This is a genomic window from Acidovorax sp. LjRoot204 (genome assembly GCF_056175785.1).
In genome coordinates, this window is record NZ_JBGFFF010000012.1 from 1 (window position 1) to 54,040 (window position 54,040).

The 54,040-nt window shown below is 65.9% G+C and carries 47 protein-coding genes and 2 pseudogenes; 20 read left to right on the top strand and 29 right to left on the bottom strand.

The window, feature by feature from the left end:
• The 7 genes and pseudogenes from AC04MI_RS04265 to AC04MI_RS04295 form a co-directional block, all read right to left on the bottom strand.
• Positions 1 to 232 (bottom strand): annotated as a pseudogene (locus AC04MI_RS04265) (adenosine deaminase); the annotation flags it as partial.
• The gene (locus tag AC04MI_RS04270; RefSeq protein ID WP_056060806.1) at positions 232 to 1,215 is read right to left on the bottom strand and encodes an aromatic ring-hydroxylating dioxygenase subunit alpha; all 984 of its coding nucleotides are present in this window, start codon (positions 1,213 to 1,215) and stop codon (positions 232 to 234) included. The pseudogene AC04MI_RS04265 and the gene AC04MI_RS04270, both read right to left, overlap by 1 nt.
• Before the next feature lie 387 nt (positions 1,216 to 1,602).
• Positions 1,603 to 2,769 (bottom strand): BMP family ABC transporter substrate-binding protein, encoded by a 1,167-nt coding sequence (locus AC04MI_RS04275; RefSeq protein WP_056060802.1) that lies wholly within the window; start codon positions 2,767 to 2,769, stop codon positions 1,603 to 1,605.
• Positions 2,770 to 2,878: 109 nt separating this feature from the next.
• Positions 2,879 to 3,799, bottom strand: a complete 921-nt coding sequence (locus AC04MI_RS04280) for an ABC transporter permease (protein WP_436078129.1) — start codon at positions 3,797 to 3,799, stop codon at positions 2,879 to 2,881.
• Complete coding sequence (locus tag AC04MI_RS04285) at positions 3,799 to 4,872, bottom strand: ABC transporter permease (RefSeq protein WP_108498054.1); 1,074 nt, start codon at positions 4,870 to 4,872, stop codon at positions 3,799 to 3,801. Before AC04MI_RS04285 ends, AC04MI_RS04280 begins: the two co-directional genes overlap by 1 nt.
• Positions 4,865 to 6,451, bottom strand: coding sequence for an ABC transporter ATP-binding protein (locus tag AC04MI_RS04290; RefSeq protein WP_436078130.1), 1,587 nt, complete (start codon positions 6,449 to 6,451; stop codon positions 4,865 to 4,867). Before AC04MI_RS04290 ends, AC04MI_RS04285 begins: the two co-directional genes overlap by 8 nt.
• A 79-nt stretch (positions 6,452 to 6,530) precedes the next feature.
• On the bottom strand, positions 6,531 to 7,463 hold the full coding sequence (locus AC04MI_RS04295; protein WP_209817334.1) for a LysR family transcriptional regulator: 933 nt from the start codon (positions 7,461 to 7,463) through the stop codon (positions 6,531 to 6,533).
• Between the two features lie 104 nt (positions 7,464 to 7,567).
• Between AC04MI_RS04295 and xdhA the strand changes: the two genes are divergently transcribed.
• Together xdhA and xdhB are read left to right on the top strand one after the other, a co-directional pair.
• Positions 7,568 to 9,079, top strand: a complete 1,512-nt coding sequence (gene xdhA / locus AC04MI_RS04300) for a xanthine dehydrogenase small subunit (protein WP_108499032.1) — start codon at positions 7,568 to 7,570, stop codon at positions 9,077 to 9,079.
• Positions 9,076 to 11,424 (top strand): xanthine dehydrogenase molybdopterin binding subunit, encoded by a 2,349-nt coding sequence (xdhB, locus tag AC04MI_RS04305; protein WP_436078131.1) that lies wholly within the window; start codon positions 9,076 to 9,078, stop codon positions 11,422 to 11,424. The genes xdhA and xdhB overlap by 4 nt, the downstream gene beginning before the upstream one ends.
• An 895-nt stretch (positions 11,425 to 12,319) precedes the next feature.
• On the opposite strand, the gene AC04MI_RS04310 is transcribed toward xdhB, so the two are convergent.
• From AC04MI_RS04310 to AC04MI_RS04325, 4 genes are all read right to left on the bottom strand, one after another.
• A complete protein-coding gene (locus AC04MI_RS04310) occupies positions 12,320 to 13,816 on the bottom strand; it encodes an efflux transporter outer membrane subunit (protein ID WP_436077941.1) in 1,497 nt (498 codons plus the stop codon).
• A gap of 100 nt (positions 13,817 to 13,916) precedes the next feature.
• Positions 13,917 to 17,150: an efflux RND transporter permease subunit gene (locus AC04MI_RS04315; RefSeq protein ID WP_436077942.1), complete on the bottom strand. Its 3,234-nt coding sequence runs from the start codon at positions 17,148 to 17,150 to the stop codon at positions 13,917 to 13,919.
• Positions 17,151 to 17,184: 34 nt separating this feature from the next.
• A complete protein-coding gene (locus AC04MI_RS04320; RefSeq protein ID WP_436077943.1) occupies positions 17,185 to 18,447 on the bottom strand; it encodes an efflux RND transporter periplasmic adaptor subunit in 1,263 nt (420 codons plus the stop codon).
• A gap of 471 nt (positions 18,448 to 18,918) precedes the next feature.
• The gene (locus AC04MI_RS04325) at positions 18,919 to 19,800 is read right to left on the bottom strand and encodes an alpha/beta hydrolase (RefSeq protein WP_192418796.1); all 882 of its coding nucleotides are present in this window, start codon (positions 19,798 to 19,800) and stop codon (positions 18,919 to 18,921) included.
• Between the two features lie 192 nt (positions 19,801 to 19,992).
• Here AC04MI_RS04325 and AC04MI_RS04330 point away from each other — a divergent pair, with 192 nt between their 5' ends.
• The 3 genes from AC04MI_RS04330 (at position 19,993) to AC04MI_RS04340 (ending at position 21,806) form a co-directional block, all read left to right on the top strand.
• Positions 19,993 to 20,910 carry a LysR family transcriptional regulator gene (locus AC04MI_RS04330; protein WP_436077944.1) on the top strand — a complete coding sequence of 306 codons (918 nt, stop codon included), beginning with the start codon at positions 19,993 to 19,995 and terminating at the stop codon, positions 20,908 to 20,910.
• Positions 20,911 to 21,018: 108 nt separating this feature from the next.
• Positions 21,019 to 21,300 (top strand): VF530 family protein, encoded by a 282-nt coding sequence (locus AC04MI_RS04335; protein WP_056061753.1) that lies wholly within the window; start codon positions 21,019 to 21,021, stop codon positions 21,298 to 21,300.
• Positions 21,297 to 21,806 (top strand): hypothetical protein, encoded by a 510-nt coding sequence (locus AC04MI_RS04340; protein ID WP_436077945.1) that lies wholly within the window; start codon positions 21,297 to 21,299, stop codon positions 21,804 to 21,806. The genes AC04MI_RS04335 and AC04MI_RS04340 overlap by 4 nt, the downstream gene beginning before the upstream one ends.
• Here AC04MI_RS04340 and AC04MI_RS04345 read toward each other — a convergent pair.
• From AC04MI_RS04345 to AC04MI_RS04360, 4 genes and pseudogenes are all read right to left on the bottom strand, one after another.
• Positions 21,772 to 22,731 (bottom strand): alpha-E domain-containing protein, encoded by a 960-nt coding sequence (locus AC04MI_RS04345; RefSeq protein WP_055400923.1) that lies wholly within the window; start codon positions 22,729 to 22,731, stop codon positions 21,772 to 21,774. The two genes, AC04MI_RS04340 and AC04MI_RS04345, sit on opposite strands and share 35 nt — an antisense overlap.
• Before the next feature lie 32 nt (positions 22,732 to 22,763).
• A pseudogene (locus tag AC04MI_RS04350) lies at positions 22,764 to 22,871 on the bottom strand (alpha-E domain-containing protein); the annotation flags it as partial.
• A gap of 2 nt (positions 22,872 to 22,873) precedes the next feature.
• The gene (locus tag AC04MI_RS04355; RefSeq protein WP_099729780.1) at positions 22,874 to 24,409 is read right to left on the bottom strand and encodes a circularly permuted type 2 ATP-grasp protein; all 1,536 of its coding nucleotides are present in this window, start codon (positions 24,407 to 24,409) and stop codon (positions 22,874 to 22,876) included.
• Between the two features lie 85 nt (positions 24,410 to 24,494).
• Positions 24,495 to 27,062, bottom strand: coding sequence for a DNA internalization-related competence protein ComEC/Rec2 (locus AC04MI_RS04360; RefSeq protein WP_436077946.1), 2,568 nt, complete (start codon positions 27,060 to 27,062; stop codon positions 24,495 to 24,497).
• Between the two features lie 136 nt (positions 27,063 to 27,198).
• Here AC04MI_RS04360 and AC04MI_RS04365 point away from each other — a divergent pair, with 136 nt between their 5' ends.
• Positions 27,199 to 27,657, top strand: a complete 459-nt coding sequence (locus AC04MI_RS04365; RefSeq protein WP_008906002.1) for a RidA family protein — start codon at positions 27,199 to 27,201, stop codon at positions 27,655 to 27,657.
• Positions 27,658 to 27,776: 119 nt separating this feature from the next.
• Here AC04MI_RS04365 and AC04MI_RS04370 read toward each other — a convergent pair whose 3' ends face one another.
• The 4 genes from AC04MI_RS04370 to AC04MI_RS04385 form a co-directional block, all read right to left on the bottom strand.
• Positions 27,777 to 29,567 carry a methyl-accepting chemotaxis protein gene (locus AC04MI_RS04370; protein ID WP_436077947.1) on the bottom strand — a complete coding sequence of 597 codons (1,791 nt, stop codon included), beginning with the start codon at positions 29,565 to 29,567 and terminating at the stop codon, positions 27,777 to 27,779.
• Positions 29,568 to 29,860: 293 nt separating this feature from the next.
• On the bottom strand, positions 29,861 to 32,218 hold the full coding sequence (gene parC / locus AC04MI_RS04375) for a DNA topoisomerase IV subunit A (RefSeq protein ID WP_260666859.1): 2,358 nt from the start codon (positions 32,216 to 32,218) through the stop codon (positions 29,861 to 29,863).
• On the bottom strand, positions 32,215 to 33,063 hold the full coding sequence (locus tag AC04MI_RS04380) for a lytic transglycosylase domain-containing protein (RefSeq protein WP_436077948.1): 849 nt from the start codon (positions 33,061 to 33,063) through the stop codon (positions 32,215 to 32,217). The genes parC and AC04MI_RS04380 overlap by 4 nt, the downstream gene beginning before the upstream one ends.
• Before the next feature lie 25 nt (positions 33,064 to 33,088).
• The gene (locus AC04MI_RS04385; protein WP_056061737.1) at positions 33,089 to 35,071 is read right to left on the bottom strand and encodes a DNA topoisomerase IV subunit B; all 1,983 of its coding nucleotides are present in this window, start codon (positions 35,069 to 35,071) and stop codon (positions 33,089 to 33,091) included.
• A gap of 158 nt (positions 35,072 to 35,229) precedes the next feature.
• Here AC04MI_RS04385 and AC04MI_RS04390 point away from each other — a divergent pair, with 158 nt between their 5' ends.
• From AC04MI_RS04390 to AC04MI_RS04415, 6 genes are all read left to right on the top strand, one after another.
• Positions 35,230 to 36,447: an MFS transporter gene (locus AC04MI_RS04390; RefSeq protein WP_436077949.1), complete on the top strand. Its 1,218-nt coding sequence runs from the start codon at positions 35,230 to 35,232 to the stop codon at positions 36,445 to 36,447.
• Positions 36,448 to 36,462: 15 nt separating this feature from the next.
• Positions 36,463 to 36,618 (top strand): hypothetical protein, encoded by a 156-nt coding sequence (locus tag AC04MI_RS04395; RefSeq protein ID WP_165836555.1) that lies wholly within the window; start codon positions 36,463 to 36,465, stop codon positions 36,616 to 36,618.
• 90 nt (positions 36,619 to 36,708) lie between these two features.
• A complete protein-coding gene (locus AC04MI_RS04400) occupies positions 36,709 to 37,263 on the top strand; it encodes a class I SAM-dependent methyltransferase (RefSeq protein WP_436077950.1) in 555 nt (184 codons plus the stop codon).
• A 30-nt stretch (positions 37,264 to 37,293) separates the two neighbouring features.
• Complete coding sequence (dapA, locus tag AC04MI_RS04405; RefSeq protein ID WP_436077951.1) at positions 37,294 to 38,190, top strand: 4-hydroxy-tetrahydrodipicolinate synthase; 897 nt, start codon at positions 37,294 to 37,296, stop codon at positions 38,188 to 38,190.
• A 47-nt stretch (positions 38,191 to 38,237) separates the two neighbouring features.
• Positions 38,238 to 39,335, top strand: coding sequence for an outer membrane protein assembly factor BamC (gene bamC, locus AC04MI_RS04410; RefSeq protein WP_108498376.1), 1,098 nt, complete (start codon positions 38,238 to 38,240; stop codon positions 39,333 to 39,335).
• Between the two features lie 106 nt (positions 39,336 to 39,441).
• Positions 39,442 to 40,224: an MBL fold metallo-hydrolase gene (locus AC04MI_RS04415; protein ID WP_099732049.1), complete on the top strand. Its 783-nt coding sequence runs from the start codon at positions 39,442 to 39,444 to the stop codon at positions 40,222 to 40,224.
• 123 nt (positions 40,225 to 40,347) lie between these two features.
• Here AC04MI_RS04415 and AC04MI_RS04420 read toward each other — a convergent pair whose 3' ends face one another.
• From AC04MI_RS04420 to AC04MI_RS04430, 3 genes are all read right to left on the bottom strand, one after another.
• Positions 40,348 to 40,623 carry a hypothetical protein gene (locus AC04MI_RS04420; protein ID WP_082522412.1) on the bottom strand — a complete coding sequence of 92 codons (276 nt, stop codon included), beginning with the start codon at positions 40,621 to 40,623 and terminating at the stop codon, positions 40,348 to 40,350.
• Positions 40,624 to 40,874: 251 nt separating this feature from the next.
• Positions 40,875 to 41,396 (bottom strand): hypothetical protein, encoded by a 522-nt coding sequence (locus tag AC04MI_RS04425; RefSeq protein ID WP_056061720.1) that lies wholly within the window; start codon positions 41,394 to 41,396, stop codon positions 40,875 to 40,877.
• Between the two features lie 19 nt (positions 41,397 to 41,415).
• Entirely contained in the window at positions 41,416 to 42,540 is a 1,125-nt protein-coding gene (locus AC04MI_RS04430; protein WP_192418780.1) for a cupin domain-containing protein, read from the bottom strand.
• A gap of 54 nt (positions 42,541 to 42,594) precedes the next feature.
• Between AC04MI_RS04430 and AC04MI_RS04435 the strand changes: the two genes are divergently transcribed.
• Positions 42,595 to 43,119, top strand: coding sequence for an FKBP-type peptidyl-prolyl cis-trans isomerase (locus AC04MI_RS04435; RefSeq protein WP_436077952.1), 525 nt, complete (start codon positions 42,595 to 42,597; stop codon positions 43,117 to 43,119).
• 70 nt (positions 43,120 to 43,189) lie between these two features.
• On the opposite strand, the gene AC04MI_RS04440 is transcribed toward AC04MI_RS04435, so the two are convergent.
• The 4 genes from AC04MI_RS04440 to coaBC all read right to left on the bottom strand — a co-directional run bounded on the left by AC04MI_RS04440 (position 43,190) and on the right by coaBC (position 46,094).
• Positions 43,190 to 43,690 carry an outer membrane lipoprotein gene (locus AC04MI_RS04440; RefSeq protein ID WP_056061711.1) on the bottom strand — a complete coding sequence of 167 codons (501 nt, stop codon included), beginning with the start codon at positions 43,688 to 43,690 and terminating at the stop codon, positions 43,190 to 43,192.
• A 212-nt stretch (positions 43,691 to 43,902) separates the two neighbouring features.
• Positions 43,903 to 44,349, bottom strand: coding sequence for a dUTP diphosphatase (gene dut, locus AC04MI_RS04445; RefSeq protein ID WP_015013334.1), 447 nt, complete (start codon positions 44,347 to 44,349; stop codon positions 43,903 to 43,905).
• Entirely contained in the window at positions 44,346 to 44,846 is a 501-nt protein-coding gene (locus AC04MI_RS04450) for a hypothetical protein (protein ID WP_436077953.1), read from the bottom strand. The genes dut and AC04MI_RS04450 overlap by 4 nt, the downstream gene beginning before the upstream one ends.
• Before the next feature lie 24 nt (positions 44,847 to 44,870).
• On the bottom strand, positions 44,871 to 46,094 hold the full coding sequence (gene coaBC / locus AC04MI_RS04455; RefSeq protein ID WP_436077954.1) for a bifunctional phosphopantothenoylcysteine decarboxylase/phosphopantothenate--cysteine ligase CoaBC: 1,224 nt from the start codon (positions 46,092 to 46,094) through the stop codon (positions 44,871 to 44,873).
• A gap of 91 nt (positions 46,095 to 46,185) precedes the next feature.
• Here coaBC and AC04MI_RS04460 point away from each other — a divergent pair, with 91 nt between their 5' ends.
• From AC04MI_RS04460 to AC04MI_RS04485, 6 genes are all read left to right on the top strand, one after another.
• Positions 46,186 to 47,844, top strand: a complete 1,659-nt coding sequence (locus AC04MI_RS04460; protein WP_056743420.1) for a CTP synthase — start codon at positions 46,186 to 46,188, stop codon at positions 47,842 to 47,844.
• Positions 47,845 to 47,856: 12 nt separating this feature from the next.
• Complete coding sequence (gene kdsA / locus AC04MI_RS04465; RefSeq protein ID WP_436077955.1) at positions 47,857 to 48,714, top strand: 3-deoxy-8-phosphooctulonate synthase; 858 nt, start codon at positions 47,857 to 47,859, stop codon at positions 48,712 to 48,714.
• Positions 48,715 to 48,717: 3 nt separating this feature from the next.
• Positions 48,718 to 49,008, top strand: coding sequence for a DUF1330 domain-containing protein (locus AC04MI_RS04470; RefSeq protein WP_056061699.1), 291 nt, complete (start codon positions 48,718 to 48,720; stop codon positions 49,006 to 49,008).
• Positions 49,009 to 49,107: 99 nt separating this feature from the next.
• Positions 49,108 to 50,394: a phosphopyruvate hydratase gene (gene eno / locus AC04MI_RS04475; RefSeq protein ID WP_056061696.1), complete on the top strand. Its 1,287-nt coding sequence runs from the start codon at positions 49,108 to 49,110 to the stop codon at positions 50,392 to 50,394.
• 34 nt (positions 50,395 to 50,428) lie between these two features.
• Entirely contained in the window at positions 50,429 to 50,707 is a 279-nt protein-coding gene (locus AC04MI_RS04480; RefSeq protein ID WP_056061693.1) for a septum formation initiator family protein, read from the top strand.
• 123 nt (positions 50,708 to 50,830) lie between these two features.
• Positions 50,831 to 51,349: a hypothetical protein gene (locus AC04MI_RS04485; protein ID WP_436077956.1), complete on the top strand. Its 519-nt coding sequence runs from the start codon at positions 50,831 to 50,833 to the stop codon at positions 51,347 to 51,349.
• On the opposite strand, the gene AC04MI_RS04490 is transcribed toward AC04MI_RS04485, so the two are convergent.
• From AC04MI_RS04490 to AC04MI_RS04500, 3 genes are all read right to left on the bottom strand, one after another.
• Positions 51,330 to 51,800, bottom strand: coding sequence for a CZB domain-containing protein (locus AC04MI_RS04490; protein ID WP_056743428.1), 471 nt, complete (start codon positions 51,798 to 51,800; stop codon positions 51,330 to 51,332). The two genes, AC04MI_RS04485 and AC04MI_RS04490, sit on opposite strands and share 20 nt — an antisense overlap.
• Before the next feature lie 198 nt (positions 51,801 to 51,998).
• On the bottom strand, positions 51,999 to 52,991 hold the full coding sequence (gene hslO / locus AC04MI_RS04495; RefSeq protein WP_056743430.1) for an Hsp33 family molecular chaperone HslO: 993 nt from the start codon (positions 52,989 to 52,991) through the stop codon (positions 51,999 to 52,001).
• 50 nt (positions 52,992 to 53,041) lie between these two features.
• Positions 53,042 to 53,566, bottom strand: a complete 525-nt coding sequence (locus tag AC04MI_RS04500; RefSeq protein ID WP_436077957.1) for a gamma carbonic anhydrase family protein — start codon at positions 53,564 to 53,566, stop codon at positions 53,042 to 53,044.
• 113 nt (positions 53,567 to 53,679) lie between these two features.
• Here AC04MI_RS04500 and AC04MI_RS04505 point away from each other — a divergent pair.
• On the top strand, positions 53,680 to 54,040 hold a 361-nt coding region (locus AC04MI_RS04505), incomplete at its 3' end, for a DUF455 family protein (RefSeq protein WP_476497167.1).

Below are 54,040 nucleotides of genomic sequence, written 5' to 3' on the forward strand. Positions count from 1 at the left end.
CACTCGCACCGGCGTAGTAGATGTCCAGAAAACTCTGCAGATTGGTGAATGCATAGGCGCTGCGCAAGGCGTCCACGCTGGCATAGGGCAGCGTCAGCCCATTGCGCTGCGCCAGCGCAAAGATCAGCTCGGGTTCCAGCGAGCCCTCGATGTGGATATGCAGCTCGGCCTTGGGCATGGTACGCAGCAGGCTGGGAAGGCGCTCGGCGGAGATGGGGGGGATTTTGAACATCAGCAGACTCCAAAGGTGATGCCACTCTGGCGCAGAAAGCGGCGATACGCAGATGATGCCTTGTCGGCAGCGGTATGCAACTCCGCGCGCAGGTCGAGTGGCAGGCACTGTGGCGTCTGCGACTCCAGCACGGGTTGGTCCTGCGTGAAGATGGTGTGCTGGAAGGCCTGCAGTTTCTCGTCCGGCGAATCGAAATCCGCCACCGCCAGCCGGAACCACACCCGGCTGCGCACCGGCGTCACCGGACAGATGAACAGCGCAATGGACTCGCGCCAGCCATCGACCGCCGTGGTGCCCGCCTCGGGCACCTTGGTCAGCACGGCTGCATAGGGGGCCGTGACTTCGTAGGTGTATTCGACCTGGGCGGCCGCCGTGGAATGCAGGTTGGATTGCGGTTGCCAGGCCTTGCAGCCCGTGGCCAGGAGGCCCGTGGGCGTGGGCTCCACGCGGTAATCGTCGATGGCCGTCGCCTCACGGCTGCCGAGCCAGCCTTCGTGCACAAAGCCGAAATGCGACATGTCCAGAAAGTTCTCGACGATGCGCGGCGCGCTGGCCGCCACGTCGTAGGGACCGCAGTTGAGCTTGCGCAGGCGAGCATCCCCCTCCGCCGCAAACACAGGCAGTCCCTGCTCGCCTGGTGCGATGCGCACCCACACAAGGCCATAGGCTTCCTGCACCTCGAAATGGCGGGCGCAGTGCGTGGCCGGGGGCACAAAGGTGGGCAGTGCAGGCACGTGCGTGCATTGCCCACCGGCCGCAAACTGCCAGCCATGGTAGGGGCACTCCAACTGGCCCTGGGGCGTCACGCGGCCGAGCGACAGGCGGGCGCCCCGGTGCGGGCACTGGTCGGCCAGCGCGAGCACGGCGCCTTCGCTGTCGCGCCACAACACCACGGCTTGTTCCAGCAACTGCACGGCCAGTGGTGCCTGCGCCGCTACGGCTTCTGACAGTGCCACCGGGTGCCACAACGTAGATTCCACCATCGTCCTTGCTCCTTAGAACCTGTTCAAAGTCTTTTTGGAGATTGCATTGGAGTGCAATCGGGATGAGTGGATGCTTCGGATGCGCCGCGTGGGCTCATGCCCATGCAAGCAGCCGGGGCGTCCAATCGCCCGATTTCACTCCAACCCTTCGGGCAAGTGCCTTGCCGGGCGGTCTGCGGCGGAGCAAAGCTTGCCAATAGCACGGGCTATTGGCTGCGCACCGCGCCTGGCATCCCATCCCGGCAAGGGACTTGTGCGACTCCAAAAAGACTTTGAACAGGTTCTTAATGCTGCAGGCCGCAAACGCGCCTGCAAAACAAAAGGGCCACCCCAGGGCGGCCCTTTGTCACAGCAGCTCGCAAGAACTGCCGATGAACGCGGTGCGAATTACTTCTTGTCGCCGCCAGGGATCTTGCCTTCCACGCCCTTGACGTAGAAGTTGATGCCGCCCAGGAACTTGTCGTCAGCCACAGCGTCCTTTTCCAGCACGGGCTTGCCGTCCTGACCCACGATGGGGCCCTTCCAGATGCTGAAGCTGCCGTCGGCCAGGCCCTTCTTCACGGCTTCGACCTTGGCCTTGGTGTCAGCAGGCACGTCTTCAGCGATGGAGACGATGTCGATAGCGCCTTCCTTCACACCCCACCAGCTTTGGCCCGAAGCCCAGGTGCCGTCCAGCACGTCCTTGGTGGCCTTGACGTAGTACGGGCCCCAGTTGATCACCGCCGATGCCAGGTGGGCCTTGGGGCCGTAGGCGGTCATGTCGCTGTCCCAGCCGAAGGCGCGCTTGCCCTTTTCCTGGGCGGTCTTGAGCACGGCGGGAGAGTCGGTGTTCTGGAACAGGATGTCCGCGCCGCCGTTGATCAGGCTGGTCGCAGCTTCGGTTTCCTTCGGTGGGCTGAACCATTCATTCACCCACACCACCTTGGTCTTGATCTTGGGATTGACCGACTGCGCACCCAGCGTGAAGCTGTTGATGTTGCGGATCACCTCAGGGATCGGCACCGAGCCCACCACGCCCAGCGTGTTGGACTTGGTCATGGCACCAGCGATGATGCCGGCCATGTACGCGCCTTCGTAGGTGCGGCTGTCGTAGGTGCGCAGGTTTTCGGCGGTCTTGTAGCCGGTGGCGTGTTCGAACTTCACACCCTTGTTGTCTTCCGCGACCTTGAGCATGGACTCCATGTAGCCGAAGGTGGTGCCGAAGATCAGCTTGTTGCCCTGGCCGGCCAGGTCGCGCAGCACGCGCTCTGCGTCAGCAGACTCGGGCACGCTTTCCACAAAGCTCGTCACGACCTTGTCGCCAAATTCCTTCTCGATGGCCTTGCGACCGTTGTCGTGCGCGAACGACCAGCCGCCGTCGCCCACCGGGCCGACATAGGCAAACGCGATCTTCAGTGGCTCGGGCTTGGGTGCCGGTGCTTCTGCGGCAGGGGCCGGTGCAGGCGCAGGGGCCGGTGCCGGTTCTTCCTTCTTGCCACAGCCCACCAGGGCAGCAGCAGCCACAGCGGAGAGCGCTGCCACCTTGAGCAGGGAGCGTTTCTGCAGATCAGTCATGTCGGTTTCCTTATCGAAGAAGTAGGACTTGCAAAGGTTGGGGGACGAAAACAATGATTATGGTGCGATCTACCGCAGGGTAACCAGATTTTCCGGTGGACTAGCCCTTTCAGGAGCCCAGATAAAACGGTTTGCCCAGCGATGCCGGCATGTTGATGCGGATCCACGCCGGATTGCGCGAGATCAGCGCCAGCACCACGATGGTGGCCACATACGGCAGCATGCTCAGCAACTGACTGGCCACCTGCACGCCCGTGGCCTGCAAATGGAACTGCAGCATGGTCACGCCACCAAACAGATAAGCCCCAAGCAACACCCGTGCCGGTCGCCAGGTGGCAAAGGTGGTGAGGGCCAGCGCAATCCAGCCGCGCCCGGCCACCATGCCCTCGACCCACAGCGGGGTGTAGACAGTGGAGATGTAAGCCCCGGCCAGACCGCACAACGCGCCCCCCACCACAACGGCCGCCAGCCGGATGCGCCGCACCGGGTAGCCCAGAGCGTGCGCCGATTCGGGCGATTCGCCCACCGACCGCAGCACCAGCCCGGCGCGCGAGCGGTACAGAAACCAGATCAACCCCGCCACCAGCAGCATGGTGAGGTACACCAGCGGGTGCTGCTGGAACAGCGCTGGCCCGAGGAGCGGCACATCGCCCAGCACGGGAATAGCGTACTTGGGCAGCTCGGGCAGCTTGGCCTGCACATAGCTGATGCCCGCAAACGCGGAGAAGCCTACGCCGAACAGACTGAGCGCAAGCCCCGTGGCGTACTGGTTGGTGTTGAGCCAGATCACCAGCACACCAAAGATGGCGGCCAGCACGGCACCGGCCGCCATGCCTGCCGCAAAGCCCAGCCAGGTGTTGCCCGTGTGCACCACGGTGGCAAAGCCTGCAATGGCGGCGCAGAGCATCATGCCCTCGGCCCCCAGGTTGACGATGCCCGCCTTTTCGTTGATGAGCAGGCCCAGGGCCGCAATGGCCAGCACGGTGCCCGCACTGAGCGTGGCGCCGATGAGCAGTGCATAAGACTCCATCAGACACCTCCTTTCTTGCTGCCGACCCAGCGGATGCGGTAGGCAATCAGCGTGTCACAGGCCAGCAGCGTGAACAGCAGCAGGCCCTGGAACACACCGGTGAGCGACTTGGGCAGGCCCAGGCGCGACTGCGCGAGTTCACCACCGATATAGAACATGCTCATGAGGATGGCCGAGAGGATCATGCCCACCGGGTGCAACCGCCCCACAAAGGCCACGATGATGGCCGCGAAGCCGTAGCCCGCAGGCACATAGGGCGTGAGCTGGCCGATGGGCCCTGCCACCTCCAGCGCACCAGCCAGGCCAGCTGCGCCGCCCGAAATCAGCAGCGCCGTCCACAGCGCGCGGCGCGACGAAAAGCCCGCATAACGCGCCGCCGCTGGTGCCAGCCCGCCCACCTGCTGGGCAAAGCCCGCCCGCGTACGGAACAGGAACACCCACAAGGCCCCAGCGCCTGCGAGCGCCAGCAGCAACCCGATGGACACACGCGACCCCTGCATCAGGCGCGGGATCTGCGTGACCTTCTCGAACGTCTTGGTCTGCGGAAAGTTGTAGCCCATCGGGTCCTTCCACGGGCCATAGACCAGATAGCCCAGCACCAGCGTGGCCACATAGACCAGCATCAGACTCACCAGGATTTCGTTGGCGTTGAACTTGTCGCGCAGCAGCGCCGTGAGCCCCGCCCAGGCCATGCCGCCCAGCACCCCGGCGAGCAGGATGGCGGGCACGATCCAGGGGCCCGTGGTCTTGTCGGCCAGCAGCGCCACGCCGCCCGCCACCACGGCGCCGATGACAAACTGGCCTTCGGCGCCGATGTTCCACACGTTGGAGCGGAAACACACGGCCAGCCCCAGCGCAATCAGCAACAGTGGCGTGGCCTTGACCATGAGTTCGCCAATGGCGTACTGCGTCTTGATGGGCTCCCAGAAGAACACCTGCAGCCCGCGCACCGGGTCTTTGCCCAGCGCAATGAACAAGGCCACACCAATCAGCACCGTGACGGCCAGCGCCAGCAGCGGCGAGCCATAGGTCCAGAGCTTGGAAGCCTGGGGGCGTGGTTCCAGCTTAAGCATGCTGCACCTCCGCTGCCTTGGCCTGTTGTGCGAGGTGCGCTTGGACATCGGCATGCCACAGCCCGCTCATCCATTCACCGATGCGTTCCACCGTGGCCTCGGCGCGCGGCACCGAAGGCGACAGATGCCCCTTGGCAACCACATGCAGCCGGTCGCAGATTTCAAACAATTCGTCCAGCTCCTCACTCACCACCAGCACGGCGCAGCCTGCGTCACGCAGGGCCAGGATGGAGCCCCGGATCTGTGCGGCGGCGCCCACATCCACGCCCCAGGTGGGCTGCGAAACGATGAGCAGCTTGGGGTTGGCGTCAATCTCGCGCCCCACGATGAACTTCTGCAGGTTGCCACCCGACAGCGACTTGGCCGCTGCGTTGGGGCCGCCCGCCTTCACATTGAAGCGCCGGATGATGTCCTCGGCATGTTTTTGCAGCGCACCCACCTTGATCCAGCCACTGCCGTCGACCGAATTGGTGCGGGTGAGCAGCAGGTTGTGCGCCAGCCCCATGGTGGGCACGGCGCCCCGGCCCAGGCGCTCTTCGGGCACAAAATGCAGGCCCAGCGCACGGCGCTGGCCGGGACCCATGCGGCCCGCGTTCTGGCCGGACACCTGGATGCAGGCCGCGTCAGCCCGCTGGTCTTCGCCCGACAGCGCGTAGAGCAGCTCTTTTTGCCCGTTGCCCGACACCCCGGCAATGCCCACCACCTCGCCCGCCTTGACCTCGAACTGCAGGTCGATCAAATCCACCCCGAACTGGTCGGCGCGCGGCAGCGACAGGCCCTGCACGCGCAGCACCGTGGCGCCAGTCTGCACGGCACGGTGTTCCAGCGCCGGCGGCTCGGCGCCGATCATCAGCCGCGACAGCGATGCATTGGATTCCTCGGCCGGGTTGCACACGCCCGTCACCTTGCCGCCACGCAGCACGGTGCAGGCAGTGCACAGCGCGCGGATTTCGTGCAGCTTGTGGCTGATGTAGAGGATGCTACAACCCTCGCTGGCCAGCTTGCGCAGCACCACAAAAAGCTTTTCGACCGCCTGGGGCGTGAGCACCGAAGTGGGCTCGTCCAGGATCAGCACCTTGGGGTTGGTGAGCAGCGCGCGGATGATTTCCACCCGCTGCATTTCGCCCACGCTCAACGTGTGCACGGGGCGCAGGGGGTCGATGTCAAGGCCGTATTCGGCGGCCTTGGCGGTGATGCGGCCGGTCACTTCGGCCAGCGTCAGGCTCTTGTCCAGGCCCAGCCACACGTTCTCGGCCACCGTGAGGGTGTCGAACAGGCTGAAATGCTGGAACACCATGGCGATGCCCAGGGCCCGCGCTTCTTGCGGGTTGCGCACCTGCACGGCCTGGCCGTTGAAGAACACGCTGCCTTCATCGGGCTTGACCGAGCCGTAGATGATTTTCATCAGCGTGGACTTGCCCGCGCCGTTTTCGCCCAGCACGGCGTGGATTTCACCCGGCAGCACCGTGAGCGACACGCCGCTGTTGGCCACCACGGCCGGGTAGCGCTTGGTGATGCCCACCAGCTGCAGCCGTGGCGGCGCCGCACCAGGCGCTGAAGGATTGGGGGGAGAACTCATGCGGGGATTGTCTCTCAGTTTTACAACTTGTTATAAGAATGAAAATACCTCATGGCGCTTGTTCAGCATGCTCAAGCAGCTATTCTTTTCGTAGCGAAGCAGCCACGGTTTTCACGCAATCTCGCAGCCAGGCGGCCGCCGCCGAGTGGTGCGTGCGGGCGTGCCACAGCTGGTAGTACATGAGCCGAGGAAACGGTACCGGGCACGGCAATATAGCCAGCGGAAGTTGCTCCACATACCGCTCGCAGTACTGGCGGCCGGTGGTCAGCACAAGCAAGCTCGATGCCACGATGCTGGGGATGAGGCTGAAATGTGCGCAGCGCGCCGTGATGTGGCGCTGCATGCCCAGGCTGTCTAGGTGGGCGTCGATCACGCCGCGCGCGCCGGGGTGGGTGGGCGTGGGCGCGATGTGTTCGGCGGCCAGCCAGCTTTCCACGTCCCAGCCGCGCCGCACGGCAGGGTGGTCCTTGCCGACCAGGCACACCACCTCGTCGCCAAACAGGCGGCCCATGTGCAGGTCGTCCGGCGGCTGGGGCCAGTTGCCGATCACCACGTCCACGTCGCCCTGCGCCAGGTGCGCGTGGTAGTGCGCGTCGGCCGACAGGGGCAGGATTTCGATGGGGCACAAAGGGGCTTCGACCTTGATGCGGGCCACGAGCTGGGGCAGAAAGAGCGGGTCGAGGTAATCGCTGGCCGCCACGCGGAAGGTACGGGTGGCCGTGCGCGGATCAAACCCGCGCGCGTCCGAAAACAGTGCCTCGGCCGCCCGCAAAATGGCGCCTGCAGGCTCCACCATGCGCAGCGCGGCATCGGTCGGCATCATGCTGGCGCCGGAGCGCACCAGCAGCGGGTCGCCCGACAGGTCGCGCAGCCTTTTCAACGCAGCCGACACCGCCGGCTGGTGCATGCCCAGGCGGACGGCGGCCCTCGATACGCTGCGTTCTGTGAGCACGGTGTGCAAGACCCTTATGAGATGGAGGTCTATCTTGTCGAAAAGGGCGTGGTCTCTCATAGCGGTGGGGGCATGGGTGCCATAAGCTTGCGCATATGCCGGTAACGGTACTGCGTTCTACCCTCTGCTGAACCTTTCCATCAAAGATCGAAGTGGCGTTTGTCATGACAACAAGACCCTTGCAATTCCTGCGCCGAGGCCAGCCCGTGGCGCTGGGCAATGTACCACCCGACCGCACCTTGCTGGAGGTGCTGCGCGAAGACCTGGGCAACACCGGCACCAAGGAGGGCTGCGGCGAAGGTGACTGTGGCGCCTGCACCGTGGTACTGGGCGAAGAACGCGATGGCCAGCTGCACTACAGCGCCGTGAACAGCTGCATCCGCCTGGCCCGTTCGGTGGATGGCATGGCGCTGTGGACGGTGGAAGACCTGGCGGAAGATCCGCTGATCCAGCCCGTGGGCGACACAGCACCCGCTGCACAACAAACCATCACGCTCCATCCAGCACAGGAGGCGATGGTCCAGTGCCACGGCTCGCAGTGCGGCTTCTGCACGCCGGGCTTCGTGATGAGCCTCTTCGGCATGTACCAGAACCATGTCTGCCACGGCCAACCCATCACCCGCGAACTGGCCCAGGAAGAACTCTCGGGCAACCTGTGCCGCTGCACCGGCTACCGCCCCATCCTTGATGCCGCCCAGCAGATGGCATCGCTGCCCGGCATGTCGGTCAACGAGGCCGAAGTGCTACAAAAATTGAAGCTACTTCGGCATGATGCACTAGCGCAAGCGGCCGATTCGGCCTATATCGCACCCTCCACGCTCCCGGATCTGCTCGCAGCCCGCGCCGCCCACCCCGGCGCCCAGGTGGTGGCGGGCTGTACCGACGTGGGGCTGTGGGTGACCAAGCAGCACAAGCAGTACACCCAGGTGCTGGACGTGACCCGCGCGGCCGAGTTGCGGCAGGTGGCACAGCACGCCGACGCCATACACATCGGCGCCGCCGTCACGCTGACCGACGCGTTTGCTGCCCTCACCGCACAGTGGCCGCAGCTGCACCGATTTGCCACGCGGTTTGCGGGGCTGCCCGTGCGCAACTCGGGCACGCTGGGCGGCAACGTGGCCAACGGCTCGCCCATTGGCGACTCCATGCCCCTCTTGATCGCGCTGCGCGCCCAGGTGGTGCTGGCCAGCCAGGCCCGGGGCGAGCGCCAGCTGCCGCTCGAAGACCTGTACACCGGCTACCGGCAAAACGTGATGGCGCCGGATGAGCTGCTGGTGCGCATCGTGGTACCCCGCCCTTCTGCTCAAGAACAGCTGCGGGCGTACAAGATCTCCAAGCGGTTTGACGACGATATCTCAGCCGTCTGCCTGGTGCTCAACCTCGACATCGCGGGCGGCACCGTGCAACGCGCCAGCATTGGCGCGGGCGGCGTGGCTGCCACCCCGGCCCGTGCGCGGCAGACTGAAGCGGCTCTGACCGGCCAGCCCTGGACCGAAGCCACCGCGCAGCGCGCCGCCGCGGTGCTGCAGGCCGAGTTCAGCCCCATCTCCGACATGCGCGCCAGCGGCGCTTATCGCCGCCAGGTGCTGGGCAGTCTGCTGCAGCGCTACTGGCTGGAGAGCCAGGGCCAACCCTCGGTCAGCCTGGACACCTTGACGCTGGAGGCCGCCGTATGAACGCCCCACACACCATCGCAGAGACCGCCCTGCCCGCGCCCACCCGCGCCGCCATGGGCCAGTCGCACATCCACGAAAGCGCCCGCGCTCAGGTGGCGGGCGCCGCGCACTACATCGACGACCTGCCGGAGGTGAAGGGCACGCTGTACGCAGCGCCCATCCTCTCCACCGTGGCCCACGGCACCCTGAACGGGGTGGATGCCACCGCCGCCCTCGCGCTGCCCGGCGTGCGCGGTGTGGTGCTGGCCAGCGACGTGCCCGGCGACAAGATCCTGGCTGCGTTCGGGCACGACGAGCCCGTGTTTGCGCTGGACAGCGTGCAGTTTGTCGGCCAGGTGATCGGCCTGGTGGTGGCCGACTCGGTCATGCAGGCGCGCCGCGCGGTGCGGGCCGTGAAGCTCGACATCTCCCCCCTGCCCGCCGTGCTGACGGTGCAGGACGCGCTGAAGGCGCAAAGCTATGTGCTGCCGCCGGTGTTTGTGCGCCGGGGCGATGTCGCCACGGGCCTCGCGCAATCGGCGCACCGCATGCAGGGAGCGTTTGAAGTCGGCGGCCAGGAGCATTTTTATCTGGAAGGCCAGATCGCCTACGCCATGCCGCTGGAGCAAAAACAGTGGTGGATTTACTCCAGCACGCAGCACCCCGGCGAGGTGCAGCACTGGGTGGCGCACGCGCTGGGCATCGACAACCACGCGGTCAAGGTGGAATGCCGCCGCATGGGCGGTGGCTTTGGCGGCAAGGAGACCCAAGCCGGGCACCTGGCCGTGTGGGCCGCCGTGGCCGCGAACAAGCTGGGCCGCCCCATCAAGCTGCGGCTGGACCGGGACGAGGACTTCATGGTCACCGGCAAGCGCCACCCGTTTGCGTACGAGTACGACGTGGGCTTTGACGACACGGGCCGCATCACGGGCCTCAAGCTCCAGATGGCTGCCAACTGCGGCTTCAGCGCCGACCTGTCGGGCCCCGTGGCCGACCGCGCGGTGTTCCATGCCGACAACGCGTATTACCTGAGCGATGTCGAGATCGCGTCGTACCGCTGCAAGACGAACACGCAAAGCCACACCGCGTTCCGTGGTTTTGGCGGCCCGCAGGGCGTGATCGTGATCGAGGCCATCCTGGGCGACATCGCGCGCGCGCTGGGCCGCGATGCGCAGGACGTGCGCCTGGCCAACCTGTATGGCAAAGATGCGAGCACGGGCCGCCACGTCACCCACTACCAGATGGCGGTGGAAGACAACATCCTGCACGAGCTGCTGCCCACGCTGGAGCAGACCTCGCACTACCGCCAACGCCAGGCCGAGATTGCGGACTGGAACGCGCACAACACCGTCATCAAGCGCGGCCTGGCCATCACGCCCGTCAAGTTCGGCATCAGCTTCACGGCGACGCTGTTCAACCAGGCGGGTGCGCTGGTGCATGTGTACACCGACGGCAGCGTGCAGGTGAACCACGGCGGCACCGAAATGGGCCAGGGCCTGCACACCAAGGTGGCGCAGATCGTGGCCGACGAGCTGGGCGTGCCCCTGCACCGCGTGCTGGTCACGGCCAGCGACACCAGCAAGGTGCCCAACGCCAGCGCCACGGCGGCCAGCAGCGGCACCGACCTGAACGGCCGCGCCGCGCAATACGCCGCGCGCAACGTGCGCGACAACCTGGCCTCGTTCGTGTGCGGGCTGGACGGCTGCGGCGCAGGCGCGATTCGGTTTGCAGGCGGCCAGGTGATCTCGCCCAAGACGGTGCGCAGTTTTGAAGAGGTAGTGCAGGCCGCGTACGCCAACCGCATCCAGCTGTGGAGCGACGGCTTTTACCGCACGCCCAAGATCCACTACGACAAGACCACCCTCACCGGGCGCCCGTTCTACTACTTTGCCTACGGCGCCGCCTGCACCGAGGTGGCCATCGACACCCTGACCGGCGAGAGCCGCGTGCTGAAGGTGGACATCCTGCACGACGTGGGCCACAGCATCAACCCGGCCATCGATGTGGGCCAGATCGAGGGCGGGTTTGTGCAGGGCATGGGCTGGCTGACGACCGAGCAGCTGGTGTGGAACGACAAGGGCACCCTCGCCACCCACGCGCCCAGCACCTACAAGATTCCCGCCACGGGCGACATCCCGGCGCACTTCAACGTCCACCTGTGGCCCGAGGCGAATCGGGAGGACAACGTGGGTGGCAGCAAGGCGGTGGGGGAGCCGCCGTTCATGCTGGCGATCAGTGTGTATGAGGCGCTGCGCAATGCGGTGGCAGCGGGGCGTAGCGGGGTGGATGCGGCGGCGCCGGTGGTGTTGACGGCTCCGGCGACTGCGGAGAATGTGCTGAAGGCGTTGGGGCGGTTGGGAGAGTGATACTTTTGGCTGTTGGCTCTAGTGGGATATGGGCTGGTAGCTATTGATTTTGTAGTGTTTGGTGGCGTGTGCTGATTGGGCAGCATGCTGGTGTTGAGGACGGAGGCCGGGAGTCGCCCGGCAGGCGAGTCCCTTTCTTTCGCGTCGCCGAAAGAAAGGAACCAAAGAAAGGGCGACCCCACTGTCTGCGTCCCCTGCGCTGACGCTACGGGGCAACCTGCGGTGCTCGGGTTTGGCGGGGTCTCACTCAACTCGCGCCGCTGCGCGTCGCTCAGACACACGCGAGCCCTGATCCGCCAAACCCTGCGCTCCTCGGCGCATCCACAGGGGCAAGGGGAGCAGAACATCCACACGGGCCATCGCTGCGCTCGGCCCCGGATCGCGGGCGCAAGCGCCTCGCGCTGCGCAGGCGCGGCCGAGCGCAGCAATGGCCCGAATGGATGTCCGGCTGTTCGGTTGTTTGGATGTTCGGCTGTCCACCCCCTGCTGGCTGCGCCTGCGGCGGGGCGGTTGCGGGGTGGCACGCGCGTCGGAGCGCGCGTGCTTCGTGCTCTGACTCGCCGTGGATGTCTGAACGAAGCTGCAACGCAGCGCAGTGAGTTCCACGGCGCACCCCGCAGCCGCCCCGCCGCAGGTTTGCCCCTTCGCAACGCGAAGGGGTCGCAGACTGGGGGTCGCCTTTTCTTTGGTGACTTTCTTTTGGCGAAGCAAAAGAAAGTTACTCGCTCGCCGGGCGACTCCCGGCCTCCGCCCTCAAGCCAAGCACGCGGTCAAATCAACGCACCGCAGCGTAGGCAAACGCAGTTCAAAAAAGAAACAAGCAAGCAGCACACTACAAAAAGAATAGCCACCTAGGCATGTTCCACTAGCGCAAGCAGCCCAAACCGCTCAAAAACTACTGCGGCACAGCCGCCACTTTCACCACAGGCTGATCCCCCCACCCGCCTCCGAGCGCCCGAATCAACCCCACCGTCGCCACATACTGCGCCGTCCGCACCTGCAACTCCTGCCGCCGATTGCGCAACTCGCTGCGGCGCGCGTCCAGCAACTCCAGCTGGCTCACCAAGCCATTGCGATACCGCACATCCGACAACTGCGTGGCCCGCCGCGCCGCAGTCACCGCACGCCCTTGCGCCTCGGCCTGGCCAGACAACAAGCGCAGCGAGGTCAACTGGTCCTCAACGTCACGAAACGCGTTGAGCACCTGCCCCCGGTGGTCCGCCAGCGCAGCCTCCAGGCGGGCCTTGGCGCCCTCGATCTGTGCATCGCGCTGGCCGCCGTCAAAGATCGGCAGCGACAGCAGCGCACTCACGCCCCAGGCACGGGCCGACCACTTGAACAGGTCACCCAGCTCAGGCGATGCATGCCCCGCGTTGCCCGTGAGCGTGACGGCCGGGAACCAAGCCTTCTGCGCCACACCCACGCGCGCTTGCGCGGCCAGCACGGCAGTTTGCGCGGCCGACACATCGGGCCGGCGCGCCAGCACCGTGCCGGGCACGCCCGGCGGAATCACCGGCAACGCGGCATCGCCCGTCGCGGGCGGCAGCACAAAGCCGCTGGCCACCTCGCCAGCCAGCACGGCCAGCGCGTTGGTCAGCAGGGCCTGCTGGCGCTGCAAGGCCAGGGCATCGGACTCGGTGGCCGCCACCTCGGTCTGTACACGGGCCACGTCCAGCTCGGCCACATCGCCGGCTTGCAGGCGGCGCTGCGTCAAGCGCAGGGTGTCCTGGTAGGCGGCCAAGCTCTCTTGCACCAGCACCTGCTCGGCCTGCACGGCGCGCAGCTGCAGGTAGGTTTGCGCCACATCAGCCTGCACCATAAGGCGCGTGCTCTGCAGCAAGGCCTCGCGCGTGTCGGCGTCCAAGCGCGCGGCGTCGCTGGTTTGCGAGAGGCGGCCGAACAGGTCCAGCTCGTACGAGGCATTGAGCCCCGCCGTGCCCAGCGTGGATGGCACCACGCTGCCCGTGCTGTTGGCACCGGCCTGGCGCGCAACGCCCGCCGAGGCGCCCACTTGCACCGAGCGCGCGGCGTCAGCAGAACGCAGCAGCGTGCGCGCTTCGGCCAGCCGCGCGGCGGCCTGCTGGATGCTGGTGTTGGCCTGGCCCGCGCGCTGCACCAGGTCGGCCAGCACCGGGTCTTGAAAGCCCAGCCACCACTCGCCGCGTGGCTGCGCCTCGGCGGGGGCGGCCACAGTCCAGGGGGCCGTGGGCAGCGCGTCGCCCCCTGCCGTGAAGCTGGCGGGCACGGGCACACCCGCATGCGGCGCGGGGGCCACGGGCTGGGTCATGCAACCGGCCAGCACCAGGGCGGCGGCCAGGGGCGCCAGCAGGCTGCGCTTGCGCGCCGCAAGGGCACCGTCGGTGGAGTTTTTCTTCAATAGCAAATCGGTCATGGTTGTTCTCCTGCCCCAGTCGTTACACCCGTTGCATTCGGCAGCGCGGTGCACGTGGCGAGGGCCACAAAGATTTTTGTTGTCACCGTTTTCAAAAGCATCATTCGTGCTCCTTGCGCGGCGCTGCCAGCACCGGGTGGGCAATGCCGCCGCTGCCCGGGGTGTGCGAGATGGGCGCCACATGCGTGCCATGCTCCACCAGCGGGCGGTTGCCTGCCAGCTTGCGCAGCAGCACGTAGAACACGGGCGTGAGGAACAGGCCGAAGGCCGTCACCCCGATCATTCCGGAGAACACCGCCACACCCATGGCGCTGCGCATCTCGGCGCCGGCACCGGTGGACAGCACCAGGGGCAGGACACCCATGACGAAGGCCAGCGAGGTCATCAGGATGGGGCGCAGCCGCAGGCGGCTGGCCTCGATGGCGGCCTGCACGGGCGTGCGCCCGGCAAACTCCAGCTCGCGCGCAAACTCCACGATCAGGATCGCGTTCTTTGCCGACAGCCCCACCAGCACGATGAGCCCGATCTGCGTGAACACGTTGTTGTCGCCCTTGCTCAGCCACACGCCAGTCATCGCGGCCAGCAGGCCCATGGGCACGATCAGGATGATGGCGATGGGCAGCGTCAGGCTTTCGTACTGCGCGGCCAACACCAGGAACACCAGCAGGATGGCCAGCGGGAACACCAGCACGGCAGAGTTGCCGGCCAGGATCTCCTGGTAGGTCAGCTCGGTCCATTCGAACGTGATGCCCTGGGGCAGCGTCTCCTTGGCAATGCGCTCGATGGCGGCCTGGGCCTGGCCCGATGAATAACCGGGTGCGGGGCCGCCGTTCACATCAGCAGCCAGGTAGCCGTTGTAGCGCATGGCGCGTTCGGGGCCGAAGCTGGGCTCCATCTTCATCAGCGCCGACAGCGGCACCATCTCGCCGGTGGCAGAGCGCACCTTGAGCAGGCCCACGTCTTCGGCCCGCGCACGGTAGGCCGCATCGGCCTGCACGCGCACGCTGTAGGTGCGGCCAAACTGGTTGAAGTCGTTGGCGTACAGGCTGCCCAGGTAGATCTGCAGCGTGTCGAAGATGTCCGTCACGGGCACGCCGAGCTGGCGTGCCTTGGTGCGGTCGATGTTGGCGTACAGCTGCGGCACGTTGACCTGCCAGCTGGTGAACAACCCCGCCAGCTCGGGCGTCTGGTAGGCCTTGGCCATGAAGGCCTTCACCGCGTTGTCCATGGCTTCATAGCCCAGCGAGGCACGGTCTTCGATCTGCAGCTTGAAGCCGCCCGTGGTGCCCAGGCCCGCCACCGGGGGCGGCGGGAACATGGCGATGAACGCGTCCTGGATGCTGCCAAACGCCTGGTTCAGCTGGCCTGCCACGGCGCCGCCGCTCTGGTCGGCACGGGTGCGCTCGGCAAAGGGCTTGAGCGTGGCGAACACGATGCCGGAGTTGGAGCTGTTGGTGAAGCCGTTGATCGACAGGCCGGGGAAGGCAATCGCGTCTTCAACGTTCGGGTTCTCCTTCATGATCTCGCCCATGCGGCGGATCACGTTCTCGGTGCGGTCCAGCGTAGCGCCGTCGGGCAGCTGCGCAAAGCCGATCAGGTACTGCTTGTCCTGCGCGGGCACGAAGCCGCCGGGCACGATCTTGAACAGGCCGACTGTGGCGCCCACCAGCGCGAGGTAGATCACGAACATCAGCGCCTTGCGGCTGATGACGCGCTTGACGCCGCCGCTGTAGGCCTCGGAGCCCCGATGGAACATGCGGTTGAAGCCACGGAACAGGCCACCGAACACCTTGTCCATGCCGCGCGTGAGCGCGTCCTTGGGCTCGTCGTGGCCCTTGAGCAGCAGCGCTGACAGCGCGGGCGACAGGGTCAGCGAGTTGATCGCCGAGATCACCGTGGAGATCGCGATCGTCACCGCGAACTGGCGATAGAACTGGCCCGTGAGCCCGCTGATGAAAGCCAGTGGCACGAACACCGCCACCAGCACCAGTGCGATGGCAATGATGGGGCCGGAGACTTCGCGCATGGCGCGGTAGGTGGCCTCGCGCGGGGTCAGGCCCGCCTCGATGTTGCGCTCGACGTTCTCCACCACCACGATGGCATCGTCCACCACGATGCCGATGGCCAGCACCAGCCCGAACAGGGAGAGCGCGTTGATCGAGAAGCCCAGCAGGTGCAGCACGGCAAACGTACCCACCACCGACACCGGCACAGCCAGCAGCGGAATGATGGACGCGCGCCAGGTCTGCAGGAACAAAATCACCACCAGCACCACGAGAGCGATGGCTTCGAGCAGCGTGTGGATCACGGACTTGATCGACGCACGCACGAACTGCGTGGGGTCGTACGCAATCCGGTACTCCACGCCTTCGGGCATGTTCTTCTGGATCTCGTCCATGGTTTTGCGCACGTTGGCCGAGATGTCGAGCGCGTTGGAGCCCGGCGCCTGGAACACGCCCATGCCCACGGCCGGATCGTTGTTGAGCAGCGAGCGCAGCGAATAGTCGGCCGCGCCCAGCTCCAGGCGGGCGATGTCGCGCAGGCGTGTCACCGCACCATCCGCACCGGTCTTGACGATGATGTCGCCGAACTCTTCCTCGGTCTGCAGGCGGCCCTGCGCGTTGATGGACAGTTGCAAGTCCACGCCAGGCAGGCCGGGCGATGCGCCCACCACACCTGCAGCGGCTTGCACGTTCTGGCCGCGGATGGCGGCCACCACGTCGCTGGCCGAGAGGCCGCGCTGCGCGACCTTTTGCGGGTCGAGCCACACACGCATGGAGTAGTCGCCGCCGCCAAAGATCTGCACCTGGCCCACGCCCTGGATGCGCGCAAGGCGGTCCTTCACATTGAGCACGGCGTAGTTGCGCAGGTAGTCGATGTCGTAGCGGTTGTTGGGCGAGACCAGGTGGACCACCATGGTCAGGTCCGGCGCGCTCTTGACGGTGGTGACGCCCAGGCGGCGCACTTCCTCGGGCAGACGCGGCTCGGCCTGCGAGACGCGGTTTTGCACCAGCTGCTGGGCCTTGTCGGGGTCGGTGCCCAAGGCAAAGGTCACGGTCAGCGTCATCACGCCGTCGGTGGTGGCTTGGCTGCCCATGTAGAGCATGCCTTCCACGCCGTTGATGGATTCTTCCAGCGGCGTGGCCACGGTCTCGGCGATCACCTTGGGGTTGGCGCCCGGGTACTGTGCGCGCACCACCACGGAGGGCGGCGCGACTTCAGGGTATTCGGAGATGGGCAGACCGCGCAATGCGATCAGCCCCCCGAGGAAGATGAGCACCGACAGCACCCCGGCAAAGATGGGGCGGTCGATGAAAAAGCGGGATAGATTCATGGATGCAAATTCCTGGTGTCGCTCTGGCCCGTACTCACGCGGCAGGCGACTTGGTGTTGTTCTTGGCTTCCTTGCGATCACCCGCAATCTCGGCCTTGGCGGTCATCGGCACAGGCTGCGGCGCCACCACGGCACCGGGGCGCACGCGCTGCAGGCCGTTGACGACGATGTTCTCGCCCGCCTTCAGACCCGACGTGACCACGCGCAGGCCGTCAATCGGCGCACCCAGGGTGACCTCGCGGTATTCGGCCTTGTTGCCCTCGCCCACCACCATCACGAACTTCTTGTTCTGGTCGGTGCCCACGGCACGCTCGTTGATGAGCAGCGCCTGGGTGTTGCGGGCCTGGCCCATGCGGATGCGGGCGAACTGGCCGGGGATGAGCGAGCCGTCTTCGTTGTCGAACACGGCGCGCACGCGCACGGTGCCGCTCTTGGCATCGACCTGGTTGTCGATGAGCTGCAAACGACCGGCGTGCGGCGTGCCGCCCGTGGTGCCCGTGCCCATCTGCACAGGAATGCGCTCGATGAGCTGGCGGGCGCTGTTGCCGCGCTGGCCGCTTTGCAGGTCGGCCAGGGCCTTCACCACGATCTGCTCATCGGTGTCGAAGCTCGCGTAGATGGGGCTCACGGACACCAGCGTGGTCAGCACGGGGGCGCCCGCGCCGGCCGCCACCAGGTTGCCCACGGTGACTTCGATGCGGCCCACACGGCCCGCCACAGGGGCACGCACCTGGGTGTAGCCCAGGTTCAGCTTCGCGGTCTGCAGCGCGGCCTGGGCGGCGCGCAGGTTGGCATCGGCCTCGCGCTGGGCGTTCAGGCGCTCGTCATGTTCGCGCTGGGCGATGGCTTTTTCTTCGAGCAGGCGCGTGGCGCGCTCCAGTTCGCTGCGGGTGTACGACAGACGGGCCTGCGCAGCGACCACCTGGGCTTCGGCGCGGTCCACCTCCGCAGCGTAGGGGGCTGGGTCCACCGTGACCAGCAGGTCGCCCTGCTTGACCAGCGAGCCTTCGCGAAAGTGCACGGCCTGCACGGCGCCCGAGACGCGGGGGCGCACATCCACGCGCTGCACGGCTTCGAGCCGGCCGGAAAACTCGTCCCACAGGGCGATGTCTTTTTGCAGCACGGCAGCCACCGACACCGGCATGGCGGGCGGTGCTGCGGGGGCGCTATCCGCCTGCGCCACGGGTGCCTGAAACACCAGAACAGCAGCCGCCACGGTGGCCGTCACGGCCGTGGCAAGGGTGGCCAGACCCAGGGGGCGGCGCTGGGAGAACTTGGAGAAGGATGGGAAGTTCATGGTCACTTTCGATCAGTAGGTGTGCCCTTGTGGAGCACGCTGTGAAACTTGTCTGCCGTGCGCTGGCGCCTGTGGGCTGCGCTCGGCAGGGGTCAATGCAAAGGGGGCGGAATGCAGTCTCGGCAATGACACGGTGGAAAGGTCAATACCCCGGCGACAAACACCGGGGCGGCCTGCGTGCCACCGTCAAAAGACGGTGCGGCCAGGTGCGCTGTGACAGCGGCCGCAGGCCAACGGGATCAGGGGTGCATGCATGGTGTGTTCTTTCCTCCGTGTCGTTTGAATGGCTAACGTGGGCTCTAGGACATGCGGAGCGGGCAACGCCGGGCAAGCGCTTCCCCTCCGGCACGCCAGGCCGGAAATCAAGATGCAAAAAGGGAATGGGGCTCGCGCCGAGCCCGCGTTTCTCTGCCTCCACCCGGGTGGAGGTCAGCGGCTGTCAGGGATGTGAGAAGGTGTCAGGGGCCGTCGTCAGGACGGCACCGGACTTCGCGTGGAGGCAAAGAACTGCCGGAACTGCTCCTGCGCACCCGCCGCACACGGACATTCATGCGGGCCGGTCTGCAGCAGGGCATCGGGCCACTGCGGGTTCTTGGAGAACACGTGGCGCGTGACCGGCAGGCCGGCAGCCTCCAGCCGGGCCGCGTAGGCCAGCGCCTCGTCGTGCATGGGGTCGGTGTCGCCCACCAGGATCAGCGTGGGGGGCAGCCCCGCCAGGCGCTGCGCACCGGCAGGCACCGCATAGGGGTGCTCGGCATCGCGCGGGCAGCGCAGAAAGTTGCGCCAGCCCTCGGTCCACTTGCAGCCCGTGGAGTCCCCCGTGGCCTCGCGCAGCGACGCGGTGCCCACACAGGGGTCCAGCATGGGCGACAGCAGGATCTGCCCGGCCAGCGGGGGGTGAGACTGGTCACGCGCCATCAGTGCCACGGCCGCCGCCAGGTTGCCACCGGCCTCTTCGCCCGCCAGGTACACGGCGGCGCCCTGCCCACCGAGCTTGGTGCGGTGCTTGTGCACCCACTTGAGCACACCGTAACCTGTGTCCACCGGCTGCGGAAAGGGCGTGAGCGGATACGCGACCGACACCACCACGGCCCCGGCACTCTCCAGCAGAGAAGCCACCGTGCAGCCGTTGTCCAGATCGCCCGACATGAAGGCCCCGCCGTGGAAGTGCACGACCACCGGTGACGCCTGGCCGGTCTTCTTGCGGCCGTACATGCGCACTTCCACGTCCTGCCCCTGGGCCACCTCAATAGTGGAATCGGTGCAGACGGACGCAGCCACCCCGGACGCCTTGGCGGGCGCCGCAGCGGGCTGCGTGGGCAAAGAGGATGAAGACGGGCGGTCGGGCTGCATGGCAGGTACCCAGTAGGTAGGTGGATAGGTGGAAGGTCGGTTGACGATGGATGAAATGTAGTGGCTTGGGCCTTTCTGATAAACAGGTCAAACACCACCGCACTGTTTCCAAAAGCTCAACAATCAAACCGGGGCGCCCGTGTGAGAATTCCTCAGCACCCAATCTAGGTGCTGATGACTCAAGGAGAAGCCATGGACCAGATACAGGCCATGCGCATATTCGTGCGGGTGGTGGAGGCCGGCACGTTTACCCGGGCAGCGGATTCGCTGAGCCTGCCCAAAGCCACGGTGACCAAGCATGTGCAGGCGCTGGAGGAGCGGCTGCGCGTGAAGCTGCTTAACCGCACCACCCGCCGCGTGACCGTGACACCCGATGGCGCGGCCTATTACGACCGCACGGTGCGGCTGCTGACCGACCTGGACGACATCGAGGCCAGCATGACCAACGCGCGCGCCAACCCGCGCGGGCGGCTGCGCATCGACGTGGGCACGTCGGTGGCCCAGTTGCTCATCATTCCGCAACTGGCGGAGTTCCATGCCCGCTACCCGGACATCCAGGTGGACCTGGGTGTGAGCGACCGCACGGTGGATCTGATCGGGGACAACGTGGACTGCGTGATCCGGGGGGGCGAGCTGAGCGACCAGTCACTGGTGGCGCGCCGCATTGGCAACCTGGAGTTCATCACCGTCGCCGCACCCGCCTACCTGGAGCGCAAGGGCACACCCACGCACCCGCTGGAGATCGAGGAGAAACATGCCAGCGTGATCTACTTCTCGCCCCAAAGCGGGCGGCACTACCCGCTGGAGTTTCGCCGGGGTGATGAGTCCATCGACATCACCGGCCCCTACCAGCTGAGCGTGAACGAGGCCAACGCCTACGTGACCTCCATCGTGGCGGGACTGGGTATTGGCCAGATCACCAGCTGGCAAGCCCAGCGCTACCTGGACAGCGGAGCCCTGGTGCAACTGCTGCCCGACTGGACCCAGCCCTTGCTGCCCGTGTATGTGGTGTACCCGCCCAACCGCCACCTGAGCGCCAAGGTGCGCGCGTTTGTGGACTGGGCGGCCGAGCTGTTCCAGCGCGAGGCCCATCTGCAGCGCAAAGCCTGACGCCCCCTGAATCGGTTCTGTGGTGGCGGTGGTGGAGTTAACGCCCGATGCACACGACAGGATTGCCCTCAGGGCGTGTTCACGCTCCCAGTCTGTATGCTTGGAGCCATGAGCACTCCAGAGACCCCGCCACCCGCCCCACCGGCCAACAAGCCCACCCAGCCGCGCAACCCCCTGCACGGCGTGACACTCGAAGCCATGGTCGTGGGCCTGGCCGACTACTTTGGCTGGGATGAGCTGGGGCGGCAGATTCCCATCCGCTGCTTCCAGATCGACCCCAGCGTGGGCTCCAGCCTCAAGTTCCTGCGCAAGACCCCCTGGGCGCGCGAGAAGGTCGAAAGCCTCTACCTCTTCATGCTGCGGGACCAGCGGCGCAACGCGCAAGAATGACCAGCGATGCGCGCAGCCATACCGCAACAACGCCCAATCAGGCAGCGCATTCGGCACAGCTGAGCGCGCGGTATCGCAACTTTCTGGTACCACTGCTGGCGCTGGGCGCCATGGGCGGTTTCAACGCGCTGCTGGTGGCCCGGTCTGGAGCCGGTGATGCAGGCTGGTGGCCGGTGGCCTGGCTGGCCACCGTGTTCCTGGGGGTGTTCTTCAGTGCAGCCTTCATGGCCATGGCGGGCCGCCGCAAGCTGCCGGTGGCCTACGGCATCGCGGTGGGCACGCTGGTGGGCCTGGGGCTTACCGCCTGTGGCGTACTGCAGGCCCACCTGCACACACCATGGGGTGCAACCCTGCCCGCCTGGTTAGCGTGGTTCAGCAGCCCCCAGGCAAGGGCCTGGCTGGGCGCTCCCTGGGCACCGCTCATTCCCTACGCAGCAGGGCTGGCCTGGCATGGCGCCGCCCTGCTGGTTTTCAATCGCCGGACGTCACCAGAAAATCGCGGCTGATGCCGCCACCCAGGTCGTTCACCCGGTCCAGGAACTGCGTGAGGAACGCGTGCAGCCCGGTCGCCAGGATTTCGTCGATGCGGCCGTACTGCAGGTCGGCCAGCAGGCGCCCTGCCCTGCGGCTGGTCTCGGCGGACTGCCCGTTGGCCAGCACGGCCAGGTTGTCCACCACCTCCCGCAGGCACGCGTGCAGCGAGCGCGGCATGTCGCGGCTCAGGATCAGCAGGTCGGCCACGCGGCCCGGCGTGATCACGTCGCGGTAGACCTTGCGGTACACCTCGAACGCCGACACGCTGCGCAAGATGGCGCTCCAGTGGTAGAAGTCGCTTTCCTGGTTGCGGTCACTGGGGCGGCCAAAGAAGTCGTTCTTGACCGCGTGGAACTTCACATCCAGCAGGCGCGCGGTGTTGTCCGCGCGCTCCAGAAAGGTGCCCATGCGCAAGAAGTGAAACGCCTCGTCCTGCAGCATGGTGCCCAGCACCACGCCGCGTGAGAGGTGCGAGCGGTACTTCACCCATTCAAAGAACTGGCCTGGGTCGCGCTCAAACGCGCCGCCTTCCAATTGCCGGTGCAGTTCCAGCCAGGTCTGGTTCTGCGTCTCCCACACCTCGGTGGTGAGCGCACCGCGCACGGCCCGCGCGTTCTCGCGTGCGGCGCGCAGGCACGACAGGATGGACGACGGGTTGTTGCCGTCGTGCACCATGAACTCCAGCACGTTGGCGGGCGTCACTTCACCATGCTTGGCGGTGTAGGCAGGGATCAGCTCGCTGATGGACAGCAGGCCCTCCCAGCCTTTTTGCGCCACATCGGCAGCCTGGGGCAACAGGGAGGTCTCATAGCTCACATTGAGCATTCTTGCTGTGTTCTCTGCCCGCTCTGTATATCGGGACATCCAGAACAGATGATCGGCAGTGCGACTTAGCATTTTTCCTCCCCGGGCAGAGAACCCCGCGCGTGCTGCGCACGCTGGCTGTGTTGTGGTGAAACCCCGCTTTCGGCGGCGTTTTCAGCCCGCTCGGTGTGGCGGGACATCCAGAACAGATGGTCGGCGGTGCGGCTCAGCATGTTCACAGGCTCCCTTGCGATTGACTTTGCGACTGACCTTGTCCCTGCGATTGCGACTGGGATTGCACGGCCTTGGGTTGCGCTGCAGGCGTACCCTCGCCCAGCACCCAGGTGTCCTTGGTGCCGCCGCCCTGCGACGAATTCACCACCAGCGAGCCCTCCTGCAGCGCCACGCGCGTGAGGCCGCCGGCGGCCATCTGCACCTCGCGACCGCTGAGCACAAAGGGGCGCAGGTCGATGTGGCGCGGGGCAATGCCGCTTTCCACATACGTGGGGCAGCTCGACAGGCTGAGCGTGGGCTGCGCGATGTAGCCCGCCGGGTTGGCCAGCAGCGCGCGGCGAAAGTCCTCGATCTCGGCCTGCGTAGCGGCAGGGCCGATGAGCATGCCGTAGCCGCCCGCGCCGTGCACCTCCTTCACCACCAGGTCCTTGAGGTTGGCCAGCACGTGCTGCAGGTCGTCCTGCTTGCGGCACATCCAGGTGGGCACGTTCTTCAGGATGGGCTCCTCGCCCAGGTAGAAGCGGATCATCTCCGGCACATAGGGGTAGACGGACTTGTCGTCCGCCACGCCCGTGCCCACAGCGTTGCAGATGCCTACGTTGCCCGCGCGGTAAGCCTCCATGAGGCCGTAGCAGCCCAGGGTGGAATTGCGGCGGAAGACTTGGGGGTCGAGGAAGTCATCGTCCACGCGGCGATAGATCACGTCCACCCGCTGCAGGCCGCGTGTGGTGCGCATGTACACGAACTTGTCCTTGACCACCAGGTCCTGGCCCTCCACCAGCTCCACCCCCATCTGCTGGGCCAGGAAGGCGTGCTCGAAGTACGCACTGTTGTGCATGCCGGGCGTGAGTACCACCACCGTGGGCTCATCCGCCGTGGCGGGGGCGCTGGCGCGCAGGGTTTCGAGCAGCATGTCGGGGTAGTGGGCCACCGGCGCCACCTTGTGCAGGCTGAACAGCTCGGGGAACAGCCGCATCATCATCTTGCGGTTTTCGAGCATGTAGCTCACACCGCTGGGCACGCGCAGGTTGTCTTCGAGCACGTAGTACTCACCATTGCCCTGGGCATCGGGGGCGCGCACGATGTCGATGCCTGCGATGTGCGCGTAAATGTCTTGCGGCACATGCACGCCAGCCATCTCGGGGCGGTATTGCGCGTTGTTCAGGATGAGGTCGGCGGGCACGATGCCGGCGCGGATGATGTCCTGGCCGTGGTAGACGTCGTGGATGAAACGGTTGAGCGCCGTGACACGCTGCACCAGCCCCTGCTGCATGCTGGCCCACTCGTGGGCCGGAATGATGCGGGGGATCAGGTCGAACGGGATCAACCGCTCGTTGCCTGCGCCGCCTTCATCCTTGGCGCCGTAGACGGCGAAGGTGATGCCCACGCGCCGGAAGATCATCTCGGCTTCGGCCCTGCGGGCCTGCATCACGTCAGGGGGCTGTTTGCTCAACCACTGCGCATAGCGCTTGTAGTGTTCCCGCACGTCGCTGCCATCAAACGGCAGCATGGCGTACATCTCGTCAAATTTCTGCATGAACGGGCCTCCTGCGATCAGGATAGCAAGTTGTGAGCCCACCCCCGCCCAACACCCCTGGCGGCGCTGCGCCATCGGCCCCGAATCAGTCGTCCCGTGGCACCATGCGGTGCTGCCAGTAGTGCTCGCCCGTGTCGCGTTCGCAGGCCACCTGCCCAGGCTGCGACGAGGACCAGCGGGCGGCCCCGCAGCGCGACGATTCCACCACCGCAATCTGGCGCGTACGGTAGCGCTGCAGCACATCCGGCGCCGGATGACCGAAGCGGTTGCGATAACCAGCCTGCACCAAAGCGGTGCGCGGCTGGACAGCCTCCAGAAAAGCCGCCGACGACGAGGTCTTGCTGCCGTGGTGCGGCACCAGCAACAGGTCGGCCCGCAAGGGCGCACTGCGCGCCAGCAAGGCTTGCTCCTGCAGTGCCTCGATGTCGCCCACCAGCAGGGCCGTCCCGCCCTCGGGCCCGGCGGCCGTGATGCGCAGCACGCAGCTGAGTGCATTGGGACGCGGGGCCTTGGCCGCCACAGGGGCGTCGTCACCGGGCAGCGGATGCAGCACCTCAAAAGCCACGCCATCCCACTCCCAGCGCTGGCCTGCCAGGCAGGGCCTGCTGGGGCGCAGGCGCTGCAGGGCGTGCTCGGCTTCGATGGAGCCGGTCAGTTCGGCGCGTGGCTGCTGGGCCAGCACGGCCGCTGCGCCGCCCGTGTGGTCGGCATCGCGGTGGCTGAGCATGAGCACATCCACCTGCTCCCCCAGCGCCCGCAGCAGCGGCACCAGCACGCGGTGGCCCGCATCGCTCTCGCGGCTGAAGCGCGGCCCCGCGTCATACAGCAGGGTGTGCGTGGCCGTGCGCACCAGCACGGCATTGCCCTGGCCGATGTCGGCGGCCAGCAGCTCCAACTGCCCCGCAGCCGGCCGCTCGGGCTGCCACCACAACACCGGCAGCAGCAGGGGCAACGCCAGCAAACGCAGGCGCCAGGGCAGGCGCATGGCCAAGAGCGCGCCCCCTGCCACCGCCGCCACACCCGCCCACAGCGGCGCGGCAGGCAAAAACACAGCGGCCCAGGGCCACTGCGCCAGCCACTGCAGCAACGCGGTGAACGGCTGCAGGCTGAGGGCCGCCGCACTCCACAGCGGCGCCCACAACACGCCCCCCAGCGCCAGCGGCGTGACCACCAGCGTCACCCAGGGGATGGCCACCAGGTTGGCGACGAGACCCACCAGCGACACCTGGCCAAACAGCAGCAAGCCCAGGGGCGTGAGCGCCAGCGTGACCACCCACTGCTCGCGCACCAATGCATAAAAATGGCCTGTAGCGCCAGTGCTACTTGCCCCTGTAGCTATTGGATTAGTAGCAAATAGCACCCCCACAGCCACAAAGCTCAGCCAGAAACCTGCCTGTGCCAGCGCCCAGGGGTCCAGCACCACCACGGCCCCACAGGCCAGCAGCCACACCTGGGGCCAGGGCCAGCGGCGCCCGCTCAGCTGCAGCAGCCCCACGATGGCCAGCATGGTCACGGTGCGCTGCGCAGGCACGCCCCAGCCGCTGAACAGGGCGTAGGCCGTGGCCAGCAGCACACCCGACACCAGTGCGGCGGATTGCGCAGGCACCGCCAGGCTCAACCGGGGCGAGCGCCGCCACAACGCCCGCACCACCAGCGCCGCCAGCCAGGCGAACAGCGTGATGTGGAGACCCGAAATGCTCATGAGGTGGGCCACCCCGGTGGCACGGAACACATCCCAGTCTGCACGGTCAATGGCACGCTGGTCGCCGGTGACCAGCGCCGCCACCACGCCCGCCGTGCGCGTGCGGGTGGGGTCGGCGATGTCATTGCCCGAGCCATCCTGCCCGAATACCAGGCGCTCCAGGATGGCGTCCCGCACACGCTGGCGCAACTGCTCCACCGGGTACTGCCAGGTGGCGGCCACACGCACCGGCGGCTCGTCCTTGGGGCTCGCGCGCACGTAGCCCGTGGCCTGCAGGCCCTGCTCCCACATCCACAGTTCGTAGTCAAAGCCATGCGGGTTGCGCAGGCCATGGGGCGCCTTCAGGCGCACGGTGATCTGCCACCGCTCGCCCGCACGCACCGGGGCGGGCTGGCGCTGCAGGTCCAGCACCTCGCCCGCACCGCCGAAAGCGCCGCCATACCAGGCCACATCCACCAGGGGCGGCAAGGACACCGGCGCGCCTTGCAGCGTCGCTCCCTCCACCACCATGCGCCAGCGGGTGCCCGCCTCGTTGATCTGCGACATGGCGGCCACCACGCCGGTGATGCGCAGGTCCTTGCCCTCCAACGCTGCCGGCAATGCCTGTGCCTGGTAGGCCACGGCCCGCAGGCCGGTGCCTCCCGCCATGGCCAGCGCCCCCGCCAGCAACATCAGCCAGGGCGCCATGGCGATGGCACTGCGAGCCCAGCGAAGCCCTGGGCGCCGCCGCGCGGCGGCCACCACACCACCGCCCAGCAGCAAGCCAGCCGCCAGCAGCCACCCATAGGCCGCAGCGGACCACAGCGTGGGCTGCTGCAGCTGCAGCGCAGCCCCGGCCACCACGCCCAGCAACACAGCGGGCAGCAGCCACGGACGCGGGGGCAATGGCCCCTCCACGCCCCAGCCTGTGGCGGACAGCGTCGTGGCATTAGAGGCGCTTATGGCGGACATGCGCTGATGCTAATGCGCCGCCAGGGCCTGCCACGTCGGCGCGATGGTGGGGTGCTGTGTAACACTTACCGCGCTCGGCGGCCTGCGCACCAGACCGCTCTCGTCTATCCACCCACACTTCCTAACGAGGACCACCATGAGCGTTTACGACAAGCTGAAAGAACTCAACATCACCCTGCCCCCCGTGTCGGTGCCTGCCGCCGCCTACGTGCCCTATGTGCAGACGGGCAACCTGGTGTTCCTGAGCGGCCACATCGCTCGCAAGGACGGCAAGCCCTGGGCTGCACAGTTTGGCCGCGACATCGGCACCGAAGAAGGCAAGCAGGCTGCGCGTGCTGTGGCCATCGACCTGATGGGCACGCTGCAAGCCGCCTGCGGCGGCGACCTGAACCGTGTCAAACGCATCGTCAAGGTCATGAGCCTGGTGAACTCCACGGGCGACTTCACCGAGCAGCACCTGGTGACCAACGGCGCCAGCGAACTGCTGGGCCAAGTGTTTGGCGAGAAGGGCGTGCACGCCCGCAGCGCCTTCGGCGTGGCCCAGATCCCCATGGGCGCGTGCGTGGAGATCGAACTGATCGCCGAACTGGCCTGACAGACCGCGCGCCCCAGCAAAAAACCCATGGCATCACTGCCATGGGTTTTTTGTTGCCTGTGCAGCGCAGGGTCCCGCCGCCTGGGCCTGCGGCAGCCGGGGGCACCCACCTCAGCGTGTCAGAAAGATTCCCAGTCCTCTTCCGCCCCGGCCGTGGCACCGTGCTTGGCGCCTTGCTTCACGCCTGCCGATGATGCAGGCGATTTCGCCGGTGCCGCCGGGGCACTCGCAGTGCTGATGCGGGCTGCAGGGGCACCGCCCGCAGTGGCGGACGCTGCGGGCTTGTTGCGGGTGGCGGGCATGGCGGTTGTCGCCTTGGCCGCACCGCGCGCGACCCCAATGGCGGCCTGCGCAGGCCCGTAGCTGGCGGCGTTGACCTTGAACATGGATACCTCGCGCGCCAGGTGATCGGCCTGCTCGCGCAGGCTTTGTGCTGCCGCAGCGCTTTCTTCCACCAGGGCGGCGTTCTGCTGGGTCATCTGGTCGAGGTTGCTGATCGCCTTGTTGACCTGCGACACCCCCGCGCTCTGCTCGGACGATGCGGCGGTGATCTCGCCGATCATGTCGGTCACGCGCTGCACCGACTGCACGATGTCGGTCATGGTCGTGCCCGCATCGGACACCAGGCGCGAGCCGGTCTCCACCTTCTCCACCGACGCGCTGATGAGCTGCTTGATCTCCTTGGCCGCCTCGGCACTGCGCTGGGCCAGGCTGCGCACCTCACTCGCCACCACGGCAAAGCCCCGGCCTTGCTCGCCGGCACGCGCGGCCTCCACCGCCGCATTGAGCGCCAGGATGTTGGTCTGGAACGCAATGCCGTCGATCACGCCAATGATGTCTGCGATCTTCTTGCTGCTGTGGTTGATGTCCTCCATGGTGGCCACCACCTGGGTCACCACCTCGCCGCCCCGGCGCGCCACGCCGGTGGCACCCGCTGCCAGGCTGCTGGCCTGCTGGGCGCTGCCCGCGCTTTGCTGGATGGTGCTGGTGAACTCTTCCATCGCGGCGGCCGTCTCCTGCAGGTTGCTGGAGGTCTGCTCGGTGCGGGCCGACAGGTCCTGGTTGCCGGTCGCGATCTCTGCGCTGGCGATGGCAATGCTGTCCGTGCTTTGGCGCACCTGGTGCACCATGCGCCCCAACGCATTGCTCATGGCATAAAGCGAGCGCAACAGATCGCCAAACTCGTCGCTGCGCGTGACAGCCTCCTGCAGGCTCAGGTCGCCACCTGCAATGCGTTCGGCCAGTCCATTGGCCTGGGCCAAGGGCCGCTGAATGCTGCCAATCAGGTAATACGCCCCCACGATGATGGCCAGCAGCAGCAGGCCCACGGCCACCGCGGCGATCTTGACGGTGAGCATGCGTGAGGCTGCCATCGCCACCTGCGTCTCTGCGGCGTTCTTCTGCAGTTGGGCCACAAACTCGCGCAGAGCAGCGAGGTAGGCCGCCACGGAGGGGTTGTACTTCTGGTTGATCAGCGTCACGGCCTGATCTTGCTGACCGTCACTCTTGAGCTTGCGGGCCTCGCCACGCAGATCGATCATGGTCTTGCGGGCGGCCGCAATCTTGTTCATCTGGGCCTTGTCGGCGTCGGACAAGGCCATGGATTCGAGCGACTTCTGCACCTCGCTGATCTGCGCCGACGTGGCCGCAATGACGTCCTTGAACTCGGCTTCCACCGCTGGGTCGTTGCTCACGATCAGCGCCTGGGTGCGCGCTGCATTGGTTTCGGTCAACCCCGACCAGCGCAGGGCGGCCTGAACCCGCGCCTCCATGTCCTTGCTCACGGCATCGGCCTGGGCTTGCACTTTTGCAGAGCGGTAGGCCGCAAACCCCACCACGGCGACCAGCATGACCACGATCAGAATCACAGCCAGCCACAGCTTGTGGGCCATCCTCAATTGTTTAGGCATGGAGGTCTCCTGGAGTGTGTTTGTCACGAGATGTTGCTCGCTTTCCGACAATTGCACAAACCAGGAGCGGCCGCATGAGGGTCATCCCCAAGCACGATCGGAGGCGCCGCCAAACGCACCGGGTGCGGCAAACCCGTTTCGCGCACCCCGCTCCACTGGCAGCGGCGACGATTGAAGCGGCAAAAAAACGCAGCGATACGGCCCCGGCCGAGCGCTGCGCCGCAGGCAATGCTGCAGTTCGGGTGTGGCTGCAGGACGCGGCAACAGCGCCGGAGGCGTCGTGTGAGCTGTCCTTACTCGACGCGCGTCACTGTCGTGGGCTTGAAGCCCAGGTCTGCTGCCTTGCCCTTGCGGCCGCGCGCGGCACGGGCGTTGTTCAGGCTGCGGATCTCCAGCGTCTCATCACGCTGCTTGCCGCCCCGGCCCACGCCATCGAGGCGAATGCTGCGCGTGTAGGCCGCCGCGCCTGCGAGCTGGTCCTTGTCTTCCAGGTCGATCAGCATCAGCCCCCGGCCGCCATTGGCCATGGTTTTCAGCTGGGTGATCTCGAAGGTCAGGATGCGCCCGCCCGTGGACGCGCAGGCCACGTGCGTGGCCGGCAGCACCGGTTTGCTGCCCGTGGTGCCCGCAGCGTGTGATGGCACACACACGGTTTCGCCCTCGCCCAGGGTAAGGAAGGCCTTGCCGCCCTTTTGGCGCGAGACCATGTTTTCCACCGCCGCCAGAAAGCCGTAGCCGCCCGAGTTGGACAACAGCAGCGTGGCGTTGGCTGGCCCCGCAAAGTAGTGCAGCAGTTGCGTGCCCGATTCCAGCTCGATGAGCGTGGTCACCGGCTGGCCGTCGCCACGCGCACCGGGCAGCAGCGACACGGCCACCGAGTAAACGCGGCCATTGCTGCCAAACGCCAGCAGGGTATCCACCGTGCGGCACTCGAACGTGCCGTACAGCCCGTCACCTGCCTTGAAGGCAAAGCTGGCGGCCTCGTGGCCATGGCCGGTGCGGGCGCGCACCCAGCCTTTTTGCGAGACGACCACGGTCACAGGCTCGTCCACCACCTTCACCTCGGCCACGGCCTTTTTCTCGGCCTGGATGAGGGTGCGGCGTGCGTCGGCAAAGGTCTTCGCGTCCGCCTCGATCTCCTTGACCATGGTGCGGCGCAGCGAGCCGGGGTTGTTCAGGATGTCTTCGAGCTTGCCCTGGCTTTCGCGCAGTTCTTTCAGCTCTTGTTCGATCTTGATGGCTTCGAGCCGTGCGAGTTGGCGCAGGCGGATTTCGAGGATGTCCTCGGCCTGCCGGTCGCTCAGGTTGAAGCGCGCGATGAGCGCGGCCTTGGGCTCCTCGGCCGCACGGATGATCGCGATCACCTCGTCGATGTTGAGCAGCACGGTCTGCCGCCCTTCGAGGATGTGGATGCGGTCCAGCACCTTGTCCAGCCGGTGCTGGCTTCGGCGGGTGATGGTGGTCTGGCGGAAAGCAATCCACTCTTCCAGCATCACACGCAGCGACTTCTGCACGGGCTTGCCATCGAGCCCCACCATGGTGAGGTTGATGGGGGCCGAGGTTTCCAGGCTGGTGTGAGCCAACAGGGCGGTGATCAGCTCCTGCTGCGGGGTCTTGCCCGTCTTGGGCTCGAACACCAGGCGCACGGGCGCGTCTTTGCTCGATTCGTCGCGCACCACATCCAGCACAGCCAGCATGCTGGCCTTGAGCTGGGTCTGGTCTTGCGAGAGCGCCTTTTTGCCGGCCTTGACCTTGGGGTTGGTGATTTCCTCGATCTCTTCGAGCACCTTTTGCGTGCTCACGCCGGGCGGCAACTCGTTCACCACCAGCTGCCACTGGCCACGCGCCATGTCTTCGATCTTCCAGCGCGCGCGCACCTTGAGGCTGCCACGGCCGGTGCGGTAGGCATCGGCAATGTCGCCCGCGCTACTGATGATCTGGCCGCCGCCGGGGTAGTCCGGGCCGGGCACCAGCGCGAGCAGGTCTTCCTGGCTCAGCGAGGGCGTCTTGATGAGCGCAATGCAGGCGTCGGCGATCTCGCGCAGGTTGTGGCTGGGGATTTCGGTGGCCAGACCTACGGCAATGCCGCTGGCGCCATTGAGCAGCGCGAACGGCAGGCGTGCGGGCAGCTGGCGCGGCTCCTCCGTGCTGCCGTCGTAGTTGGGCATGAAATCGACCGTGCCTTCGTCGATCTCATCCAGCAGCAGGCTGGTGATGCGCGACAGGCGGGCCTCGGTGTAGCGCATGGCCGCAGCGCCGTCGCCGTCGCGGCTGCCGAAGTTGCCCTGGCCGTCGATCAGCGGGTAGCGCTGGGCAAAGTCCTGCGCCATGCGCACGAGCGCGTCATAGGCCGACTGATCGCCATGCGGGTGGAAGCGGCCCAGCACATCGCCCACCACGCGGGCGCTCTTGACCGGTTTGGCGGCCGTGTTGCGCGTGGGGCCGCTGTAGCCCAGGCCCATGCGGTCCATCGAATACAGAATGCGCCGCTGCACGGGCTTGAGGCCGTCGCACACGTCGGGCAGCGCGCGGCCCTTGACGACCGACAGTGCGTACTCCAGGTAGGCACGCTGGGCATAGCCCGCCAGGCCCAGGGAGTCGCCCCCGTCATCGCCTGCGGTGGTGAAATCGAGAGTGGGTTGGTCGCTCATTCGTTGGGTACAGTTTCTGGATTCACGTTCTGGGGAGCGGTGGGTGTCTGCGCCACGCGGGTGGGCGGCAGGTTGCCCCGGTTCTGCGCGCCGCCCGACAGCTCCATGCGCACGCGACCGGGCAGCGCACGCTGGGCCAGCACCGGCGCCGGGGGCTTGAGCTGGGCATACAGGCCCAGCACGGTGCGCACATAGTTCTGGGTTTCCCTGAAGGCCGGTATCTGGTTGCCCGCCTTTTGCACCGCGCCTTCGCCGGCGTTATAGGCGGCCACGGCCAGGTCCATGCGGCCAGGGAACAGGTCCAGCAGGTAGCGCAGGTAACGGGTGCCGGTGGGCACGTTCACGGCGGGGTCGGCGAGCTTTTGCTCGACCGAGCGCTTCTTGTCCGCATTCACACCAAAACGGCTGGCCGTGGCGGGCATGACCTGCATCAGGCCCACGGCGCCTTTGGGCGACACGGCGGCGGCGTCAAAGCCGGATTCGGTGGCGATCACGGCCTGCAGCAGCTCGTAGTCCACACCATGTTGGCTGGACGCAGCGCGCAGGTGGTGCTTGACGCGCTTGTAGTCCGGCGCAATGTCAAAAAACGCCAGCAGACGCGCACCCGCTACGGGAAGCGCATAGGGCATGGGCGATGCATTGGCCGGTGCATCGCGGGTGGAGTCGAAGTCGTTGCCCCGAAAAAACAGCTGGTAGCGCGCATCGACCTGCTCGGACGCAAAGTGCGTCACGCCGCGCTCATCCACATGCGCCCACAGGTCTGCATGGGCCGTTTGCTGCAAAAAACAGAGCAAACAACCCAATAAGTACCAGCGCATGACGCCATTCTTGTTTGGATTCCTCATGGCAGACCTGTCGGACAGCCCTCGGTCAGATATCGATCTCCACCGCGTCGCCATGCAGCTCCATGAGCTCGCGGCGCGCGGCGGCCTCGCCCTTGCCCATGAGCTTGGTGATGAGGCCTTCGGTGGCGGCAAAGTCCACATCCCCCAGCTGCACGGGCAGCAGGCGGCGGGTGTCGGGATTGAGGGTGGTTTCCCACAGCTGCTCGGCGTTCATTTCGCCCAGGCCCTTGAAGCGGCTGATCTGGCACTTCTCGCGTGCCACACCATCCTTGGCGCATTTGTCGAGGATGGCCGTCAGCTCCCCATCGTCCAGCGCATACATCTTGGCCGCAGGCTTCTTGCCGCGCGCAGGCACATCCACGCGAAACAGCGGTGGGCGCGCCACATAGATGTGGCCGGTCTCGATGAGCTTGGGGAAGTGGCGGAAGAACAGCGTGAGCAGCAGCACCTGGATGTGCGAGCCGTCCACGTCGGCATCTGACAGGATGCAGATCTTGCCGTAGCGCAGACCGCTCAGGTCCGGCGTGTCGTTGGGGCCATGCGGGTCCACGCCAATCGCTACCGAGATGTCGTGGATTTCGTTGTTGGCAAACAGGCGGTCGCGCTCGACCTCCCAGGTGTTGAGCACCTTGCCGCGCAGCGGCAGGATGGCCTGGCTTTCCTTGTCGCGGCCCATCTTGGCGCTGCCACCGGCCGAATCGCCCTCCACCAGAAAGACCTCGTTGTGGGCGATGTCCCTGCTTTCGCAGTCGGTGAGCTTGCCCGGCAGCACAGCCACGCCCGAGCCCTTGCGCTTTTCAACCTTCTGCCCGGCCTTCTGGCGCGTCTGCGCGGCCTTGATGGCCAGCTCGGCCAGCTTCTTGCCGTAATCAACGTGCTGGTTCAGCCACAGCTCCAGCGCCGGGCGTACGAAGCCGCTGACCAGGCGCACGGCGTCGCGCGAGTTCAGGCGCTCCTTGATCTGGCCCTGGAACTGCGGGTCCAGCACCTTGGCCGAGAGCACATAGCTGGCGCGCGCAAACACGTCCTCGGGCAGCAGCTTCACGCCCTTGGGCAACAGGCTGTGCAGCTCGATAAAGCTCTTGACCGCGTTGAACAGGCCGTCGCGCAGGCCACTTTCGTGGGTGCCACCCGCGCTGGTGGGGATCAGGTTGACGTAGCTCTCGCGCATGGGCTGGCCGTCTTCGGTAAAGGCCACCGCCCAGGCCGCCCCTTCGCCCTCGGCAAAGCTCTCGTTGCCGCTGTCGGCAAAACCCTCGCCTTCAAACAGCGGGATGACCGGGTCGCCGGTGAGCGTCTGCATCAGGTAGTCCCGCAGGCCGCCCTTGTACTGCCAGGTCTGCGTGTCGCGGGTTTTTTCGTTGACCAGCTGCACCGTCACGCCGGGCATGAGCACGGCCTTGCTGCGCAGCAGATGGGTCAGCTCGCCCATGGGCAGGGCACTGGATTCGAAATACTTGGCGTCGGGCCACACGCGCACCGAGGTGCCCTGCTTGCGCTCGCCCGCCTCCAGCGGGCGGGCGACCAAAGGCTCGATCACGTCACCGGCGGAGAACACCAGGCGCGCCGCCTTGCCTTCGCGGTAGCTGGTGGCCTCCAGCCGGGTGGCCAGGGCGTTGGTGACCGATACGCCCACGCCGTGCAGGCCGCCCGAGAAGCTGTAGGCACCGCCCTTGCCCTTGTCGAACTTGCCACCCGCATGCAGGCGGGTGAAGACCAGCTCGATCACTGGCGCGTTTTCTTCTGGGTGCAGGCCAAACGGGATGCCCCGGCCGTCGTCCTCCACACTGACCGAGCCATCGGCGTGCAGGGTGACGCGGATCTTCTTGCCGTGGCCGGCGAGGGCCTCGTCGGCGGCGTTGTCCAGCACCTCCTGGATGATGTGCAGGGGGTTGTCGGTGCGGGTGTACATGCCCGGGCGCTGCTTGACGGGCTCCAGGCCCTTGAGCACGCGGATTGAGCCTTCGGAGTATTCGCTCGCGGAAACAGAAGAGGGTTTGGCTGCCATGGGGCGGATTGTAGTGCGGCACCGCAGCAATAGCTGGATAAATAACCAGCCCTCCAAACCGCTGCGCCAAGCGCTGCAGTTTCTGCCGCCCCCACCGCCAACTGTATTGGTCGCGGGTGTATCAGCGCGTTTCGCCCAATCTGGCTACATTCCTGCGCATGCATATGAATCCTCCCAAACTATCCATGTTCCAGGTGCTGGCGTGCGGCGCGGCCATCGTGACCCTGTCCATGGGCACCCGCCACGGGTTCGGGCTGTGGCTTCTCCCCATCACCCAGGAAATGGGCTGGACGCGCCAGTCGTTCGCCCTGGCCATCGCCATCCAGAACCTGTCCTGGGGCGTGATCGGGATTTTTGCGGGCATGGCGGCCGACCGGTTTGGGGCCTTCCGCGTGCTGCTCGGCGGTGCAGCCCTGTATGCCCTGGGCCTGGCGGGCATGGCGCTGTCGCCCACGCCCATGCTGTTTGCGCTGACGGCCGGTGTGCTGATTGGCGCGGCGCAGGCGGGCACCACCTATGCGGTGATCTATGGTGTGCTGGGGCGGCAGATTGCGCCCGAAAAACGCTCCTGGGCCATGGGCGTGGCAGCGGCTGCGGGTTCGTTCGGGCAGTTCCTGATGGTGCCGGTCGAAGGCTGGCTGATTGCAGGCCTGGGCTGGCAGCAGGCCTTGCTGGTGCTGTCGATGGCAGTGCTGTTGATCGTGCCGCTGGCCTTTGGCCTGCGGGAGCCGGGTTTCAAGGGCTCGGCACCGGTCAAGCGCGAGCAGACCATTGCGCAGGCGCTGGGCGAGGCCTTCCGCTACCCCAGCTTCAACCTGCTGATGGCCGGTTACTTTGTGTGCGGCTTTCAGGTGGTGTTCATTGGCGTGCACATGCCCAGCTACCTCAAGGACCATGGCCTGTCGCCCCAGGTGGCCAGCTATGCGCTGGCGCTGATCGGACTGTTCAATGTGTTTGGCACCTACATCGCGGGCACGCTGGGCCAGCGCATGCCCAAGCGCCACATCCTCGCTTTCATCTACTTTGCCCGCGCGGTGGCGATCAGCATCTTTTTGCTGGTACCGCTGTCGCCGCTGTCGGTGTACGTGTTCTCGGCGGCGATGGGCGCGCTGTGGCTGTCCACCGTGCCGCCCACCAACGCCACCATTGCACAAATCTTTGGGGTGCAGCACCTGTCCATGCTGGGCGGCTTTGTGTTCTTCAGCCACCAGATCGGCAGCTTCCTGGGCGTCTGGCTGGGCGGCTATCTGTATGACGCCACCGGCAGCTACGATATCGTCTGGTACATCGCGATCGGCCTGGGCATTTTTGCCGGGCTGGTGAACCTGCCAGTCAAGGAAAGTCCGATCGCGCGCAACAGCCCCCAACCCGCCTGACCCGTTTGTCCCCGCATGAGCGACACCACCCCGCCCCGCAAACCCGCGCCGCGTGCCCTGCGCTGGCTGGGCGGTGCCGTGGCCGTGCTGCTGTGCCTGGTGGTGTTTGGCTTGTACACCGTGCCCGAATTCATGGTGCTGCTAGCCGACCAGATGTGGGCATGTTTTTGACACTCTCTGCAGGCTTTTGAAGCGTTTTTGGCAGCAAGCGCTAGTGAATCATGCGCTGACAGCTATCATTTTTATAGTCCTATGCACGGTATGCACGGTACAGAAGCCCCTTCGGAATGGGTGCGGCGCTGGAGCCACCTGATCGCCCCCCACAGCACCGTGCTGGACGTCGCCTGCGGCGCAGGGCGCCATCTGCGCCATCTGCGGGAACTGGGGCACACCGTGGTCGGCGTGGACCGGTCCGCCGAGGCGCTGGCCGCCTGCGAAGGGCTGGGCGAGCTGGTGCAGGCTGACATCGAAAACGGCCCCTGGCCTTTTGCAGGCCGCCAGTTTGGCGGCGTGGTTGTCACCAACTACCTGTGGCGCCCCTTGCTGACCACCATCGTGGCCAGCGTGGCGCCGGGCGGGGTGCTGTTCTACGAAACGTTCGCCCAGGGCAACGAAACCGTGGGGCGCCCGGCGCGGGCGGAGTTCCTGCTCGCGCACGGCGAACTGCTGCAGGCATGCCAGGACCTGCGCGTGGTGGCTTATGAGGACGGCTTCATCGACGAACCCGCGCGTTTCGTGCAACGCATCACGGCCGTACGGGAACTCCCGCAGGCGGGTGGACCCTCACGACATCTTTTGTCTACCGGGGCTAGTTAGAATGCCCTTTTACCGTTTACCACTGCGGACATGACTTCTTCTTCCGTGCCACTCACCGGCAGCATCGTCGCCCTCGTCACTCCCATGCACGAGGACGGTAGCGTGGACTACCCCACCTTGCGCAAACTGATCGACTGGCACATCGCCGAAGGCACCGATTGCATCGGCGTGGTGGGCACCACGGGCGAGTCCCCCACGGTGAACGTGGAAGAACACTGCGAAATCATCCGCGTAGCCGTGGAACAGTCCGCCAAGCGCGTGCCCATCATGGCCGGCTGCGGCGCCAACTCCACCGCCGAGGCCATTGAGCTGGCCAAGTTCGCGCGCGGCGTGGGCGCCGACAGCCAACTGCAGGTCGTGCCCTACTACAACAAGCCCACCCAAGAGGGCCAGTACCAGCACTTCAAGGCGATTGCAGAAGCCACGGGCGACCTGCCCATCGTGCTGTACAACGTGCCCGGCCGCTCGGTGGCCGATATGCAGCACGACACCGTGCTGCGCCTGGCCCAGGTGCCCGGCGTGATCGGCATCAAGGAAGCCACTGGCAACATCGAGCGTGCCCAGTGGCTCATCCGTGACGTGCCCAAGGGCTTTGGCGTGTACTCGGGCGACGACCCGACCGCCGTCGCCCTGATGCTGTGCGGCGGCCACGGCAACATCAGCGTGACGGCCAACGTGGCCCCGCGCCTGATGCACGAGCTGTGCGTGGCGGCACTGGCCGGCAACGTGCAACGCGCCATGCAGATCCAGTTTCAGCTGATGCCGGTGCACAAGCACCTGTTTGTCGAAGCCAACCCCATTCCGGTCAAGTGGGCCATGTCCCACATGGGCCTGTGTGGTGGCACCATGCGCCTGCCCATGACGCCCCTGGCCAGCAGCAACGAGGCTGTGGTCGAGTCGGCACTGCGCACCAGCGGCCTGATCTAATCCGGGCTTTGCGCCCGCTCTCAGAGACACTTCCCAAGGATTTCCGCGTGAAAGCTGCTACCACCCGCCTGAGCCTGCTGGCTCTTGTCATGGCCCTGTCCGCCTGCTCCACCAGCATTCTGGAGGGCGACAAGATCGACTACAAGAGCGCCGCCAAGGGCTCGTCACTGGAAGTCCCCCCGGACCTCACCCAGCTGTCACGCGACTCGCGCTACGCCATGCCAGGTGGCTCGGTGTCTGCCGCTGCCATGCAGGCAGGCCAGGCCGCGCAGCCGTCGGGCAACGCCAACGCGGCGGCCCTGTCGCTGGGCGACGTGCGGATCGAACGAGACGGCAGCCAGCGCTGGCTGGTGGTCAACCGCCCCGCCGACAAGCTGTGGGAGCCCGTGCGCGACTTCTGGCAGGAAAGCGGCTTCACGCTGGCCCAGTCCGAGGCCAACGTCGGCATCATGGAAACCGACTGGGCAGAGAACCGCGCCAAACTGCCCCAGGATTTCATCCGATCCACCATTGGCAAGCTGATGGAGTCCCTGTACTCGACCGGCGAACGGGACAAGTTCCGCACCCGGCTGGAACGCAATGCCAATGGCAGTACCGAGATCTACATCACCCACCGCGGGATGGTCGAGGTCTATGGCAACGTCACCAAAGACAGCACCGTCTGGCAGCCCCGCCCGTCAGACCCGGAACTCGAAACCGAATTCCTGCGCCGCCTGATGGTCAAGCTGGGCGTCAGCCAGGAGCAATCCAAGGCAGTGGCCGCAGCACCCGCGGCGCGTGCCCAGGCCGCCCGCATGGCCACGGTCAACAATGTGCCGGTGGTCCAGCTGGACGAGGGCTTTGACCGGTCCTGGCGCCGGGTGGGCCTGGCCCTGGACCGCACTGGCTTCACCGTGGAAGACCGCAACCGCAATGAGGGCACGTACTTCGTGCGCTACGTGGCTCCGGACACCGTGAAGAAAGAGCCTGGCTTCTTCAGCAAGCTCTTCAGCTCCACCTCCGCAACACCTCCGCTCAAGTACCGCATCGTGGTGCGCAGCCAGGGTGAGTCGACCACCGTGTCGGTGCTCAATGAGGCTGGCGCCCCCGAGTCCTCGGCCAATGCCGAGCGCATCGTGCGCGTGATTGCTGACGATCTGAAATAAGAGCCGGCCGCAGGCCGCCACCCACACCTCTGGAGCCCCCTCCGCCTTCTGGCGGACGGTGGCTCTGGTTTTTTGGGCCGCCACAAACCCATCCTTTCGCTCCGCCATGCTTCGATTCAAGAACCTGGGCAGCGGCAGCACCGGCAATGCCACGGTCGTCGAAGGCCGCAGTGGCAGCCAGGTTCGCCGCCTCCTGATCGACTGCGGGCTCGGCATCCGGCAGCTGCAAGCCCGTCTGGCGCAAGCGCAGTTGCAGGTGGAAGACCTGGACGCCCTCTTCATCACCCACGAACACTCGGACCACATCGGCTGTGCCCAGACCGTGGCGCTGCGTTTTCGCATTCCCGTGTGGATGAGCGAGGGCACGTACGCGGCCCTCGGTGCGCCAGACTTGGACGGCTTGCTGCGGGTGGCGCACGACATGGAAGCGATTGACATGGGCGCGTTCGAAGCCCGCCCCTTCACCGTGCCCCACGATGCCCGGGAGCCGCTGCAGCTGCGGTGCTCCGACGGCGCCGCACACTTGGGCGTGCTGACCGACCTGGGCCACGCCAGCCCCCATGTGCTGCAGCAGCTGCAGGGATGCCACGCCCTGTTGATCGAGGCCAATCACGACCCCGACATGCTGGCCGCATCCCGCTACCCACCCTTCCTGAAACGCCGCGTAGGCGGGCTGTACGGCCACTTGGCCAACCCGGCGACGGCGGAGATCCTGCGTGCGGTGCAGCACGACAGCCTGCGGTGCGTAGTGGCAGCGCACCTGAGTGCGCAAAACAACCTCCCCGCACTCGCCCGCCAATCGCTCGCCGCCGCGCTGGGTTGGGCGGACGAGGAGATCCAGGTCGCCAGCCCCACCGAAGGCACTGATTGGCTCGACGTCAACCCTTGATGGCCCAGACCGGGCGTCCATAAATGTCTCACCCTGGCGAAGGGCATAAAAAAAGCCCCGGACCTTGCGGTGCGGGGCCGTGGCACAGGCCGACCTTGAGGTCAGCCCAGAGCCTGCAGCGATTTACTTGGCTGCGGAAGCGCCGGTAGCGGCGGTGGCAGCAGCGTCAGCAGCAGCCTTGGCAGCGTCAGCGGCAGGAGCAGAAGCGTCAGCAGCAGGTGCAGCGGCGGCAGGAGCAGCAGCGTCGGAAGCGGCAGGAGCTGCTGGCTCGGCGGCGGGAGCAGGTGCTGCGGCAGGAGCTTCCACAGGAGCGGGTGCTGGAGCGGGTTCTTCCTTCTTGCCACAAGCGGCGAGTGCAGCAGCAGCGATCAGGGCGGCCAGAACGAGAGAGTTCTTCATTTCGATTTTCCTATTTGGACAGACAGAATCTTGAAAAGCCACGGCGTCAGGCTTCCTGAGCCCATGCACGCATTGGCACAATGCACTTGGTTGCACCTTTTTGGGCACAGCCGCAGATTATATTGGTATTTAGTCAATACTGACTAACACTGACGAAAGCTTTACGCCAGCTTGACTTTGCGCAGTATCCCTCCGGGCGCGACTGCCGCGTGGCGCCATGCCAACGGGCGCTCCCCAAAGTGGGGCAAAGGCTACAGACCCAGTGTGGTGGAGGGAAAGCCGGGTGCGCTCTTGCTGCGCACCCATTCGTTGAGTGTCTCGTGCAGCAGCACCCGGCGATCGGCCTCGCTGCCGGTCACCCCCACGCAGCGCTCAGGATCGAGCCGGTGCAGCACCCATTGCGGCGACCACAGCGCGCTGGGCAGGTCCAGCGGGTCGGCGGCCGGGCTGCGGCGGCAGGTGATGATGTGGTCCCAGGTACCGCGCCAGCGCACAAAGCGGGCATGGCGGCGGATCACGTCGTCGTAGCTGCAGGCCAGCATGGTGAAGCGCCGGCCGCTGCGGGCCCAGTCCTGCAAACACTCGACCACCGCACGCTCGCCCAAGGGCCAGTCATGAAAGTGGGCATCGCTGATGAAGATCTCTTGCCAGCCGTCCCGCGCCGCCGTTGCAATGGCGTCGCGCACCAGTTGCTGAAACGCCTCACGTCCGCTGAATCGCCCACTGGGCAAGTCACGCAAAGGCTCGGCGGAGGGGGTTGCTGTGTCGGTCATCACTGGCTCCTGGTCAGTATCAGCCGGCCCAGGCATGGGCCCAGCCCGCATCGCACCACGACGAAAGCAGCTCCAGCGCGTCGTCGCTGGCCCGTGCCAGATCGCGTGCCGACAGTTGGCGCTCATCGGCCAGGCGCCGCATCAGTGTGGCGTCGCGCCCCGCTGCGCGGTAGCTTTCGCCGTTGATGAAGATGTGCTGTGTGTCGTACATCATGCGGCTCTTACGGTCCAGCCGCACCCCTTCCAGCATCACCTTGGGGTCACCAGGCTCAAACCACACGCTGGGCTTAGGCTCGGTCAGGTACTCGCCCAGCGCGCGTTCCAACACCAGGGGCTGAGCCAGCGCGCGCGACAGCGCCTCACGCGCAAAGTCCTGCAGCCCGGCAGGAATGTGCGCCGGCTGCGCCACCGCGTCCTGTCCCGCATCACGGTACAGCAACGGGTGGTCATCCTCCCCGGCATCTTCCGCCAGACGCACCAGCAGCTCTTGCGCCAGCTCGGCGCGGGCCGGTGCGCGAAAACCGATGGAGTAGGTCATGCACTCGCCTTCGGCAATCCCGTCGTGGGCATAACGCGGGGGCAGGTACAGCATGTCACCCGGCTCCAGCACAAACTCCTCCTCGGGTTCGAACTGGGCCAGCACCTTCAAGGGAATGCCGTCGCGCAGCGACAGATCCTTTTGGCGCCCGATGCGCCAGCGCCGCTTGCCGTGCGCCTGCAGCAAAAAGACGTCATAACTGTCGAAATGGGGCCCTACGCCACCGCCGTTGCTGGCGTAGCTGATCATGAGATCGTCCAGCCGCGCCTCGGGCACAAAACGAAACTGCTGCATCAGCGCATGCACCGCGTCGTTGTGCAGATCGACGCCCTGTACGAGCAGCGTCCAGTCAGGCTGCTGCAACGCAGGCAGCGCACGGCGGTTGAAGGGCCCGTGGCGCAGTTTCCAGGCGCCTTTGATCTGTTGCACCAGGCGGGACTCCACACCCTCCTGCCCGGCCAGCGCAAACAGCTCGGCCCGCAGCACCGGAGGCGCAAACTGCGGGATGGCTTGGCGCACCAGCAAGGGCTTCTTCTGCCAGTGGCGGCGCATGAATTGCGCGGGAGTGAGGCCGCCGAGCAGGGCCAAGGGTTGCTGAATGTCCATGGGGAAAGTGTTGCCCTTTTGCGGGGCCGTTGGTCAAACTGCGACAATTCTCCTATGGAAATTACCCAACAATGTGTGGTCGCACTGACCTGGACCCTGAAAGACACCCTGGGCGAAGAACTCGACGTACTCGACGAACCCGTGGAGTTTCTGGTGGGCGGTGATGATCTCCTGCCCCGTATCGAAGAGGCCCTGCAAGGCCACGGCCCTGGTACCACGCTGGCACTGCACCTCGAACCCGAGGACGCTTTCGGTGACTTCAATGACCAATTGCTGTTTCTGGAGCCCCGCGCCCTCTTCCCCGCCGAGATCGAAGAAGGGATGACGTTTGACGGCATGGCCCTGCCCGAGGGCTGCAACCCCGATGCCCCCCGCACGGCCCTCTACACCGTGGCCGAAATCTATCCCGAACATATCGTGCTCGACGGTAACCACCCGCTGGCGGGCATCGCGCTGCGCCTGCAACTGACGGTGCAGGCCGTGCGCGAAGCCACCGAAGAAGAAATCGGACGTGGCACGGCCGGAACCGGCTTCTTCCGCGTCCAGCCCCAGGCGCCAGGCAGCTCGTTGCTGCACTAAGTCCCACCAAAAGCACAACGGGCGCCCCGAGGAAACTCGGAGCACCCGTTTGTGAGGGCAGTGCGTCAGGTCACATGCGCGAAATCTGACCGTTGTACAGACGCACGCGATCGCCGATGCGCAGGTCACCCGGGCTGCTCACGTCATACACGCGATACCCCCCCTGGTCCAGCTGCACAGACAACCGGTATCCCTGCACATATTCCTGGTTGTTGCGCCCCTCGATGGCGTTGCCGGCCACCGCTCCACCCAACACGCCTACAGCGGTGGCTGCAGCACGACCCGTGCCCTTGCCCACCTGGTTGCCCAGAACGCCGCCCACCACCGCGCCCAGAACGGCACCAGTGCCGGTGGTCTGGCCTTGGCTGCGGCCCTGCAGGACCTCGATGTTGGACACGCGACCATATTCGGTGCCTGCCTGATTCTGCGGATAGGCAGGAGCCGTCTGGTAGCCACTCGAATAACCGCCGGAGTATTGCGGAGCAGGTGCCGGGCGGCTGTGGCCGCAAGCAGCCAGCGAAGCAGCCAGAACCACGGTGCCCACGAGGGCGAGGGGACGGGTGAATTGCATGTTCAATCTCCAGAAGTTGTTGGGGCAGGCACTGAAAAATCTCCGACGACCCAGAGCTCAATGCCCATGTACCGATTGGAACAACGCCTGAGGATGCCGCGGCGTAGACAAGGGGCCATCGCCATGTCGGTAACAGACCCATCGGAACGTAAGCGGGGTCTTACAACCCGGCCACTCACCCATCACGCGCTTGGAGCCCCGAGCGGTCCACCTCAGGACTTGCCTGTGGATCCGTAGCCCCCCTCACCCCGCTGCGTGGCCGCAAACTCGGTGACGACGTTGAACTGGGCCTGCACCACCGGAACAATCACCAATTGGGCCAGCCGCTCCATGGGCTCCAGGGTAAACGCCACATTGCTGCGGTTCCATGCGCTCACCATGAGCTGCCCTTGGTAGTCACTGTCGATCAACCCCACCAGATTGCCAAGCACGATGCCATGTTTATGCCCCAGGCCCGAGCGCGGCAAGATCAGTGCGGCATAGCCCGGGTCTTGCAGGTAGATCGCAATGCCGGTAGGCACCAGTTGCCAGGCGTTGGGCTGCAGGGTCAGCGGCGCATCCAGGCAGGCACGCAGGTCCAGCCCAGCGCTACCGGGTGTGGCGTAGGTGGGCAATTGGTCCGCCATGCGCGGATCGAGAATCTTCACATCTATCTTCACGGTTTCTTCTTTCCTGTTCCTATTCCTGTGCCACTGCGCTGCTGCGCCATTTGTCGCAGGCGATCCTGCAACGACTCCATCCCTGCACGACCACCCGGGGCCTGCGCACCCCCAGCCTGCGCAGCCGATTGCATCAGCCAACCCAGTCCCCACCACACCGCCCCCATAACCACCAGGCCTGGCAGCGAGCCCTGGCCAAGCAGGAACAGCACAATGCCATGCAACACCATCACTACCAGCAACACCGATCGCACCGTGCGCAGTGCGCCCGCGAGCGGCTGCATCAGCTGCAGCACATTGGGCGGCAGGACCTGAGGCAGGGAAGTCGCTGGCGCACTGGCCTTGGATGACTGAACGGCACCGTTGGTAGCGGCAGCACTTGCCTGTGCCGCTCGGGCCTTTTGCAAAGGCGCCTGGGCTGTCAGCCGCTCCACATAAGCCGCAAAGTCGCCATCGGGTGGCGTGTCCCAATCAGGCTTGGTGGCACCAGTTGTCATCACACCTCCCCACGGTGGTGGTCGTCAAGAACGCAAAGGTGGCAAACGCGCGGCGATCTCAGCGATAAGCTGCTGCGCCAGCACACGCTTGGACGCGCGAGGTAACTCGCGGTGGCCCTGCGCGTCCACCAGCAGCAGGGCGTTGTCGTCCTGCCCAAAGGTAGCGGGGCCAATATTGCCCACCAGCAAGGGGACGCCCTTGCGCGTCCTTTTGGCGGTGGCATGGGCCAGCAGGTCATGGCTTTCGGCGGCAAAACCCACGCAGAAAAGATCCCCTTCCAGCGCATGCGGCGACCGGGCTACGGTGGCCAGAATGTCGGGGTTCTCGACGAACTCCAGCGACGGGGACTGGCCCGAGCCGTCTTTCTTGATCTTTTGGTCGGACTGGTGGGCAGGGCGCCAGTCAGCCACGGCGGCGGTGGCAACAAACACCGAGGCGGCCTGGGCATGCCGCTCCACGGCCGCCAGCATCTCCTGGGCGGACTGCACATTGACACGCCGCACGCCGCGTGGCGTGGGCACATGCACCGGCCCTGCGACCAGGGTGACATCGGCACCCGCCTCGCGCGCCGCCCGGGCCACAGCAAAGCCCATCTTTCCGCTCGACAGGTTGGTGATGCCACGCACCGGGTCAATGGCTTCAAACGTGGGCCCCGCCGTGACGAGTACCGACCGGCCCACAAGGGTCTTGGGCGTGAAAAAAGCGATCAGCTCGTCCAGCAGCTCCAGCGGCTCCAGCATGCGGCCGTCACCCGTCTCGCCACAGGCCTGGTCACCATTGCCCACGCCCAGCACCACTGCACCGTCCTGCGCCACCTGGGCCAGATTGCGCTGCGTGGCCGGGTGCGCCCACATTTCGCGGTTCATCGCAGGGGCCAGCAACAGGGGCACACGCTGGGCGGGACGCGCCAGGCACAGCAGGCTGAGCAACTCGTCCGCCCTGCCCTGCACCAGGCGCGCAATGAAGTCCGCACTGCAAGGCGCGATCAGGATCACATCCGCGTCGCGGCTCAGGTTGATGTGGGGCATGTTGTTGGGCTCGCGCGCATCCCATTGCGAGCCGTACACCGTGCGGCCAGACAGCGCCTGCATGGTGACCGGGGTGATGAACTGCTCTGCCGCCTCGGTCATCACTACCTGCACGGTGGCGCCTTCCTTGATGAGCTGGCGGCACAGATCGGCTGCCTTGTAGCAAGCCACGCCCCCACTCAGACCCAGAACAATGTGTTTGCCAGCAAGCTCATTCATGGCGCGAATTTAGCAGACGGGGGTGACCCTACCCCCGGGGGTGTCGCCGGGGTGCCATCTATAATCCCAATTTCCCACCACCAAAAAAGACATGACCAAATTTGTCTTCGTCACCGGCGGTGTGGTGTCTTCCCTCGGTAAGGGAATCGCCTCAGCCTCCCTTGCCGCGATCCTCGAATCGCGGGGACTCAAAGTCACCCTCATCAAGCTTGACCCCTACATCAACGTAGACCCGGGCACCATGTCGCCGTTCCAGCACGGCGAAGTGTTCGTGACCGATGACGGCGCAGAAACCGACCTGGATCTGGGCCACTATGAGCGTTTCATCGAAACGCGCATGAAGAAAACCAATAACTTCACGACGGGCAAGATTTACCAGTCCGTGCTGGAGAAGGAACGCCGTGGCGACTACCTGGGCAAGACCGTGCAGGTCATTCCTCATGTCACCAACGAAATCCAGGAATTCATCAAGCGCGGCGCCGGCATTGGCACGCCCGATGCCGTGGATGTGGCCATCGTCGAGATCGGCGGCACCGTGGGCGACATCGAATCGCTGCCGTTCCTAGAAGCCGTGCGCCAGATGAGCCTGCGCATGGGGCCCAACAACGCGGCCTTCGTGCACCTGACCTACCTGCCCTGGATCGCGGCAGCGGGCGAGCTCAAGACCAAGCCCACCCAGCACACGGTGCAAAAGCTGCGCGAGATCGGCATCCAGGCCGACGCCCTGCTGTGCCGTGCCGACCGCCGTATTCCCGAGGAAGAGCGCGCCAAGATCTCGCTGTTCACCAACGTGCCCGAATGGGGCGTGATCAGCATGTGGGACGTGGACACCATCTACAAGGTGCCGCGCATGCTGCACGAGCAGGGCCTGGACGGCCTGATCTGCGACAAGCTGCGCCTGAACACCCCGCCCACCAGCCTCAAGCGCTGGGACGATCTGGTGCATGAGACCGAACACCCCCAGGGCGAAGTCACCATCGCCATGGTGGGCAAGTATGTGGACCTGTCGGACAGCTACAAGTCGGTCAACGAAGCCCTGCGCCACGCCGGCATGCGCAACCATGTGCGCGTGAAGATCGACCATGTCGATTCCGAGACCATCGACAGCGCCGATGCAGCCGCCAAGCTCGCCAAATACGACGCCATTCTGGTGCCCGGCGGCTTCGGCCAGCGTGGTGTGGAAGGCAAGATCGCCACGGCCCAGTTTGCCCGCGAGCGCAAGGTGCCCTACCTGGGCATCTGCCTGGGGATGCAGGTGGCCACCATTGAATACGCGCGCCACGTGGCGGGCCTCGCCCACGCCAACAGCACCGAGTTCGACCCCACCACGCCCCACCCCGTGATCGCCCTGATCACCGAGTGGAAGGACGCGGACGGCACCATCAAGAAACGCGACGAAAACTCCGATCTGGGCGGCACCATGCGCCTGGGCGCGCAAAGCTCGGACGTGGCCAAGGACACACTGGCCCACAGCATCTACGGCGATGTGGTGACCGAGCGCCACCGCCACCGCTACGAAGCCAACGTGAACTACCTGGACCAGTTGCGCAAGGCGGGCCTGGTGATCTCGGCGCTGACCCAGCGTGAAGAACTCACCGAAATCGTGGAGCTGCCGCAAACCGTGCACCCCTGGTTCATCGGCGTGCAGTTCCACCCCGAGTTCAAGTCCACGCCCTGGAACGGCCACCCGCTGTTCAATGCCTTCATCAAGGCGGCCGTGGAACACCAGCAAGCCGCGAAAAAAGCCTAAGGGGACCTCACCATGCAGCTGTGCGGATTCAACGTCGGCGTGGACCAGCGCTTTTTCCTGATCGCAGGCACCTGTTCCATTGAAGGCCTGGAGATGTCGCTCGATGTCGCAGGCCAGCTCAAGGAAGCCTGCGCGCCGCTGGGCATTCCGCTGATCTACAAAGGCTCGTTCGACAAGGCCAACCGCTCGTCGGGCACCAGCAAGCGTGGTGTGGGGCTGGAGGCCGGCCTGAAGATCCTCGATGAAGTGCGCCGCCAGCTGCAGCTGCCCATCCTGACCGACGTGCACGACACCTCGCACGTGGCCGAGGTGGCCAGCGTGGTCGATGTGCTGCAGACGCCTGCCTTCCTGTGCCGCCAGACGGACTTCATCCGCGCCGTGGCCCAAAGTGGCAAGCCGGTGAACATCAAGAAGGGCCAGTTCCTGGCGCCCTGGGACATGAAGAACGTCATTGACAAGGCCCGGTCTGCAGCGGCCGAAGTCGGCCTGTCGGAAGACCGGTTCCTGGCCTGCGAGCGCGGTGTGAGCTTTGGCTACAACAACCTCGTGGCCGACATGACCAGCCTGGCCGAGATGCGCAACTCCGGCGCACCCGTGGTGTTTGACGTGACCCACTCGGTACAAAAGCCCGGCGGCCTGGGCGCCGTGAGCGGTGGTGCGCGCGACATGGTGCCCGTGCTGGCGCGTGCCGGCGTGGCTGTGGGCGTGGCGGGCCTGTTCATGGAAACCCACCCCCGCCCCGCCGAGGCCTGGTCGGACGGCCCCAACGCCGTACCGCTCAAGCACATGAAGGCGCTGCTGGAGACCTTGGTGGCCCTGGACGATGTCACCAAGAAAAACGGATTCCTCGAAAACAACTTTGGAGCTTGAGACATGAGCAGTGGTTACGTCATCGCATCCGTCACCGTCACCAACCCCACGCAGTATGACGAGTACCGCAAGTGGAGCACCCTGGCCATGCAAGCCCACGGCGCTGAAGTCTGCGTGCGTGGCGGCAAGGTCGAAGTGCTGGAGGGCGACTGGAACCCCGGTCGTACCGTGATCCTCAAGTTCCCGAGCTTTGAAGCCGCTCGCGCCTTCTACGACACGCCCGAGTACCAGAAAGCCAAGGCCGCCCGCGAAGGCGCCGCCGTCATGCGCATGGTGTGTGTCGAAGGCGTCTGAGCGCACACACCCAAATCGCTCACCAATTTATAGCTGCTAGCGCTTATACAGAAGGCGCTAGAGACTGATTTGATTTAAAACTTCTGCAAAAGGAAAACCATGAGTGCCATCGTTGACATCGTCGGTCGCGAGATTCTGGACAGCCGCGGCAACCCCACCGTCGAATGCGACGTGTTGCTCGAATCGGGCGTGATGGGCCGGGCCGCTGTGCCATCGGGCGCCTCCACCGGCAGCCGTGAAGCCATTGAAATGCGCGACGGCGACAAAGGCCGCTACCTGGGCAAGGGCGTGCTCAAGGCCGTGGAATACATCAACACCGAGATCAGCGAAGCCGTGCTGGGCCTGGATGCCTCCGAGCAGGCCTTCCTGGACAAGACCCTGATCGACCTCGATGGCACCGAGAACAAGAGCCGCCTGGGCGCCAACGCCATGCTGGCCGTGTCGATGGCCGTGGCCCGCGCCGCCGCCGAAGAGTCTGGCCTGCCCCTGTACCGCTACCTGGGCGGCATGGGCAGCGTGCAACTGCCCGTGCCCATGATGAACGTGATCAACGGCGGCGCACACGCCAACAACAGCCTGGACCTGCAGGAGTTCATGATCATCCCGGTGGGCGCGCCCACGTTCCGCGAAGCCGTGCGCTGGGGCGCCGAAGTGTTCCACGCGCTCAAGAAGATCCTGCACGATAAGGGCATCAGCACCGCCGTGGGCGACGAAGGCGGCTTTGCCCCCAGCGTTGAAAACCACGAAGCAGCCATCCGCCTGATCCTGCAAGCCATTGAAGCTGCGGGCTACACGGCGGGCGATCAGATCGCCCTGGGCCTGGACTGCGCTGCGAGCGAGTTCTACAAGGACGGCCACTATGTGCTGGAAGGCGAAGGCGGCCTCAAGCTCACCGCCCAGCAGTGGACGGACATGCTGGCGGCCTGGGTGGACAAGTACCCGATCATCAGCATCGAAGACGGCATGCACGAAGGCGACTGGGACGGCTGGAAGCATCTGACCGAACGCCTGGGCGACAAGGTGCAACTGGTGGGTGACGACCTGTTCGTGACCAACACCAAGATCCTGAAGGAAGGCATCGACAAGCGCATTGCCAACTCGATCCTGATCAAGATCAACCAGATCGGCACGCTGACCGAGACCTTCGCTGCCATCGAGATGGCCAAGCGCGCCGGCTACACCGCCGTGATCTCGCACCGCTCGGGCGAGACCGAAGACAGCACCATTGCCGACATCGCGGTGGGCACGAATGCGGGCCAGATCAAGACCGGCTCGCTGTCGCGCTCGGACCGCATCGCCAAGTACAACCAGCTGCTGCGCATTGAGGAAGATCTGGGCGAGATTGCGCAGTACCCTGGCCGCGCTGCGTTCTACAACCTGCGCTGAGCCCCTGGCAGCCCTCGCCTGAGCGAGCCCTCCATTGGTCTCCCGCATCGTCCCCGTCATCCTGCTGGCCTTGCTGGCAGCGCTGCACGCCCAGCTCTGGCTGGGGCGGGGCAGTGTGCCGCGCGTCAATGCGATGCAGCGGCAGATTGATGTGCAGAAGGCGGCCAATGAACAGGCCCGCCAGGCGAATGCGCGGCTGACCTCGGAGGTGCACGACCTCAAGGAAGGCCTCGATATGGTGGAAGAAAAGGCGCGCAGCGAGCTGGGCATGGTCAAGCCCAACGAGGTGTACGTGCAGTTCACACCCCGCTGACCTGCCGTGCGGGGTCACTCAGCCGCCTTGGACCACCCCGCACCGTCCACACCCACAACGCAGCCATTGACCAAGGCCTGCGCTTCATTCACCCCCGTGCGGCAGTCCCCACCCCCCACTCCCTTGATTGCCCTGCTGGGCGCGCCCTACACGGGCGTGGAGGCGTTGGCACAGGCGCTGCAGCAGCAGATCACTCCCGGCACGGCACATATCGCCCTGCACCACCCGCACCTGGCCCACACCCCGCCCACGCCGCAGGCAGACTCCGGCGCGGTGGCATTGACCCTGCTGATGGGTCTCGACCAGCCCTGCCCTGCCGAGGAACGGACTGCGCAGGAGGCCTGCGATACCCGGCTGCGTGCGGCCCTGGCGGCTGCGGCGATCCCCTACCGCGTGGTGTACGGAACGGGCGAGCAGCGCACTCGCAATGCGCTTATTGCTATACAAAATATAGCGCCAAAAGCATATTCCACTAGCGCAAGGGCCGCATGGGAGACTGAAAATACGCCCAGAGCAGCCCGGCTACGCGCCTGGAACTGCGAAAAGTGCAGCGACCCGGCTTGTGAGCATCGACTGTTCACGGCGCTCGTTGAGCAGCGGGATACGACACCGCCGCAAGCCATCACGCCAGACCGCGCTTGAGTTCCTTGAGAAGCAACACCACCTGGCTGGAACCATAGCGGTAACCACCGTTGAGCACCTGCACAGCCCGGTCCCATTCGCCCTGCTGGGCCAGTTCCACCAGGGTGGCCGCCTGCTCATGAAAGTATTGGTAGCGCGCCACCAGCAGCGGATAGGCCGGCTGGTCGCCCAGCAGCTCGCCGCCTACGCCGTGCAACCAGCGACCCAGCGCACTGTGGTCAGCGCGGCGCACCAGCGCCGGGTCCAGCCCGGCGGAGGTGCGGCCCTCCAGGTAGTCCATCAGGCGGTCTTTCCAGCGCTCGTGGGCATTGATGGCGGCGTCGATGTCCAGCGCGGCGAGCAGGGTATCGGCACGCCGCGAGTCGGGTGCCGCCGCGCTGTCGTACAGCGCCAGCGGAGGCGTAGCCGGGCTGGCCCGGCGGCCCCCCAGAACACGGCGAAGAAACTGCATGACACCCCTCGTTCATTTCCTGCGCGACCGGATGTGATCGCTTGAACGCACACAGGCCTTGCGATCGGACCTTGTGCGCCGGCCCCTCGCAGCGGCAGGCGCTGCTGCAGGGTGACCCAGGAATCTTAGGCGGGGATGGCGGGGGCGATTGTCAACGATGGTCAGCCGACCACCGCGCCCGATGGAGGCTGCAGACGGCTACTGGATGCCTGTGGGCCCCGGGGGCTGAGCAGCGGCGGGCGAGACAAAAATCTGCGCAGCATCCACGGCATCAAACCGGTACTGCTGGCCGCAGAACTCGCAACCCACTTCGATGTCGTCGCGCTCGGCGAGGATGCTCTCGGCCTCTTCAGCGCCCAGGTTGCGCAGCATGTTGCTCACGCGCTCGCGGCTGCAGGTGCAGGCAAAACGCGGGCCGCTGGCGCCCTGCTGGGGTTCAAAGCGCAGCAACTTTTCTTCCCAGAACAGGCGGCGCAGGATGGTATCCACATCCAGCGTCAGCAGTTCTTCGCGGGTCAGGCTGGCAGCCAGGTGCGCAATGCGGTTGTAGTCCTCGTTGTGGCCGATCTGGTCTTCGTTCTCGCGGTGCGAGAGGCCCGCAGCCAGGTTGCCCTCGCCCTTGATGGGCATGCGTTGGATCAAGAGGCCTGCCGCCACCTGGTCGTTGGCGCCGAGCACCAAAATGGTGTCGAGCTGCTCGGACTGCAGCATGTAGTGCTGCAGCACGTCCGACAGACGCTCCAGCTTTTCGTGGTGGTCGCCGTGCAGAGGCACCACGCCCTGGTAGGGCTGCTGGCCGGGGTGGCGGTCCTTGGGGTCCAGGGTGATGGCGCAGCGGCCACCGCCGCCCACATTGACCATCTGGCTCAGCTTCGCGTCCGGCAGCACCTCGCCATTCACGGTGGCTGTCGCGCGCAGGCTCAGGTCCGACTGCACCTCGGCCACGGCCAATTTGACGGGGCCATCACCAAACACCTGCAGCACCAGCGCGCCGTTGAACTTGATGTTGGACTGCATCAGCACGCCGGCGGCCGCCATCTCGCCCAGCAGCTCGCTCACGGGGGCGGGATAGGCACCGGTGGCGGTGTTGCCCGCCCGGCGTTTCAGGATCTCGGTCCAGGCATCGGTAAGGCGCACGATCATGCCGCGCACGGGCAGACCATCGAAAAGAAACTTGTGGAGTTCAGACACGCAGGGATTCCAGGAGAAAAATAGCAGCAGAGAGCGCCAGTGGGCGGCGTTCAGCCGATCTTGCGCAGGCCGCGTTGGAAGCGGCGCGCATTGTCGATGTAGTGTTGGGCGCTCTGGCGCAGTCCTTCGATCTGCTCAGGGGTGAGTTCACGCACCGCCTTGGCAGGGCTGCCGATGATCATGGAGCCATCGGGAAACTCCTTGCCCTCGGTGACCAGCGCGCCCGCGCCCACCAGACAGTTCTTGCCGATCTTGGCGCCGTTGAGCACCACAGCGCCAATGCCGATCAGCGATTCGTCGCCGATGGTGCAGCCATGCAGCATGACCTGGTGGCCCACCGTCACCCGCTCGCCCACCACCAGGGGCTTGCCGAAGTCGGCGTGCAACACGCTTGCGTCCTGGATGTTGGAGCCTGCGCCGATGGTGATGCTCTCGGTGTCGCCACGCACCACGGTGCCAAACCATACGCTGGCGTCTTCGCCCAGCACCACATTGCCCATGACCTGCGCGCTGTCAGCCACCCAGGCTGATGCCGCTACCTTGGGAGCCACACCGTCGAGTTCGTAAATTGCCATGCACCCACTCCGCTAAAACAAAAAAAGCAGCACGCCATGGCGCGCCCTGAGAGGTCGCCAATCGTTACAAAGCGCAAGCCTTGGTGCCGATGGCAAGGCCTAGAATTGTAAGGATGGAGCTTCGCCACCGTGCACTGCAGGTCTTGTGCCTGGCAGACCCCGAAAAAAAAGCGGCTGCAGCTTTAGACCTGTATGCCCAGGCAGCTACGCTTTCGATAGCAGATACTGCCCCTGCGGCCCCCACCGACCCCGACGCCCTGCCCGGCCGTCCCGAGCGCCCCGAACTGCTGCGCCACACCCAGGTGGCCCGCCGCTCGCCCGCCACCCACGAGGGCCGGGCCATCCTCATCCACGCCATCGCCCACATCGAGTTCAACGCCATCAACCTGGCGCTGGACGCCGTGTGGCGCTTTGACGGTATGCCCCGCACCTACTACCAGGACTGGATGCGCGTGGCGGCCGAAGAGGCCAAAC

Excerpts from the sequence above, each read along its gene's own strand:
- AC04MI_RS04430 (WP_192418780.1), bottom strand. The coding sequence starts at position 42,540 with ATGGACATTCAGCAACCCTTGGCCCTGCTCGGCGGCCTCACTCCCGCG.
- AC04MI_RS04295 (WP_209817334.1), bottom strand. The coding sequence starts at position 7,463 with ATGAGAGACCACGCCCTTTTCGACAAGATAGACCTCCATCTCATAAGG.
- AC04MI_RS04355 (WP_099729780.1), bottom strand. The coding sequence starts at position 24,409 with ATGCAGAAATTTGACGAGATGTACGCCATGCTGCCGTTTGATGGCAGC.
- AC04MI_RS04400 (WP_436077950.1), top strand. The coding sequence starts at position 36,709 with ATGCACGGTACAGAAGCCCCTTCGGAATGGGTGCGGCGCTGGAGCCAC.
- AC04MI_RS04275 (WP_056060802.1), bottom strand. The coding sequence starts at position 2,769 with ATGACTGATCTGCAGAAACGCTCCCTGCTCAAGGTGGCAGCGCTCTCC.
- parC (WP_260666859.1), bottom strand. The coding sequence starts at position 32,218 with ATGAGCGACCAACCCACTCTCGATTTCACCACCGCAGGCGATGACGGG.
- AC04MI_RS04490 (WP_056743428.1), bottom strand. The coding sequence starts at position 51,800 with ATGCAGTTTCTTCGCCGTGTTCTGGGGGGCCGCCGGGCCAGCCCGGCT.
- AC04MI_RS04330 (WP_436077944.1), top strand. The coding sequence starts at position 19,993 with ATGGACCAGATACAGGCCATGCGCATATTCGTGCGGGTGGTGGAGGCC.
- xdhA (WP_108499032.1), top strand. The coding sequence starts at position 7,568 with ATGACAACAAGACCCTTGCAATTCCTGCGCCGAGGCCAGCCCGTGGCG.
- AC04MI_RS04470 (WP_056061699.1), top strand. The coding sequence starts at position 48,718 with ATGAGCAGTGGTTACGTCATCGCATCCGTCACCGTCACCAACCCCACG.
- AC04MI_RS04315 (WP_436077942.1), bottom strand. The coding sequence starts at position 17,150 with ATGAATCTATCCCGCTTTTTCATCGACCGCCCCATCTTTGCCGGGGTG.
- dapA (WP_436077951.1), top strand. The coding sequence starts at position 37,294 with ATGACTTCTTCTTCCGTGCCACTCACCGGCAGCATCGTCGCCCTCGTC.
- AC04MI_RS04340 (WP_436077945.1), top strand. The coding sequence starts at position 21,297 with ATGACCAGCGATGCGCGCAGCCATACCGCAACAACGCCCAATCAGGCA.
- AC04MI_RS04325 (WP_192418796.1), bottom strand. The coding sequence starts at position 19,800 with ATGCAGCCCGACCGCCCGTCTTCATCCTCTTTGCCCACGCAGCCCGCT.
- AC04MI_RS04285 (WP_108498054.1), bottom strand. The coding sequence starts at position 4,872 with ATGCTTAAGCTGGAACCACGCCCCCAGGCTTCCAAGCTCTGGACCTAT.
- AC04MI_RS04345 (WP_055400923.1), bottom strand. The coding sequence starts at position 22,731 with ATGCTAAGTCGCACTGCCGATCATCTGTTCTGGATGTCCCGATATACA.
- AC04MI_RS04415 (WP_099732049.1), top strand. The coding sequence starts at position 39,442 with ATGCTTCGATTCAAGAACCTGGGCAGCGGCAGCACCGGCAATGCCACG.
- xdhB (WP_436078131.1), top strand. The coding sequence starts at position 9,076 with ATGAACGCCCCACACACCATCGCAGAGACCGCCCTGCCCGCGCCCACC.
- AC04MI_RS04435 (WP_436077952.1), top strand. The coding sequence starts at position 42,595 with ATGGAAATTACCCAACAATGTGTGGTCGCACTGACCTGGACCCTGAAA.
- AC04MI_RS04270 (WP_056060806.1), bottom strand. The coding sequence starts at position 1,215 with ATGGTGGAATCTACGTTGTGGCACCCGGTGGCACTGTCAGAAGCCGTA.
- AC04MI_RS04440 (WP_056061711.1), bottom strand. The coding sequence starts at position 43,690 with ATGCAATTCACCCGTCCCCTCGCCCTCGTGGGCACCGTGGTTCTGGCT.
- AC04MI_RS04500 (WP_436077957.1), bottom strand. The coding sequence starts at position 53,566 with ATGGCAATTTACGAACTCGACGGTGTGGCTCCCAAGGTAGCGGCATCA.
- AC04MI_RS04335 (WP_056061753.1), top strand. The coding sequence starts at position 21,019 with ATGAGCACTCCAGAGACCCCGCCACCCGCCCCACCGGCCAACAAGCCC.
- AC04MI_RS04280 (WP_436078129.1), bottom strand. The coding sequence starts at position 3,799 with ATGGAGTCTTATGCACTGCTCATCGGCGCCACGCTCAGTGCGGGCACC.
- AC04MI_RS04320 (WP_436077943.1), bottom strand. The coding sequence starts at position 18,447 with ATGAACTTCCCATCCTTCTCCAAGTTCTCCCAGCGCCGCCCCCTGGGT.
- eno (WP_056061696.1), top strand. The coding sequence starts at position 49,108 with ATGAGTGCCATCGTTGACATCGTCGGTCGCGAGATTCTGGACAGCCGC.
- AC04MI_RS04360 (WP_436077946.1), bottom strand. The coding sequence starts at position 27,062 with ATGTCCGCCATAAGCGCCTCTAATGCCACGACGCTGTCCGCCACAGGC.
- AC04MI_RS04385 (WP_056061737.1), bottom strand. The coding sequence starts at position 35,071 with ATGGCAGCCAAACCCTCTTCTGTTTCCGCGAGCGAATACTCCGAAGGC.
- AC04MI_RS04380 (WP_436077948.1), bottom strand. The coding sequence starts at position 33,063 with ATGAGGAATCCAAACAAGAATGGCGTCATGCGCTGGTACTTATTGGGT.
- AC04MI_RS04425 (WP_056061720.1), bottom strand. The coding sequence starts at position 41,396 with ATGACCGACACAGCAACCCCCTCCGCCGAGCCTTTGCGTGACTTGCCC.
- AC04MI_RS04420 (WP_082522412.1), bottom strand. The coding sequence starts at position 40,623 with ATGAAGAACTCTCTCGTTCTGGCCGCCCTGATCGCTGCTGCTGCACTC.
- AC04MI_RS04370 (WP_436077947.1), bottom strand. The coding sequence starts at position 29,567 with ATGCCTAAACAATTGAGGATGGCCCACAAGCTGTGGCTGGCTGTGATT.
- AC04MI_RS04290 (WP_436078130.1), bottom strand. The coding sequence starts at position 6,451 with ATGAGTTCTCCCCCCAATCCTTCAGCGCCTGGTGCGGCGCCGCCACGG.
- AC04MI_RS04460 (WP_056743420.1), top strand. The coding sequence starts at position 46,186 with ATGACCAAATTTGTCTTCGTCACCGGCGGTGTGGTGTCTTCCCTCGGT.
- AC04MI_RS04390 (WP_436077949.1), top strand. The coding sequence starts at position 35,230 with ATGCATATGAATCCTCCCAAACTATCCATGTTCCAGGTGCTGGCGTGC.
- kdsA (WP_436077955.1), top strand. The coding sequence starts at position 47,857 with ATGCAGCTGTGCGGATTCAACGTCGGCGTGGACCAGCGCTTTTTCCTG.
- coaBC (WP_436077954.1), bottom strand. The coding sequence starts at position 46,094 with ATGAATGAGCTTGCTGGCAAACACATTGTTCTGGGTCTGAGTGGGGGC.
- AC04MI_RS04395 (WP_165836555.1), top strand. The coding sequence starts at position 36,463 with ATGAGCGACACCACCCCGCCCCGCAAACCCGCGCCGCGTGCCCTGCGC.
- AC04MI_RS04450 (WP_436077953.1), bottom strand. The coding sequence starts at position 44,846 with ATGACAACTGGTGCCACCAAGCCTGATTGGGACACGCCACCCGATGGC.
- AC04MI_RS04310 (WP_436077941.1), bottom strand. The coding sequence starts at position 13,816 with ATGACCGATTTGCTATTGAAGAAAAACTCCACCGACGGTGCCCTTGCG.
- AC04MI_RS04365 (WP_008906002.1), top strand. The coding sequence starts at position 27,199 with ATGAGCGTTTACGACAAGCTGAAAGAACTCAACATCACCCTGCCCCCC.